At 41.2% G+C, this 57,386-nt stretch carries 58 protein-coding genes (2 of these 58 cut by a window edge); 42 read left to right on the top strand and 16 right to left on the bottom strand.

Annotation, left to right across the window (positions count from 1 at the left end; translation table 11 throughout):
- On the bottom strand, window positions 1-134 hold the 5' portion of the coding sequence (locus tag ACFFGT_RS00750; protein ID WP_377020576.1) for a hypothetical protein. Its footprint begins 88 nt before the window's first position; the window shows 134 of its 222 coding nt (coding positions 1-134); it begins with the start codon at window positions 132-134; its stop codon lies off the left edge, out of view.
- 313 nt (window positions 135-447) lie between these two features.
- On the opposite strand from ACFFGT_RS00750, the gene ACFFGT_RS00745 reads away from it, so the two are divergent.
- The 9 genes from ACFFGT_RS00745 to ACFFGT_RS00705 all read left to right on the top strand — a co-directional run bounded on the left by ACFFGT_RS00745 (window position 448) and on the right by ACFFGT_RS00705 (window position 5,197).
- Window positions 448-1,167 (top strand): hypothetical protein, encoded by a 720-nt coding sequence (locus ACFFGT_RS00745; protein WP_377020575.1) that lies wholly within the window; start codon window positions 448-450, stop codon window positions 1,165-1,167.
- A 92-nt stretch (window positions 1,168-1,259) separates the two neighbouring features.
- Window positions 1,260-1,850, top strand: coding sequence for a TetR/AcrR family transcriptional regulator (locus tag ACFFGT_RS00740; RefSeq protein ID WP_377020574.1), 591 nt, complete (start codon window positions 1,260-1,262; stop codon window positions 1,848-1,850).
- Between the two features lie 5 nt (window positions 1,851-1,855).
- Window positions 1,856-2,239, top strand: a complete 384-nt coding sequence (locus ACFFGT_RS00735; protein ID WP_377020573.1) for a VOC family protein — start codon at window positions 1,856-1,858, stop codon at window positions 2,237-2,239.
- A 42-nt stretch (window positions 2,240-2,281) separates the two neighbouring features.
- Window positions 2,282-2,563, top strand: a complete 282-nt coding sequence (locus ACFFGT_RS00730; RefSeq protein ID WP_377020572.1) for a YciI family protein — start codon at window positions 2,282-2,284, stop codon at window positions 2,561-2,563.
- A gap of 100 nt (window positions 2,564-2,663) precedes the next feature.
- Entirely contained in the window at window positions 2,664-2,885 is a 222-nt protein-coding gene (locus ACFFGT_RS00725; RefSeq protein WP_377020571.1) for a hypothetical protein, read from the top strand.
- A 129-nt stretch (window positions 2,886-3,014) separates the two neighbouring features.
- On the top strand, window positions 3,015-3,230 hold the full coding sequence (locus tag ACFFGT_RS00720) for a hypothetical protein (RefSeq protein ID WP_377020570.1): 216 nt from the start codon (window positions 3,015-3,017) through the stop codon (window positions 3,228-3,230).
- Between the two features lie 238 nt (window positions 3,231-3,468).
- Window positions 3,469-4,164, top strand: coding sequence for an outer membrane beta-barrel protein (locus tag ACFFGT_RS00715; protein ID WP_377020569.1), 696 nt, complete (start codon window positions 3,469-3,471; stop codon window positions 4,162-4,164).
- Window positions 4,165-4,258: 94 nt separating this feature from the next.
- On the top strand, window positions 4,259-4,630 hold the full coding sequence (locus tag ACFFGT_RS00710) for a DMT family protein (protein ID WP_377020568.1): 372 nt from the start codon (window positions 4,259-4,261) through the stop codon (window positions 4,628-4,630).
- Between the two features lie 168 nt (window positions 4,631-4,798).
- On the top strand, window positions 4,799-5,197 hold the full coding sequence (locus tag ACFFGT_RS00705) for a GNAT family N-acetyltransferase (protein WP_377020567.1): 399 nt from the start codon (window positions 4,799-4,801) through the stop codon (window positions 5,195-5,197).
- Between the two features lie 41 nt (window positions 5,198-5,238).
- On the opposite strand, the gene ACFFGT_RS00700 is transcribed toward ACFFGT_RS00705, so the two are convergent.
- Both ACFFGT_RS00700 and ACFFGT_RS00695 read right to left on the bottom strand, forming a co-directional pair.
- Window positions 5,239-5,889 carry an autotransporter outer membrane beta-barrel domain-containing protein gene (locus tag ACFFGT_RS00700; RefSeq protein ID WP_377020566.1) on the bottom strand — a complete coding sequence of 217 codons (651 nt, stop codon included), beginning with the start codon at window positions 5,887-5,889 and terminating at the stop codon, window positions 5,239-5,241.
- Between the two features lie 264 nt (window positions 5,890-6,153).
- On the bottom strand, window positions 6,154-6,972 hold the full coding sequence (locus ACFFGT_RS00695; RefSeq protein ID WP_377020565.1) for an N-acetylmuramoyl-L-alanine amidase family protein: 819 nt from the start codon (window positions 6,970-6,972) through the stop codon (window positions 6,154-6,156).
- 222 nt (window positions 6,973-7,194) lie between these two features.
- On the opposite strand from ACFFGT_RS00695, the gene ACFFGT_RS00690 reads away from it, so the two are divergent.
- From ACFFGT_RS00690 to ACFFGT_RS00680, 3 genes are all read left to right on the top strand, one after another.
- Window positions 7,195-8,016 (top strand): alpha/beta fold hydrolase, encoded by an 822-nt coding sequence (locus ACFFGT_RS00690; protein ID WP_377020564.1) that lies wholly within the window; start codon window positions 7,195-7,197, stop codon window positions 8,014-8,016.
- Between the two features lie 416 nt (window positions 8,017-8,432).
- Entirely contained in the window at window positions 8,433-8,654 is a 222-nt protein-coding gene (locus ACFFGT_RS00685) for a YdeI/OmpD-associated family protein (protein ID WP_377020563.1), read from the top strand.
- A gap of 175 nt (window positions 8,655-8,829) precedes the next feature.
- On the top strand, window positions 8,830-9,405 hold the full coding sequence (locus ACFFGT_RS00680; RefSeq protein WP_377020562.1) for a YceI family protein: 576 nt from the start codon (window positions 8,830-8,832) through the stop codon (window positions 9,403-9,405).
- A 463-nt stretch (window positions 9,406-9,868) separates the two neighbouring features.
- Here ACFFGT_RS00680 and ACFFGT_RS00675 read toward each other — a convergent pair whose 3' ends face one another.
- Entirely contained in the window at window positions 9,869-10,267 is a 399-nt protein-coding gene (locus tag ACFFGT_RS00675; protein ID WP_377020561.1) for a hypothetical protein, read from the bottom strand.
- Window positions 10,268-10,429: 162 nt separating this feature from the next.
- On the opposite strand from ACFFGT_RS00675, the gene ACFFGT_RS00670 reads away from it, so the two are divergent.
- From ACFFGT_RS00670 to ACFFGT_RS00650, 5 genes are all read left to right on the top strand, one after another.
- Complete coding sequence (locus ACFFGT_RS00670) at window positions 10,430-11,680, top strand: DUF2130 domain-containing protein (protein WP_377020560.1); 1,251 nt, start codon at window positions 10,430-10,432, stop codon at window positions 11,678-11,680.
- A 203-nt stretch (window positions 11,681-11,883) separates the two neighbouring features.
- Window positions 11,884-12,819 (top strand): hypothetical protein, encoded by a 936-nt coding sequence (locus ACFFGT_RS00665; protein ID WP_377020559.1) that lies wholly within the window; start codon window positions 11,884-11,886, stop codon window positions 12,817-12,819.
- A gap of 610 nt (window positions 12,820-13,429) precedes the next feature.
- Window positions 13,430-15,181 carry a hypothetical protein gene (locus ACFFGT_RS00660; RefSeq protein ID WP_377020558.1) on the top strand — a complete coding sequence of 584 codons (1,752 nt, stop codon included), beginning with the start codon at window positions 13,430-13,432 and terminating at the stop codon, window positions 15,179-15,181.
- A 93-nt stretch (window positions 15,182-15,274) separates the two neighbouring features.
- Entirely contained in the window at window positions 15,275-15,544 is a 270-nt protein-coding gene (locus tag ACFFGT_RS00655; RefSeq protein ID WP_377020557.1) for a hypothetical protein, read from the top strand.
- Window positions 15,545-15,603: 59 nt separating this feature from the next.
- Window positions 15,604-15,975 carry a hypothetical protein gene (locus ACFFGT_RS00650; RefSeq protein ID WP_377020556.1) on the top strand — a complete coding sequence of 124 codons (372 nt, stop codon included), beginning with the start codon at window positions 15,604-15,606 and terminating at the stop codon, window positions 15,973-15,975.
- A 36-nt stretch (window positions 15,976-16,011) separates the two neighbouring features.
- On the opposite strand, the gene ACFFGT_RS00645 is transcribed toward ACFFGT_RS00650, so the two are convergent.
- On the bottom strand, window positions 16,012-16,287 hold the full coding sequence (locus tag ACFFGT_RS00645) for a hypothetical protein (RefSeq protein WP_377020555.1): 276 nt from the start codon (window positions 16,285-16,287) through the stop codon (window positions 16,012-16,014).
- Between the two features lie 82 nt (window positions 16,288-16,369).
- Window positions 16,370-16,735: a hypothetical protein gene (locus ACFFGT_RS00640; protein WP_377020554.1), complete on the bottom strand. Its 366-nt coding sequence runs from the start codon at window positions 16,733-16,735 to the stop codon at window positions 16,370-16,372.
- A gap of 228 nt (window positions 16,736-16,963) precedes the next feature.
- On the opposite strand from ACFFGT_RS00640, the gene ACFFGT_RS00635 reads away from it, so the two are divergent.
- A complete protein-coding gene (locus ACFFGT_RS00635; protein WP_377020553.1) occupies window positions 16,964-17,428 on the top strand; it encodes a hypothetical protein in 465 nt (154 codons plus the stop codon).
- A 184-nt stretch (window positions 17,429-17,612) separates the two neighbouring features.
- Window positions 17,613-18,506 carry a flavin reductase family protein gene (locus ACFFGT_RS00630; RefSeq protein ID WP_377020552.1) on the top strand — a complete coding sequence of 298 codons (894 nt, stop codon included), beginning with the start codon at window positions 17,613-17,615 and terminating at the stop codon, window positions 18,504-18,506.
- Window positions 18,507-18,717: 211 nt separating this feature from the next.
- Here ACFFGT_RS00630 and ACFFGT_RS00625 read toward each other — a convergent pair whose 3' ends face one another.
- The 7 genes from ACFFGT_RS00625 to ACFFGT_RS00595 form a co-directional block, all read right to left on the bottom strand.
- Window positions 18,718-19,239, bottom strand: a complete 522-nt coding sequence (locus ACFFGT_RS00625; protein ID WP_377020551.1) for a hypothetical protein — start codon at window positions 19,237-19,239, stop codon at window positions 18,718-18,720.
- 269 nt (window positions 19,240-19,508) lie between these two features.
- Window positions 19,509-20,978 carry a metallophosphoesterase gene (locus ACFFGT_RS00620; protein ID WP_377020550.1) on the bottom strand — a complete coding sequence of 490 codons (1,470 nt, stop codon included), beginning with the start codon at window positions 20,976-20,978 and terminating at the stop codon, window positions 19,509-19,511.
- Entirely contained in the window at window positions 20,975-21,289 is a 315-nt protein-coding gene (locus tag ACFFGT_RS00615; protein WP_377020549.1) for a hypothetical protein, read from the bottom strand. The genes ACFFGT_RS00620 and ACFFGT_RS00615 overlap by 4 nt, the downstream gene beginning before the upstream one ends.
- Before the next feature lie 316 nt (window positions 21,290-21,605).
- The gene (locus ACFFGT_RS00610) at window positions 21,606-22,508 is read right to left on the bottom strand and encodes a ribose-phosphate diphosphokinase (RefSeq protein WP_354484149.1); all 903 of its coding nucleotides are present in this window, start codon (window positions 22,506-22,508) and stop codon (window positions 21,606-21,608) included.
- Between the two features lie 50 nt (window positions 22,509-22,558).
- The gene (locus ACFFGT_RS00605; RefSeq protein WP_377020548.1) at window positions 22,559-23,974 is read right to left on the bottom strand and encodes a nicotinate phosphoribosyltransferase; all 1,416 of its coding nucleotides are present in this window, start codon (window positions 23,972-23,974) and stop codon (window positions 22,559-22,561) included.
- Between the two features lie 4 nt (window positions 23,975-23,978).
- On the bottom strand, window positions 23,979-24,875 hold the full coding sequence (locus tag ACFFGT_RS00600) for an NUDIX domain-containing protein (protein WP_377020547.1): 897 nt from the start codon (window positions 24,873-24,875) through the stop codon (window positions 23,979-23,981).
- 280 nt (window positions 24,876-25,155) lie between these two features.
- Window positions 25,156-25,842 carry an NUDIX hydrolase gene (locus tag ACFFGT_RS00595; RefSeq protein ID WP_377020546.1) on the bottom strand — a complete coding sequence of 229 codons (687 nt, stop codon included), beginning with the start codon at window positions 25,840-25,842 and terminating at the stop codon, window positions 25,156-25,158.
- Between the two features lie 123 nt (window positions 25,843-25,965).
- On the opposite strand from ACFFGT_RS00595, the gene ACFFGT_RS00590 reads away from it, so the two are divergent.
- Genes ACFFGT_RS00590 through ACFFGT_RS00580 form a run of 3 tightly spaced genes read left to right on the top strand, consistent with a single transcriptional unit; the run spans window position 25,966 to window position 29,663 of the window.
- On the top strand, window positions 25,966-27,723 hold the full coding sequence (locus ACFFGT_RS00590; protein WP_377020545.1) for an FAD-binding protein: 1,758 nt from the start codon (window positions 25,966-25,968) through the stop codon (window positions 27,721-27,723).
- Window positions 27,716-28,567, top strand: a complete 852-nt coding sequence (locus ACFFGT_RS00585; RefSeq protein ID WP_377020544.1) for a methyltransferase domain-containing protein — start codon at window positions 27,716-27,718, stop codon at window positions 28,565-28,567. The genes ACFFGT_RS00590 and ACFFGT_RS00585 overlap by 8 nt, the downstream gene beginning before the upstream one ends.
- Window positions 28,568-28,574: 7 nt before the next feature.
- Complete coding sequence (locus ACFFGT_RS00580) at window positions 28,575-29,663, top strand: hypothetical protein (protein WP_377020543.1); 1,089 nt, start codon at window positions 28,575-28,577, stop codon at window positions 29,661-29,663.
- 15 nt (window positions 29,664-29,678) lie between these two features.
- Here ACFFGT_RS00580 and ACFFGT_RS00575 read toward each other — a convergent pair whose 3' ends face one another.
- The gene (locus tag ACFFGT_RS00575; protein ID WP_377020542.1) at window positions 29,679-30,077 is read right to left on the bottom strand and encodes a hypothetical protein; all 399 of its coding nucleotides are present in this window, start codon (window positions 30,075-30,077) and stop codon (window positions 29,679-29,681) included.
- Window positions 30,078-30,442: 365 nt separating this feature from the next.
- Here ACFFGT_RS00575 and ACFFGT_RS00570 point away from each other — a divergent pair, with 365 nt between their 5' ends.
- From ACFFGT_RS00570 to ACFFGT_RS00530, 9 genes are read left to right on the top strand one after another with little or no spacing between them, the layout of a single operon-like run.
- Window positions 30,443-32,845, top strand: coding sequence for a GumC family protein (locus ACFFGT_RS00570; protein WP_377020541.1), 2,403 nt, complete (start codon window positions 30,443-30,445; stop codon window positions 32,843-32,845).
- Window positions 32,846-32,891: 46 nt separating this feature from the next.
- On the top strand, window positions 32,892-34,253 hold the full coding sequence (locus ACFFGT_RS00565; RefSeq protein WP_377020540.1) for a lipopolysaccharide biosynthesis protein: 1,362 nt from the start codon (window positions 32,892-32,894) through the stop codon (window positions 34,251-34,253).
- A gap of 17 nt (window positions 34,254-34,270) precedes the next feature.
- A complete protein-coding gene (locus ACFFGT_RS00560; RefSeq protein ID WP_377020539.1) occupies window positions 34,271-34,927 on the top strand; it encodes an acyltransferase in 657 nt (218 codons plus the stop codon).
- A complete protein-coding gene (locus ACFFGT_RS00555) occupies window positions 34,915-36,189 on the top strand; it encodes a hypothetical protein (RefSeq protein ID WP_377020538.1) in 1,275 nt (424 codons plus the stop codon). Before ACFFGT_RS00560 ends, ACFFGT_RS00555 begins: the two co-directional genes overlap by 13 nt.
- A gap of 12 nt (window positions 36,190-36,201) precedes the next feature.
- Entirely contained in the window at window positions 36,202-36,972 is a 771-nt protein-coding gene (locus ACFFGT_RS00550; RefSeq protein ID WP_377020537.1) for a glycosyltransferase family 2 protein, read from the top strand.
- 3 nt (window positions 36,973-36,975) lie between these two features.
- Window positions 36,976-38,274: a glycosyltransferase family 4 protein gene (locus tag ACFFGT_RS00545; protein WP_377020536.1), complete on the top strand. Its 1,299-nt coding sequence runs from the start codon at window positions 36,976-36,978 to the stop codon at window positions 38,272-38,274.
- Between the two features lies 1 nt (window position 38,275).
- Window positions 38,276-39,448 carry a glycosyltransferase family 4 protein gene (locus ACFFGT_RS00540; protein ID WP_377020535.1) on the top strand — a complete coding sequence of 391 codons (1,173 nt, stop codon included), beginning with the start codon at window positions 38,276-38,278 and terminating at the stop codon, window positions 39,446-39,448.
- Complete coding sequence (locus ACFFGT_RS00535) at window positions 39,399-40,115, top strand: acyltransferase (protein ID WP_377020534.1); 717 nt, start codon at window positions 39,399-39,401, stop codon at window positions 40,113-40,115. Before ACFFGT_RS00540 ends, ACFFGT_RS00535 begins: the two co-directional genes overlap by 50 nt.
- 27 nt (window positions 40,116-40,142) lie before the next feature.
- Window positions 40,143-40,748, top strand: a complete 606-nt coding sequence (locus ACFFGT_RS00530; RefSeq protein ID WP_377020533.1) for an acyltransferase — start codon at window positions 40,143-40,145, stop codon at window positions 40,746-40,748.
- Between the two features lie 2 nt (window positions 40,749-40,750).
- Here the strand turns inward: ACFFGT_RS00530 and ACFFGT_RS00525 are convergent, their stop codons facing one another.
- Entirely contained in the window at window positions 40,751-41,416 is a 666-nt protein-coding gene (locus ACFFGT_RS00525; RefSeq protein WP_377020532.1) for an acyltransferase, read from the bottom strand.
- Window positions 41,417-41,795: 379 nt separating this feature from the next.
- On the opposite strand from ACFFGT_RS00525, the gene ACFFGT_RS00520 reads away from it, so the two are divergent.
- The 6 genes from ACFFGT_RS00520 (at window position 41,796) to ACFFGT_RS00495 (ending at window position 48,881) form a co-directional block, all read left to right on the top strand.
- Window positions 41,796-42,956: a DUF1972 domain-containing protein gene (locus ACFFGT_RS00520; protein WP_377020531.1), complete on the top strand. Its 1,161-nt coding sequence runs from the start codon at window positions 41,796-41,798 to the stop codon at window positions 42,954-42,956.
- Window positions 42,957-43,031: 75 nt separating this feature from the next.
- Window positions 43,032-43,787, top strand: a complete 756-nt coding sequence (locus ACFFGT_RS00515) for a polysaccharide biosynthesis/export family protein (protein ID WP_377020530.1) — start codon at window positions 43,032-43,034, stop codon at window positions 43,785-43,787.
- 199 nt (window positions 43,788-43,986) lie between these two features.
- The gene (locus tag ACFFGT_RS00510) at window positions 43,987-44,598 is read left to right on the top strand and encodes a PAS domain-containing protein (RefSeq protein WP_377020529.1); all 612 of its coding nucleotides are present in this window, start codon (window positions 43,987-43,989) and stop codon (window positions 44,596-44,598) included.
- Window positions 44,599-44,768: 170 nt separating this feature from the next.
- Entirely contained in the window at window positions 44,769-45,293 is a 525-nt protein-coding gene (locus ACFFGT_RS00505) for a DUF892 family protein (protein WP_377020528.1), read from the top strand.
- Window positions 45,294-45,636: 343 nt separating this feature from the next.
- Window positions 45,637-48,192 (top strand): hypothetical protein, encoded by a 2,556-nt coding sequence (locus tag ACFFGT_RS00500; protein WP_377020527.1) that lies wholly within the window; start codon window positions 45,637-45,639, stop codon window positions 48,190-48,192.
- Between the two features lie 95 nt (window positions 48,193-48,287).
- Entirely contained in the window at window positions 48,288-48,881 is a 594-nt protein-coding gene (locus tag ACFFGT_RS00495) for an RNA polymerase sigma-70 factor (RefSeq protein WP_377020526.1), read from the top strand.
- Window positions 48,882-48,897: 16 nt separating this feature from the next.
- Here the strand turns inward: ACFFGT_RS00495 and ACFFGT_RS00490 are convergent, their stop codons facing one another.
- A complete protein-coding gene (locus ACFFGT_RS00490) occupies window positions 48,898-49,779 on the bottom strand; it encodes an alpha/beta hydrolase (protein ID WP_377020525.1) in 882 nt (293 codons plus the stop codon).
- 156 nt (window positions 49,780-49,935) lie between these two features.
- Here ACFFGT_RS00490 and ACFFGT_RS00485 point away from each other — a divergent pair, with 156 nt between their 5' ends.
- The 5 genes from ACFFGT_RS00485 to ACFFGT_RS00465 all read left to right on the top strand — a co-directional run.
- Entirely contained in the window at window positions 49,936-50,904 is a 969-nt protein-coding gene (locus tag ACFFGT_RS00485) for a FecR family protein (protein ID WP_377020524.1), read from the top strand.
- A 259-nt stretch (window positions 50,905-51,163) separates the two neighbouring features.
- Window positions 51,164-54,502 carry a TonB-dependent receptor gene (locus tag ACFFGT_RS00480; RefSeq protein ID WP_377020523.1) on the top strand — a complete coding sequence of 1,113 codons (3,339 nt, stop codon included), beginning with the start codon at window positions 51,164-51,166 and terminating at the stop codon, window positions 54,500-54,502.
- An 11-nt stretch (window positions 54,503-54,513) separates the two neighbouring features.
- Window positions 54,514-56,139, top strand: coding sequence for a RagB/SusD family nutrient uptake outer membrane protein (locus ACFFGT_RS00475; protein ID WP_377020522.1), 1,626 nt, complete (start codon window positions 54,514-54,516; stop codon window positions 56,137-56,139).
- 42 nt (window positions 56,140-56,181) lie between these two features.
- Window positions 56,182-57,318 carry a SusE domain-containing protein gene (locus ACFFGT_RS00470; protein ID WP_377020521.1) on the top strand — a complete coding sequence of 379 codons (1,137 nt, stop codon included), beginning with the start codon at window positions 56,182-56,184 and terminating at the stop codon, window positions 57,316-57,318.
- A gap of 66 nt (window positions 57,319-57,384) precedes the next feature.
- Window positions 57,385-57,386 carry a 2-nt sliver of a glycoside hydrolase family 76 protein gene (locus tag ACFFGT_RS00465; protein ID WP_377020520.1) on the top strand. It continues 1,156 nt past the right edge of the window, so a 2-nt sliver of its 1,158-nt coding sequence is all that appears in the window; its start codon straddles the right edge of the window (only 2 of its three bases are visible, at window positions 57,385-57,386); its stop codon lies beyond the right edge, outside the window.

Here is a 57,386-nt window from a genome sequence, read left to right as displayed (position 1 = left end):
AATGCTACCTCTATCACAACATGAATTACAGGAACTTTGCCAGGAAAATTTGATATCAAAATACCAGCATCCGGCAACATTAAACCAACCAGCGGGAAGCAAAAGAACATTCTCAATATTATTAATTTTTCCATAATTATTAACATTTAGTATGACAATACTAAGGTACGGATTATTTCTTTATAATTTAAATAAAATTTGACATTAGTTGATTTAAAATTGAAAAAGATTTATTTGGCCCGGTTTTACAGTTTTTTTGTAAAATGGTATTCATTGTACGATAATTATTAGTTAATAAGATTGGAGAACAGGCCATGTTGATTATTGTTTTGATGATGGGTGAGTTTGACCTGATTTGAAAACCTTGTCGATTCTGCAATAGGATACCTATACTACAAGTAATAAGATTTACTTAATTTAGGCAGATAAAAACCTTATTGCAAATAGATGGAAGCTCAAATATTTAAGATTTCTCAGACCGGATATGCGGAAATAAAGAAACGCACGTTAATTTGGTCGGTAATTATAATAGTTGTCGTCATAATAGCCTTAGGTTATTATACCTATGAGCCCCGTAATGGTGCTGATGCAATGTGGATTAGTTTCCTGGTTTTTTTGATTTTACTTTATGCGTTTATTATTTACAGATCGCTAAAACGACTTAAAGCTGTATATAATAGTTATACCATCACCATCGATGAGTTGATGATCATCCGCGAGCAAAAGAACCTGATCCCCAGATCCATCCAGCTCTCTGACATAACTGCTATTATAAAAAGTACAAATGGCAATTTTACTGTTAAGGGTACAAGCAACGCCCCGGCCGATACAATAATCATATCTAAACTGATAGAAAACCCTGAGCAACTGGAGCCATTATTGGCTGGGATAAAACCAATAACTGTTAATACCCGGCCTACCTTTAAAGAAAGGTATAGCAGTCTGATTTCAATTGCTGTTATTGTGCCTGTTTTAGGGGTATATCTTGTAGATAATAAAATAGTAGTTAGTATTTGTGCTGCTATCTCTGTGGCATTATATGTTGTAGCTTTTTTTGCAGTACTCAAAAACAAAAGCGGGTTTACCAAGCAAAAAAGCCGTTTATGGTATATAGTCTTGTTGCTGTTATTTCTTTTAACTATATCTTATTTTAAGCTTATTGCGTAAATAACTATGCATCTGTACCAACTGTCAAAAAACGATGATTTGTAAGAAATAAATTTTTAAATAAACGAACGCTCACTTATATTTGTCTCGAAATGAGACCCCGCGACGAACATAAGGAACAGCAGATCCGCCAGAAGGCTATAGAATTGATAGTTGCTGAAGGGCTTGACGGCTTCGGAGTTAATAAGCTTGCCCGGGCCGCCGGGGTATCACCGGCAACCATTTATATTTATCATAAAGATAAAGAAGAGCTGATAAACAGCATTTGTGTTGGTGTTGCCGAAAAAATGATGGCTTTTAGTCTTCAGAATTTTTCGCCGGATATGGATTTTGCAGAGGGGTTAAAGGTGCAGTGGCATAACCGGCTGGAGTATTTCATGCAATGCCCGTTGGATATGGAATTTATTGAAATTATGCGTTACACTCATTTTTATGAGAAAGTGACCGCCATGCTTACCGTTAATTTCGGACAGGTTTTGGGGGCATTTATGCGTAACGCCGAAGAAAAGAAACAACTTGTGCCCTTACCTTTTGAGGTTTACTGGGCAGTAGCTTATGCGCCTCTTTATCAGCTTATCAAGTTTCACCACCAGGGCAATAGCTATGTAAACAGCAGTTTTACACTGGATGATAAACTGATGGAGCAAACGCTTGGCCTTGTATTAAAAGCATTAAAACCCTGATAATTATGCCGGTAACCAATATAAAGCTTAATCACGTTAATTTGCCGGTAACCGACGTTACCGCAAGTTCTCATTTTTTTGAGCAATACTTTCACTTTAAATGTACCAGCGTAAAGGGGAATAATATGCTGGCCATAATGGAAGGAGAGGACGGATTTATCCTGGTGCTTATGGCCGATACCTTTAACCGCAATGGCAACAATAATTATCCCGATGCTTTTCACATCGGTTTTTTAGTTGATAGCCAGGATCAGGTGACTGAAGTTTATGATCGTTTGATAGAAGGCGGGATTAATGTAACGCAACCTCCGGGCTCTTTGCGCGGTGGTTACGGGTTTTACTTTAACGCTCCGGGTAATATCCTTACAGAGGTTACCTGTTTAGCTTAATAAATTAAATAATTAGTTATCAAAATTTAAAATAGTCAATTTATGGTACACGCATCTGCCTATAAAGACCCGCATCATGTGATGCTCTTTTTTGAAGAGATTAGCTGCCCTGAAGATAATAAACAATGTTTAACCGATAGGATTGGTTATTATAACGACCTTAAAAATAATGGCAAAGTGGTTATAAGCGGTAATTTCTGGAACCAGGATAAAAACTTTGTAATTGTATCTGTATCAGATGATAATGAACTGGTGCAAATCATTGAAAATGATCCTGCTGTAAAGCAAAAAGTACTTGAATTGGTAAAAGCAATGCCTTTTTAACCCTTTCCTATAGGTATAAATACGTAGTGAGCAATGGGTTAAAATACGGGGTGCATTACGCTTGCACATCTGTATTTTACATAATAGCTTTGTGTAAACGATGCCCATGGAACCTTTTGAACTAAAAGTTAATAAACGAACCTATAAAATTATTCCTTCGGTTGCCAATCAAACTACCTTTAGTGTATTAAATTATTCGGCTTTTTACACCATAACCAGGCTAACAAAAGGTTACTGGGAGATCATTGAACATCGTTTTGGAGATCATTTAATCCCTTTACAGGAAATTGGCCGCTCAATAGAAGAATACTATAAACTCTAAGCTATTCAAGGTCGGTAAGAATGCTTTTTTAATCTTATCGAAAATATTTATTGCTTTTTAGTAAATATTTATTTTTTATTATTCTCAAAAGTTGTAACTTGGACATATTAAACTTATACCTCAACTGTTATGGAAAAATTAGCAATTTTAAGAATGTTTGCAGGCTTTCCATTGTTTGGTTTATTGCTGCCTGATATCGCTACTTTTATTGTTGGCCCTTTTAGTAATATTTCATCCTTTCATATTTATATTGAGTGCTTTTTACTGCTTTTTATAATAGCATGTACATTGGGCATAGCATATTTACGAAAATTTAGAGATACAACTGATTCGCAGTTACAATAGTAATTCAGTGGCTTTGGCTACCCGTAATTTTATAATATTGATCATTATAAACCAATATATAGTTTAGTACCCCTTAATGCCAATTGCCCGGTTTATAAAACCCGGGCTTTTTTTGGGCTTTTGCATTGTTATGAAATTAATTAAGTGTTTCGGTTTACCTAATTTTTTATATTTTTACGGGTAAATGAACCCTAAACACCATTATCTAAAATCTCCCCTCAGGGTGTGCCATCTCCCCATGAAAAAATCAAATGCCTGCTTTAAGCTATTTTTAATAGTTATGCTGTTTTCTTGCTTTAATGTTGCTACGGCACAACGCCGGTCAAACCGGGCTTTAACTTATGGCGGCGGCGGGAGCGGTGCAGTTAATTTTACCGATGGCTGGGGGCTGGCTGTAGGTACAGGTGTTGACATACCACAAGGTAATTTTAATTATACTTTTAAGCCTGCCATTAATTTTAATGCAAGTGTTTACAGGTTTTTAGGCCCGTTTACAGCAAGTTTAAGCGTAGGGTACATGAATTTTAAGCCCGATCAATATTTTATTTCAGAAACAATTGAAGGGAGTGGAACTACTGCAAACACTTATTATGCCGATATGCCTGTAATTGCCGCATACGGGGGCGCTGCTTATAATATTGATATAGCCGATAATTTCAGGGTTTATGGCGGTGTAAATTTAGGGTTGTATTTTACTGATTTTGCAGTGGCTTATGAAATTGATGGTATCGATCCCTTTGTTTATGACAAATGGTCGCAATCGTTATATTATGCTCCTAAAGTAGGGGTAATATTCCCTGTAACCCCTAAACTGGGAATCAGTATCGAATCAAAGTATAATTTCTTTTCCCAAAAACTAACTTTGGGTGATGCCTCCGGTTCAACAAACTGGAACTCCCTGTCACTTGGCGCCGAGCTGGTGTTCAAGTTTTAATGTAATTAGTTTTAAGTGGTACCGTAACAAAGTTATGATTGCTGTGTTATGTATCTCAATTTATTGATATTTACTTAACAACTATTTTGTATTAATGAAAGGCCTGCGTACTGTTACATTCCTGTTTATATCAAACACCTTCATGACATTTGCCTGGTATGGGCACCTTAAGTTTAAGGACTATAGCTGGGGTAAAAACCTGAGTTTAATAGCTATTATACTTATAAGCTGGGGATTGGCATTTTTTGAATACCTGTTCCAGGTACCGGCTAACGAAGGCGGCTTTAAAGAAAACGGCGGCCCCTTTACATTGGTTGAATTGAAAACCATACAGGAGGCAATTACGCTCACTGTATTTATGATATTTACAACCCTGCTTTTCAAAAACGAAAAACTGGGCTGGAACCATTTGGTAGGCTTCGGGCTTATTGTGCTGGCTGTATTTGTTATTTTTAAAAAGTGGTAATTGAAAAACGCTTATCCTAAGCGGGTTGAATTACACTCCGCAAAAACTTACCCGTTTTTCCCGTTTTCATATTTGCTGGACTACCCGCTTTCTTAATCCTGGCTTATTTGCATAGTGCAGATGCTGTTTACATTTGAACATGAGTATGTAAGCAACTTAAACAATAATATGGAAATAACTTATAAAACAGGTACGGTACCAACAGCCCAACAAGTTATAGAGCTCTATGACACAGCAGGCTTGAAACGTCCGACTAATGACGCCGGGCGGATTGCCAGGATGTACCAAAATTCAAACCTGGTGGTAAGCGCCTGGCATGGTGATAAATTGGTAGGTGTATCGCGCGCACTTACTGATTTTTGCTATAGCTGCTATCTTTCGGACCTGGCGGTTACTAAAGATTATCAAAAAGAGGGGATAGGAAAAAAGCTGATCGAACTAACCAAAGAAGCCATTGGCGATGAAACTATGCTTTTGCTGCTTTCGGCTACTACAGCCATGGAATATTATCCTAAAGTGGGCATGGAAACCGTTCATAACGGGTTTATCATTCACCGTATAAAGTGAAAAAGGCAGGATGGTCACTATCCTGCCTTGAAACTTAAGGTTTATTTGCCGCCAAAAGTATAAAATACAGAAATAGCTAAGCCATCATTTACCAAATTGAAAAAGACATTGTCGCTGCTTCCATGAAGGCCAGCATCATCTTTGATCTTGGTATGATTGTATGAAAGATTAGCCAAGGTAGCAGCTACGCCAAGTTTTTTTGCAGGGTAGTAAACCAGCGCCATGTTTGCTCCTACATTATAACTGTCATTTTTAGTTTTGATGAAGCTGCCATTAGCATTTGACCTGAAATCGTAACGTGTGTAACCCAAATATGGGCCGGCACGAAGGCCTAATTTATCACCAAACATGAAGTATTTCCGCAAAAAAAGCGAAGCTCCATATTGATGCGAGCTTTGGTTGGTAGCATAGTTATTATCGTTACTATCTTGCTTGTAGTAACCATAATTAGCGCTGATACCTATATCAAGCTTATCTGCTATAAAATAGCTATAGGTAGGCCCAATACTAAAATTTGTGGCTTTAAAATCATAAGCATATGAATCGAAACCAGGAAGGCTTCGGTCCTGAGATGTTTTCTGATGCGTAAATTGTACATCGATACCCAGTGTTTGCGAACCTTTTTCGGTTTGGGCTTTTGAGATTTGAAACGCCAATAAAAATGCAGGGATTAAGACAAGGATTTTTTTCATTTGTGTTTGTGTTTTGGTTTTGTTGAGCCCTTGAAACGGGGAAACACAAAAGATATTTTGGCAAAAATGGCTTTTAATAATATTTATAAAATAAATTTTTATTTGGATTTAAACCGATAATATAAGCTATAAAAGCCCGTTAAAGCTGATTGTTTTATTGTGATGCTGAAATAAATATTTCAATATCAATAATAAATATCAGAAAAAAACGTAATAGTTAATTAAATTTCGAGATAGAACAAATGCTGATATATCTTGTCACTATCAGTTTCCTTCCAAATTATTTCGGTATTGCTTGAGCGCGGTTAGGATCGATCGTACAATTTCATTTTGCCCGCTCGCCGAGTTCAAGTATTCTTCGTCGGATGGGTTATTAATAAACCCTGTTTCAACCAGTACGGCAGGCATGCCGCTTTGTGCTAATACCAAAACACCCTGTTCTTTTACACCCAAACTGTGCCTGCCATTGGTTTTACGAAACTGGTTGTCGACCAGGTCGCCAAACTGGATGCTTTGCTTGCGGTATTTTTGTTGAAAAGCGTTAAGCACTATGGTATTCACTGCGGCATCATCGCCATAGCCGTTATATTTTTCCTTGTAATCCTTTTCAATAAATATCGATGCGTTTTCACGCAGGGCCTCGCGCTGTTCCTGGCTGCGGTGAAAACCGTATACAAGCAATAATGTGCCCCTTGATGATCCTTTACGCTGCGGAGATGAATTGCAATGGATGGAAATAAATAGGTTGCCGTGATTGTCGTTAGCTATATCAGTACGTTTGTGCAGCTCGATAAAAACGTCGGTACTGCGGGTCATCACTACTTTAATGCCACTCATTTCGTCGTTTATGGCGTCTCTTAGTTTTTTGGCGATACTTAACGAAACGTTTTTTTCCTTTGAATAAGCCCCGTGCGATCCGGGATCTTTACCTCCGTGCCCGGCATCAATAATAACCGTTTTAAATTTGAAATGATTAGCCGAGGTAGCGGCACTTTGCCCAAAACAATTGCTTGTTATAAGCAGGCATGTCAGAAAAAAAAGAGGGGGAGTTATTTTATATTTTTTAGGAAAGGGAGCAGGCATGAACAATGTATGTATACAGGTTTATAAACGTTTCATTCTATAATAGTTACAGGTATGATATTGTTTTAACCGTATGGTTTAAAAAACACTTTAATTAAAGTGCGCAAATATAATACATGTTTGATTTACAGCACTATTTAAAAATTAATTGCAGTACCTCTGCAACGGAAGTTTAAACTGTACATTATCTATGTATATTTAATGAGCTTAAATCGGGCGATCATGATAATAAGAAAACTGTTATTCGTTGTAATGGTATGCCAGGCTTTTATGGCATGCAGCCAGCAAAAAAGTATTGTTTACGGCGATAATGCCGCTGCCGGTAAGTATTATGATGTAAGGGGGATAAAGCTTTATACCGAAGTTTATGGTAAAGGCAAGCCCTTATTAATGATACATGGTAATGGCGGCAGCATTAATGCTTTTGAAAAGAACATTCCTTATTTTGCTAAAAAGTATAAAGTTATAGCTGTTGACAGTCGCGCACACGGTAAATCAATTGATCCGCGCGACTCACTTACCTTTGAAATGATGGCCGATGATTTTGCTGCATTGCTTGATGTGATGCATATTGATTCGGCCTATGTGATAGGTTGGAGCGATGGCGGCATCAATGCCCTGGTACTGGCCATGCGGCACCCCGAGAAAGTGATTAAACTGGCATCCACAGGGGCCAACCTCTGGCCCGATTCTACTGCCCTTATCCCTTCGTTATGGAAGGATATGGAAAAAGAATATGCCGCCAAAAAGGATTATCATTTTATCACCGCTAAAGAAAAGAACGACAGGAAGATCTTTATGCTTGATTATAAAGAGCCCAATATTAAGCTATCGGCACTAAAAGCTATTAAATGCCCATCGCTTATTATTGCCGGCGATCATGACCTCATTGTAACAACGCACACCGTACAAATTGCTGAAAATATTTCAAACGCTTATTTGTGGATTTTACCCGATTCAGGTCATGGTACACTGGTTGAACATACCGATGAGTTTAATAAAAAGGTGGATGATTTTTTTGAGCAGCCATTTCACCGGCGTTAAAACGATGCTTGAACCTGCCGGACTGTTATATCGCCATAAAAAAAGATAACCCGGTTATTAAACCGGGCTATCTCACATAATTACTTTAATTTTAGTAAATCTCAATTACAGTTATAAATAACAACCTTGTTTGGTTTAGGTTTTATAAAATTTGAGTTACATGTATTTTTTGAGTATATATTTTATAATAAACACAGCCCTGCATCGTTTTTACAATATTCAATTATAAGCTAACCTGCGGCTTTTACTGTTTAATTAATAGTAATATGGAATCAAAAAACCAAAGGCTGCTTGTCGATACGCTTTTAGCCATCTCATTTCTTTTAGTGGTATTACTGGCCGTAATTATGGTTTTCCAACCGGGCGGTTATCCCGATTAATATTATCTTAGGCGGAAATAAACCCAGTAAAAGATCATGCTTAAACCAGGCGAACACATTGAAGGTACACCGGCCGAATTACAGGTATTGCTTGACAGCGATACTGAAGCCAATGAATTTTTTGAAAGCCTTGCAAAATCATATAAACAGGGTTATTGCGATTGGGTAGGCTCTGCAAAGCAGGAGGCTACCCGTAAGGTAAGGGCCGATAAGGCAATGGTTATGCTCCGTAATAAACAAAAAACCTTAAAAACTTAAGGCAAAACTCCTCAAAAATAGCTTCCAACCCTTGTATGTTCTACTAAATTAGTAGTATATTGTCATCCGATTTTAATAAAAAGATGTTTAAACATTTATTTTGTTTGAAGTCCCGATCATTTATATACTTTTGAGCCATAATCAAAAACAAAAAAGAAATTTAAAAATTAAAACAATGAAAAAGATTCTTATCCTGTTAGCAGCAGCATTCACGTACACGGCAGCATCAGCACAAACTACATGGACTGTAGACAAAGCTCACTCAAACGTTAAATTTACTGTAACCCACTTGTTAGTATCTGACGTTGACGGTATATTTAAAAGCTATGATGCAAGCATCACCGCTACTAAACCTGACTTTAGCGATGCTAAATTCCAGATCAGCATCCAAACTGCATCAGTAACTACTGATAACGATCAACGCGATAAACACATCTCAAGCCCTGACTTTTTTGATGTTGCGACATACCCGGCCATTACTTTCACCAGTACTGCTATCACCAAAACATCCGACAAGCACTACAAACTTACCGGTAACTTAACTTTACACGGCGTAACCAAACCAGCTTCATTTGATTTATGGTACCGCGGTACTATCCAAAACCCAATGAGCAAAGCTGATGACGCTGGTTTCCAATTAACAGGTACTATCAACCGTTCTGACTTCAACTTCGGTTCAAAATTTCCTAACGCTGTAGTAAGCGACGAAGTAACCATAAAAGCTAACGGCGAGTTTGGCAAAGCCAAATAATTGCGAAAATATATAACAGGAACGGCGCGGATAACCCGCGCCGTTTTTTGTTTTATGACAGGCTGCAGATGACTGATTGTTATGAGCGTTGGTATTGTACTTTTAATTTCTGCTTTTTTTGATAACGCATTATTAATGAACAAATACCGATTATGACAACAAGGGCCGCACTGGTAATGAGATGAAAAAAGGGTAATTTAAAATTCCTGTTAATAAAGGCTTCCGTTATATCCGGAATGATGATAGCGATGAGGGGTAAACAAGAGAATAACCTCAGGAGACCGAGCTTTTTCATAAAGAGTGATAATGGCGTTTGGTGCAATTAATGCAGTCAAATATGCAACCATGTTTGCTTTTATGAAATACCCACTGTGCGGTATATTTACAACCTGTATTGCTAAAGTGTTGATTAGCTGTTGTTTTGGGGAGCTATTGCAAAATAGCAGAGGATAAGAGAATTAACTTAGCCTTTTCGTGACAGCAATTGCTTCAGTGTATTAAACCACAATTGATTTTTAGCGCCAAAAAGGGTATGGTCAACAATAAGATATAATGTTATCAATTCTTCTTTAAGTCTGTATCGTAACCTCAGCGGCTGCCAGAATAAACCATTGTTACGTACCATCGAACGTTTGTAAACCTCATCAAAACCTAAATATAATTGCTCAAGGTTATCAAGCGGAATATGCTCATAGCTGTCGCCGTCAAGTACAATGCTTTTTGGGGTAAGTATAATTTCGCCGTTATAGTGGTGAGGTGGCGGGGTAAATGCAAATAATGCGCCTCCGTCATTTGCCAACCCTAATGTGCCCAGGTCATAATCATGACTCCACATTACCTTTCCTATTCTCAATATCTGCATGTTATAAACTTCGGTATTATAAACGGCATTTGCAATAGATTGTTATCATTGTAGTTTCATTTTGTTACAATAATGTTAATAAAGCCTGCGGAGGTTGTAATCATATGCTAAACAGTAAATCCCTATCTTTGATTTACAGGAAATACTTTCCTTTTAAATAATATGGCTACAGAAGTTAAATGCCCAAGTTGTGGTTTCGGTTTTCCGATAGAAGAGGTAATGGCCGAAGAGTATAAAAAAGAGCTCAGGGTTAAAATGATGGATTATACCCGTCAAAAAGAAGAGGAATACCGCAAAAAGGATGAGGAATTTTTAAGCAAGGAACGCCAACAACAGGCAGCATTTGAACAAAGGCTTAATAACGAAAAAAAACAATTACAGCAAACCCTTGAAAATAACCTGCGCAAAACCATAGGCCAGGATTTTGAGAACCAGTTGGTAATGCTTAAAAACTCTGCTGCCGAAACCGAAGAAAAGCTAAAGCTATCCCGCCAGAAAGAGCTGGAGTTTTTGCAGCGCGAAAAACAATTACAACAGAAAGAAGAGGAGATGGAGCTTGCTGTGCAACGTAAATTACAGGAGCAGCGAAGCGAACTTACCGACCAGATCCGCAAGCAGGAAGCAGAACGTCATAATATAAAAGATACAGAATACCAGTTAAAGGTTAAGGAGCTTGAAAAACAGCTTGACGATCAGAAGAAACTGGCCGATGAAATGAAGCGCAAAGCCGAACAGGGCTCCATGCAACTGCAGGGTGAAGCCCAGGAACTGATACTGGAAGAACTATTACGAAATTATTTTCCGTTTGATATTATAAGCGAGGTAGGGAAGGGCGTACGCGGGGCAGATTGTGTGCAAACCGTACGCAACCAGTTTGGCCAGGAATGCGGGCGCATTATTTATGAAAGCAAGCGCACCAAAGATTTTTCGATGGATTGGATCGAAAAGCTGAAAAAGGATATGCGGAGCATGGGGGTTGACGTAGCCGTAATAGTAACCCAATGTTACCCGAAAGGCATGGATTGCTTTGGCGAACGTGATGGCGTTTGGATTTGTAGTTTTGATGAGGTAAAGGCGGTATCCTACATTTTAAGGGATGGGGTAATGAAATTGTCAAACCTGTCCAAATCGCAGGATAACAAAGGTGATAAAATGCACTTGCTGTATGATTACCTTACCAGCAGTGAGTTTTCGGAGCAATGGAAAGCTATTCGTGAAGGGTATATGAGCATGCGCCAGTCTATTCAGCGCGAACGCGATGCCATGGAAAAACTCTGGAAGGCCCGTGAAAAGCAATTGGATAAAGTACTGTTAAGTGCCGCCCATATTCGTGGTAGCATTGAAGGTATAGCGGGCAATGATACTATCCAGCTTAACCTTACTGATGATGAGGATGCGTTGTTGCTGGAGTAGTATACAGTAGTCATGAAAACAGGCATAGTTAGCCCGTAGACAGAGTCTATGGACAGCAGAATCACAAGGGAGGACGCTTGCGGCAGCAGGTGATATAAATTATGAAAATCAGTAAATAGTACCACGATCGGCCTGAAAAAGACCACGTAGTTCAGGTTGCTGCTGCTATTTTTGCACAAAAAGCAAATAATGAATTCCCTGTTATGAAAATGATATTGCCGTTTAAAAGCATAATGGGGTATGCTTTGATCTTTATTATGATTGGTGCATCCCTTATTGTTAACAATAAGGAAGTTATACTTCCGGAAATGGCTGCGCTTGCCATTGGTTGTTTGATCCAACAATATCCGGCATGGTTAGCTAAACCGTTTCATATCTTTCTTCTGCCTTCTATAACTGCAATCGGCGGTTTCCTGATCAATAAAATGGATCTTGGCCTTGCAGCAAAGCTCATATTAGCGGTAACATTTGTATTGTTAACCCTCCTTTTGTTTAAAAGTTCCCTGGCCCCCGCTATGGCAACTTGCCTGCTGCCGGTTATAACAAATGCTACCTCATTGTATTTTATTTTCTCAATCCTGGCGCTCACGTTTTTGCTATTTGTTAGTCTGTATGTTAAGCGTGAAATGCCACAGACACAGACGCCCTCAAGGCGACAACGCCCCCAGGACAATGTTTTATATATAGTCTTCATATCGGCCTGGATATTGATTTGTTCACAAAACGGATGGATGTATATAGCTGCCATTCCCCCGGTTCTGGTTGTGGGCTATGAATCTGTTCATAAAGAAGCGTACACATTTAAAATGTTTTATAAGCAGGTAATCTGTCTGGCGTTAGCTGCTTTTATCGGCATTCAAAGTCTTTATTTTTTCAACAACCTGCTCCTGGCCGCATTGTTGGATCTTATAGCAGTTTCACTTGTGTTACGTTTACTGGCATTTAAACTGACCCCGGCATATGCCATGTCATTATTACCTATGGTGTTGCATAATGCATCGCCTAAATATTTTTATTGGCAGGTTTTGATTATGGGTAGCATTGTTTTGGGTGCTATTTATTCATATAAAAATTTCAAATTTAAGGAACAGCTTCGTTTGAGATTGGCGCAGGTAAATGACAAAAGGGAAAGAGTTTAATGTGATTTTGCGATTGGGAAAGTGTTGAATCTGATAGTGTGCTGGCATGGTAACATTGTAACAAATGAGGTATCCCAATTTTTTGATTCCCGAAAAAAAATGAAAAAAGTCCGGTACTCCTTTTTTTGAAAAACTGATCTGTTCCATTTTTTAAGAGTAAAATAATGGAATAGGTTGAAAATGTTATTGGTTGATAATCAGTAGTTTGTGTTTTTGTATGAAACATAGTTAAATTTCTGATAATCAGTATTTAAAACTTAATAGCGTGTTTGTTTGGTGTTTCAGGCTTGCCGAAGATAAGGGCTGATTTTTGAGTGTATTTTTATCCTTTTTTTGATGTTTTTTAGATATGGCTGGTTATTTGAATTAATAAGGTGACAAAGTACTGCCACCATTAGTTAAAGCCGGGAAGCTTAGTTTTGTGCTTTTCTCTATATATGACGAAGCGTAGCTTCGTCAGTTCTTAGCCGGCACCAGGATGCAGCGGATTTACCGGCGCAAGAAAGTTAGTGTTGGGAACGCGCGACACGCGCGCATCAGCGTGGGGAAAGAATGAATGGGTAAATAGCGATTGATTTTTATAATAAGCTGGATATAGCTATTTTTAGGCATGAAATTAAACCGCCTTATCATACTGTTTTTAACAGTTTTGCTTTTTCATGGATGTAAAAAAGGAGAAAACGGATTTGTTCCACCTAATGATCCCCAATCTAAAGAAATTGGCCTTTCGGGTACTATTTATGGCCCGGATGGTTATCCAGCCGAAGGAGTGGAGGTTACCGTAGATGGCCATAAATCTGTTACCCCTGCTTCGGGTTTGTTTGAGTATACCGGTACAGTAAGCAACGTTGATAAGGTAAAACTCTCGATATCTAAAAACGGGTATTTTAAATACAGTAAGATATTTACGCTGGAAGAAAATAGTTCGATAGAAAAGCTCGCTTATTATTTAGCCCCTGAAGAAACCGCTGGAAGTTTCGAATCGGCAAGCGGCGGAACTATCGCTACCAGTTATGTTACGCTTGTTTTTCAGCCCAATAGTTTTGTTAAGGAAGACGGAAGCAGTTATAACGGAAAAATTACGGTAAAAATGCCCCTTAATGCTATTACTTATGATTATGAAAATAAATTACCGGGCGATTCAAGGGCCTTAACCGCGGCCAATGAAAAGGTTGTAGTAGAAAGTTGGGGAGGGATAAACGTGCAGGTTTATAACAATGCCGGACAGCCACTAAAATTGGTAAAGCCGGTTAATTATACCTATAAAAGGCAACGGTATGATTACACTACTCCTAATGAAAAGTTTAGGATATGGGCTTACAATGAAATTGAAGATATTTGGAAGGAAGCGGGCTATGCCCAGGCAAACCAACAAGATTATACGGGAAGTACAACAAGTTTATCTTACCTGAGATGGGGAGTAGCCTATCCGCAGGCATTCCTAAGGGCTAATGTAACAGATGGCATGATAACCCCGGCAAGCTTTTTTAGGTTTAACTGTGGCGTAAACGGGGCCTATAGAGGCCTATCATGGGTACGAATTAATTCAAAAGGGCATGCGTTAACGTATGTAGCGGCTAATACCGAATTAGGTGCGTCTGTTTCATCCCCATGTTCTGATTTTTTGAATTCCTTTCCGGTTCCTGCTATCGCGACCGGAACAACATTCGATCAGAACATGGTTGTTAACTTAACGCCGTATCAAACCTATGTTTCGGGTAAAATAGAAGATTGCAGCTTTAATGGCGCAAAGGGCAGGGCAGAGTTTACCTTTGATGGAAAAAAAATGGTGACTAACCTTAATAACGGCTATTTTAGTTTTGCTTTTCTTTATTGCCAGATCAGTTATAGCAGGGGCCAACTGGTTGTTTATGATGAACAAAATAAAGTTATTTACAAGGATGACGATTACTCGGTAACAGCTGGCAGAACCACCAACCACATCGCTTCTGTATGTACCAAACCACAAACAGGCAAGATCACTGTAAACGTTGAGGGGAGAACCTATACATTTCAAACACCTCAGGATAAAGTATCGATGAGCAATACTATCGATCTTTTAACCGGCGGGCCATTAGTTATTGTTTCGGCAGAAAACGCCGCTAAAACACAGAGTTTTACCCTTAGCTATCTCGGTTCGGCCGGTGGCAATGTTACCCTGTATACTTGCGGTTTGTCGATGCCGGGCAGTAAATACCTGATGAGTTGGGGCTTGTACGAGCCTGGTACTGCCCAGATCACGAAGTACAAAACAGATAATACCATGATTGAAGGAACATTTAAAACTAAAGCGAACCTCAATTTTTCCGGATCGGGCGGGACTGAGGTGATGTTAGATGGTAGTTTTAGTGTTTCGAGATAGCGTTGTTTATCGATTATAGTAAGTAAAGGCTACCGCAAACGTTATTGCTTGCAATTGTTTTACAATATCCCTACAAGTTAAGAATGTTAATTTATGAATGTATTTGAAAGCCCGCTTTTTAACTATGCTGTAGGCATTGCAAGCACGCTGGTGCTATTCGGGCAGGGTTTTATTGCAGTATTTTATCCTCAAAGGTTTATTGATCGTGCACTGCGGGCACACGATTACAGCGAGTTTATTAAAAGGCAAGTGCAAAAGAAATGGTATCGTGCCAATCTGAAAATTTGTGGATGTATAGCTATGCTATTTGGAATAGTGTTATTTATATATGTCATAAGCGTGATTATCAAGAAAAATTGGTAATGCTGAAGGCTGGTTGAAGTTTAGCGATGGCTTAACTTCGAAAAATTAACTCAATAAGTATGTTTGAAATAGTTATGTCGGGTATTGTGTCAACAAGCAGTATTCGTCTTCTTGAAAAAGGATTAAAAAGGCATTACGATCGCGCTTTGTCATTAGATTTCTTTTGCCTGTATTCAGAATATGAAATTCCTGTAGGCTCTACTTTTACTATTTTTCGTAATCTTAAAACGGGTTTGTCTGTTAAAATAAATGCCAGATTGGTTGATGTTACACAACAATGGGGAATCCCATTCCCTCTTATTCCAATGGGATCCAGAACACTTGCCAGAATTCAATTCGAGAATCAGGAAAGTGTTGTCGTTATTAAAAAGGAAATGCCAGTAATAAATCGTTGGGAAGATTCAAAATATGAGTTTGTTTTGGTTGAATAGGGTAGGCTGCATAAAAATAAACCACAAGCAAGAATGCTACTGTTCTATAAATAAAATATCCGAGTCGTTTAACGAATTGGCCCCACTAAGATATTCAACTAAATAATCCCTGATCAATAAGTCATCGTTGTGCGGATTTTTAAAATCCGGCTTTTTACCCATTCCTATTCCGGTTATTCTCCATCTTGAATTTGATGAGTTTCTCAATACGGCTCCCTTATCAGGAATCGCATTAATATCAGGTAGTTTTACAACGAGTATAGTGCCGATTGATGTATTATAAAGACCAATTACCCTATAGGAAGATGCCATAATTTAAGCAATTTTTGATTTTATTTTTCGGTTCTGAAATTTTGTTTTAGGTCAGTTTTGACTTGTCAATCCTCGTTAAGGATTATTCTCTCGCTGTTAAATAATCTTTATACTCTTCCTGTATCATCCCCGCCGAAACAAACTTACTTTCTGATGCCTGATAATTGTCTGTCGCAAATGTTAATGCTTCATCGATTGCGCCAAAAGAATTAATAATGAAAGGCTCGTTAGGGTCTAATGGTGCAAATTCATAAATATCAAAAAAGTCCTTACCTCCTTCATCAAAGCACTCAATATAGCTTACACTATATATGGCATCTCTTTCTTTATCAATCCTCAGCCATTTCAAAACCGTATAATCGTCATGTTTTTGGTAGGATAACCATTGTTCAATTGGCTTGCCTAATGATAGACTGGTTTTAAGTTGTTCCGGCAATAGGTATTTCATTTAGATAACTACTTTTGAAACGGAAATTAAGATATTAAACTGACATTACGCTTTTACATAGACTACCGCAAGCGTCCTCGCTTGTGGAAATCATGCTAAGCTCTGCGGAGGGGGGACAAGCGAGGACGCTTGTGGCAGTGAGAAGGAAAAATAGAGGCCGAATTCATATTTATCATGTTGTAAACCCGCCGACAATGCGCTACTTTTATAATCATAAACCAAATCACAATGAAACCTATCCGAAAAACTATTGCCATATCTACAGGCTTATTTTTACTGGCCCTATTTTTTGTTTTGTGTAATTGTAGCAGTATTTATGCAATGAGAAGCCACAAGCTTTCGGCAGATTCAAACCTCAGGGTAGAAAAAGTGCGGGAAGTACTCCTTTCGCAGCAATTATTTGTTGTTAAACTCTCGAAGGTTAAAAGCCCTAAAAAAACAAGCTCTAAAAAGGTTAACGTTAATTTTAAAGCAGAGCTTCGGGATGCTTTTATGATAACGCGTTACGACAACGGAAAATCTAATACAGAACTAAGCTGGACAATGTGCCCGAATGGTGTCTGTCCGGTTCCGGGCACATACAAAATAGGTACGCCTGAATATAAACAGTTGGATCTTGTCATAGCACGTGCAAAACAAGCCAATGCAAAATCTCAAAAAGAATTGAACGCTTTGAGGGCGGGCGAACGGTAAGTAGGTGTATCCGTTGTCAGATTGCTAAGTTATAAATACGTTGCCGCAAGAGTCCTGGCTTGTGGAAATCATACTAAGATATGCAAGCGGCTCGCCATGTTGAAGACCTGAACGCGGGCCACAAGCGAGGACGCTTGCGGCGGCGAGGGCTGGCAGGCTGATTAAGCTTTAAACAAAAATTTGAATGAAGTTAAGAACTATTGATGCATCATCGTTAACACCGGCCGAAATGCAGGTTTATTTGCACTATGCCATTGCGCCCCGGCCGATATGCTTTGTATCTACTATTGACAAAAACGGCGGGGTTAATTTAAGTCCGTTTAGTTTTTTTAATGTTTTTAGTATCAATCCACCAATATGTGTTTTTTCGCCTACAAGCAGGGCGCGGGATAATACCACTAAACACACGCTTGAAAACGTTTTGGAAGTGCCTGAATGTGTGATCAATATTGTGAACTACGATATGGTGCAGCAGACCTATTTAACCAGTATGGATTACAAAAAAGGAGTAAATGAATTTTCGAAAGCGGGGTTTACTGAATTGGCTTCGGAGACGGTAAAGCCACCGAGGGTAGCGGAATCGACCGTTCAATTGGAATGTGTGGTGAATGATGTGATATCGTTAGGAAAAAACGGGGGCGCGGGTAATTTGGTTGTTGCCGAGGTAAAACGGATTCATATCAGTGAAGCTATTTTGGATGCTAATGATAAAATAGACCCGCATAAAATAGATCTGGTGGCTCGTTTAGGCGGCGATTGGTATTGTAGGGTAACCGGCGATAATTTATTTAAAATTTCCAAACCAACAGGCAGTGCCGGAATAGGTATCGGCGTAGATGCTTTTCCAAAAGAGGTTAAATACTCCGAAGTATTAACCGGGAATAACCTGGGGGTATTGGGGCTTGTTGAAACGCTACCATCCGATGAGGAGGTAAGAGCTTTTGCTCGAACCGACGAAATGAAAGAACTGGTTGATGCTACCATCAGTGACAGCCGCACCCTGCACCTGCATATAAAAGCCAGGCAATTGTTAGATAACGGCCGGGTAATGGATGCCTGGAAAGTGTTGTTGATGTAGTTTATTTAAGCCTTGCAATGTTGCGGTAGCCTTTATCAAAGCTACATATGCTACCGCAAGCGTCCTTGCTTGTGGGCATCATGCCAAGTTATGCAAGCGGGCTCGTCATGTTGTATACCTAAACGTGGGCCACAAGCGAGGACGCTTGCGGCAGCGAGGGGCGTTGGGCTGTAGGACCGAGTACTCGTGATCTCATCTGCACTTGAATTATTTACCTCGTAGGAGGGAATTTCAATGGATATTGATAAGTAGTTTCAAACCTTATAGAGTCATTACTTTTTGTTAGACTGGCTTGATCGTAATTTTTTAATATCCATTCCAAGATGTTCAGCAAAGGAGTTTTTTTACCACAAGTACATCTAACTATTCGCTTTTTATAACTGCCTGTAGATATACTTACTTCAAGATATGGGACATCAGCCGTGCTTATATTATCTGTAGAAGCGGCATCTTTAAAATCTGTATTTGCCAGCTTCTTGTTTACGTTTTCCCAAAACTCAGATGTGATCCTACCCCTGAAGAACCCTCTTTTTTTAAAGTATTTTCCCCCGTAAAAGCTGCAATTTAGCGTGCTGTCAAAGGCAAATACCCGGCCGTTGAATGGTAGCTCACCGCCATCACTTGCTATTTCAATTCTTGAGATAACATTTTTAGGTCGTTTGTTTGCGCAAGCATACAACAAAAACAATCCAATAATGCTTATAGCTAATTTTGCCTTGGGGTTAATGATCATTTAAAATGATTGCCTTATTTAAGTAAATTCAATTATTTTAGCTTCTCCAGCGAAAAACGGGCCTTCATGTATCCACCATTTTCGGCCAATGTTTAGGTCGCGCTCTATTTTTAAACTTGACAAGAATCTCACAGTTACCACTTTTTCTTGGCCGGGCTCAATTGCAAGCCCGCCATTCCACCTGAACACGGTCCACAAGCGAGGACGCTTGCGGCAGCGGGGGGCACAAGCAAGGACGTTGCAGTAGCGGGTAGTAGTCTTGTTATTATTTATCTGCTCTCATCTTTGGGAAGTCGCGCGTAAATAAATGTGTTGGTGGTATAACCATCTTTGAAGTTCAATTTTGCTTGAATCAACATTGGTCCCCAGTAATGGTATGAGATACTGAATTTGGGATTGTCATCGTCATTGCAAACTATTTTTGCGAACATCTTACCTGCTGACCATTCGACACTGGCTAATTCTTGTTCTTTGTTAAGAACCATATTGTCATGTGAAACGATCCAAGCTCGTACTTCATAAGCTTGACCTGGTACTAATGAAGGCATTACTTCTACCACAGGCATCTTTCCTCGTTGTTCTGCGTAACGTTCTTTGCGCTCAATATCTTCCGCATCAGATAATTTTTCTATAGAAAGATTACCAACTTCAGGAATTGTATGGTACGGTCTAAGAATTTTATCGCTAACATTAAGTGTCTTCCAATACCACTGATCCGGTGCTAACAGCCCGTACCCTATACGTATGAGCCCACGAGTTATAACCCGAACTCTGGCTTGTTTCGCTGCGGGATGCCATTTAATAGTTATTAGTCCATAAGTATTACAAGCTGTATTGACCCAATTTGGTAATTCATTACTACCACAACTCCCCCCTGAAATAACTAATTGCGGAATATTTGTGCTATTAGCGGACCATAGCGGCAACGGCTCATAATTAAAAATTTGTGGATAATGTTTGTGTCCGTGCAATATTAAATGAAAATTATTTGAACTTAATAATTCCAATAAATAACCGGCATTTAAAATAGAATCAACACCGCGACCGGCTTCTATAAAAGAAGGCAGTAACACTACATGATGATGCATCATGGCGATTTTGATATAGTCGTTATAATCTGGCTTTTGGGCTAATTCTGTAAGTTCCAAACGTAGCCGTCGAATCGATTCCATATCAATCTGACCGCGGCTTGAATCAACCGTGCCTTGTTGAACATACATACTACAATTGATTTCTACAATGAATATTTTATTACCATTTAAGTTATCAATATGAATTTGGGTAAGCTTTTCGGCATGATGAGACGCAGCTGTCGGACGAATATTTTCATAGAACTTGTTGTAAAAGTTAATATAAGGTTGAAATCGTTCTTCGTGGCTTGACGCAGCAAAAGTTACATCGTGGTTCCCGGGTATAGTATAAATGTTTTTGCGCGCTACTTTTTTTCCAAGCAACGGTTGGTCGGTTAATTTGACTAAGAAATTACCTGCTTCGACAAACTCATTATGTTCAGCACGCTGAGTAAAATCTCCAGATGCAGCTATAATTAAAGGAGAATCCGTGTTTTCTTTCGGAGAGATTAGCCCGTCAAAATCTGATTGAAGGTCTTCTGAAATTAGGTCAGCTAATTTGGGGAAACCTGCACTTGCGCCATCGTGAGGCGGATTGCATATATGATGTGCACCAAAATGGATATCTGAAAGGTGCAATATCTGAATTTGATTGGTATAGGTTATCATTTTGATTGAAAATAAGGAAGGATTCTTGTGCCAATGGCGGCAAATTGTTGATTATTCACACTCTCTAATAATTTTACCCTTACAAAAGCTCCCGAAATTACTTTTTCGTTTCCTGCACGCAGTTCTAAATTATAGTTTGCTTCGTAGGCGTTGTCGGGATATTTTCCGTTTATTTTACCCGGCCATTGTGTCCAAATTTCTGCTTTAATTGTAGCGGGACCGGCATTGAATAAAATCATTTGTGCGGAAGATTCTTGTTCGATAATAATCGGTTCGTGACCACTGGTCACAGGAGTAATTGTGTGATACATAATTTTAGGTTTTTTTGCTAATTTAAAAAACAGGCATTAATAAACCTAACAATCAGTACGTTATTTAAATATTGTTAGGCTATGGATATTCGATGTAGATTCGATTTTGAAGATTAGTTTGTTAGAGTATATATGATCAATTAAATGTAAAATCTGAATTTCCCCGCCACCGCAAGCAAATCTGCCACTTAGTAAATTTACCACAACGCACAGTATGCGGTAACGAAAAGATCTAAAATGCTGCCGTAAGGTGTGGCCCACATGAAAGGTATAAACTATGCACTCAACTGAGGTAAGGGTCATCACATTTTAAAAACTACCCACAAATCAACCCCGCCACAGTCCTCACCTCCACAAAATCATCCCCTTCCAAATCCTTACAATTTACATGCGTATCGGTACAGATCAGCTTTTTAATAGCTCCACAGGCTTTTAACTTTCCAATGCCATCGTTCACAAACAAGCCGTGCGTGGTGATCACATAAATATCCCCGGCACCGGCGTTTTTATAAGTCAGCGCGGCGTTTACGATGCTGCCTCCCGAGCGGATCATATCGTCATAAATAATAACCGTTTTACCGGCTACATCAGCGTTGATGGCGCTTACTTCGGTATGGTCGCCTTTGAGGCGGCGTTTGAGGATGAAGGCAGCATTTACACCCATGTCGTTAGCTAATGATTCCACCCATTTTGCCCTGCCGGCATCGGTACTGGCCATTACAAAATTGTCGCCGCCATAGCGGGTGGCTGCTTCTATTACAATGTCCTTGCAGTATACGTGTACAGGGTACAGGTCCTGCTCAAAATAGTACTGGATGCCTTCGCTATGCAGGTCGAACAGCATGACCTTATTGCCACGGTTTGATTTTGGGATGGCCGAGAGCAGGCGGGCGCGGGTTTTGGCGGTCACAATTTCGCCGGGTTTAACGGCGCGCTCCATGGTGCTGTAACCAAAGTAGGGGATCACCAGCGTAAGCGAATCGGCCCCGTAACTCACCAGTGATGAAGCAAGGTCATAAAGTTCAAGCGTGGCGCTGTCGTTCACGGTTCCACCGATCAGCAATACCTCCCTGCCTTCCACGTTGGAGAGGATGCGCTGGTAGCGTTCGCCATCGGTAAAGTGGCTTACCTCAATCTCACCGCGTTCGCAATGGCCAAGGGCAAGCACTTTTTCGGCGAGGTATTCATAACCGGTTATGGCAAAGAGTAATTTCTTCATTTTTTATAAGCATAAAGCTGAAAGCACAAGGCTAAAAGCTGATGAATTGGTTAGTTGTTCAAAGTATTGATCACCTGTTCAAAAGTAAATTCTTTAACGATATGGCCGTTTTCAAAAACGGTTTGGAGCTGGTCGGCCAGTTCGGGTTGTTCGTCCTGGTGAACGGTTTTATATCCTTCGGCAGTTTTTACCAGTTTTAACCTTCCGCCTTTGCTCTTTTTAAAACTGGTGGTAATGTTGCCATTGGCATCCATTTCGGTAGGACTTTTCTCTACAGCTACTTCTTTGCCATCAATCACCGCGCTGCTGCATTTCAGGGCAAATTTCTGGGTATCACGGTCGACCTTTTGGAGTAACGCGCCGCCCATGCCCAGCACCAGGTTTTCGGCGCTGATACCGTTTGCTTTAAGGGCTTTGTAAATCACACCGATCTCAGTATAATTAACACCATCGCCCTGGATCACCCTAACCTGCGGAGGCAGTACTTTATAACCTTTGGCATTGGTAGTAAAACCGAATTTATCAAACAGGATTTTAAAAATTTCTAAAAGGGTCATTACCGGGTCGCCACTGTCCGGGCGGATCACCAGTGTGCCATCACGTTTCAGGACCTCCTGTTTCAAATCTTCACCCCAATACTCGCTGCAGGCGCGGAAAATGTTGAAACTATCGCTCACGCAGGCAATAACGCCGGTAGGGAAGCTGCGCAGCACGTGTTTAAATATTTCCAGTTCGCCTTCCTCCCCAAGCAGGGTGCAAATGCTGTGTTCGGTAGCCGGAATGCTCAGTCCGTGTACTTTTTGCGCATGATAGTATTTAATAGCCATGCCAGAACCTGCCAGGTTATCGCTTCCTGCAAAACTAAGCAGGTGGGCTGCGCCGCCAATTTTGGCACTCTCGACACTGCTCACTCCCCTGAAGCCAAAATCATTCAGCACAAAACTAATCCCGCCGAAAGCTTCGGGTATGGCGGTTTCTTCGTAGTACTGGGTAACCACTTTTTTAACCTCATGGCTCAGCGTGGCCACAGTGCATGGGTACCAAATCTGCATGAGCAGGGTTTCGAGGAAGTTGGTGAGCCAATAGCATTCAGGATCGGTGTTTTCGATGGTCATGAGCACGTTGCCGGTGGGTACGCTTGTGCCTTCGGCCACGGCCTTGATGCGTACCGGCAGGTGACCGTTGTATTTATCCAATATGTATTGAAATTTACTGCAATCAAAAACATCGTTACGGCCAAATACCTGTTTCAGAAATTCATCGGCCTCATCTAAATCAACCTGGTTAAAGGCCGGGCCCTGTAGGTATTCCTTCAAAATATATTGCAGACCAAAAAAAACGGTTTCGCTGAACATGCCACCGCGGCTTTCCAGATAACTGTAGATATTGGTTGTGCCTGGGTAATAAAATTTATGATGGGCGTATTTATATGCGTCGGCTAAAAGAATCAAATTTTCCTTTTTCATGGCTTTAGTTTTTAAGGTATTTGCCGGTGATGAAATTAAACAATTCAATGTGTTCTTCGCTAACGGAACCGTCTTTTATCATTAAAGGCAGGTCGGTTAACTTAAACCAGGCCAGGTCGGCAATGTCATCCTGTGCCTTAGGCTCACCATCAATAAAATCGCAGCTAAATAGCAGGGTAATGATCTTATCTGCCTCGCTGCGGTAGCGCCAGTCGTTTATTTTGGCCGATGTTTCGTATTGCATGGTGGTGGTTTCCATTTCGCCGCATTCTTCGGTAAGCTCGCGTTTGGCGGCATCTTCATAACAGGCATCTTCCGGATCGGAGAAGCCACCTACAAAACGCCATTTATTGTTGATGGCTTTTTTGCCCAACAAGATCTCGCTGTGGTTATTCCTGAACAGCGCAACATCCACTGTAGGGTATACCTTGGGGTATTGGTTATAGTAAGCGTACAGGATGCCCGCACGGAAATCATTGGAGTCGAAAACTTTATCGGCATATTGTTTACGCAGTTCAGTAGCGTTATAGTCGCCATGTTCGGGCAGCTCAATGGTTTCAAACTTCCCGCTGTAGTAGGGGATAAAGCTGTCGCGGCTGCCATACAAACAAAACTGCTCGGCATTGAAAACGCTTTTCAGGAGGTTGTCCAGATTATCCGACCAGATTTTATCGCTCGGATTATCACTGATGGGCAGCACCACAATTTCAGGATAATCTTTTTTAATCATTTTTTCACGCGTGTAATAGTCGTAAGGGCTTTTGCGGCTGCCTTTTATGGGGCTAACGCCCAGCAGTATGATCAGTTTGGCATGATTTTGCTTAACCTGTGCTATCAGTTGCCTGTGACCCTCATGCAGGTACGGCGTTTGAAAGCGTGCTATAATTACTCCTGTTTTCATTTCTATTTTGCGTTAATTGTACACAAATATAAATATGTGTTTTTAATACGCAAATTATTTTTTGATTTTTTTGAAAGAAAATAAAAAATGGGGCAGACGGAGCATGTCGAAGCATGGTGGGTAGGTTTCTGCACCGCCAAATAAAACTATGTCATTGCGAGGAGCGAAATGGAAATGAGCATAGGCGCGACGTGGCAATCGCATGCTCTACAGGGCGATTATGCTTCCGTGCGATTGCTTCGTGCCTCGCAATGACATGTAGGGTATGTCGGCGAATTAATTATATCTCAAAACTAATTCCCTCTTTTTGCAGCTGATAATACTTTTCCTCGTTAAAACGGAAAAGGTTACCCGGGCGTCCGGCGCCTTCAAGGGCTTGTTTTTCGGTGGTTTCTTCCAGGAAACCGTATTTGGTGATCTTCTTTTTAAAATTACGACGGTCGATAGGGCGGTCGAGCACGGCGAGGTAGAGCTTTTCAAGCTCGGAGAAGGGGAATTTTTCTTCAAGCAATTCGAAGCCCACGGGTTGATAAAGCATTTTGCTTTTAAGGCGTTCGCGTGCTACGCTGATGATGGTAGTATGATCAAACGCCAGTGCGGGGAGTTTTTTGATATTGAACCAGGCTACATCGCTGGCATCGGTAGCGGCCTCAACTACAAAGGCATCGGGTTTTACCAGGCCGTAGTAAGTTATAGAGATCACCCTGTTCCGCGGATCGCGCCCGGGCTGGCCGAAGCTGTATAATTGCTCCAGGTAAGTGATGTTGACACCGGTTTCCTCTCTCAGCTCACGCTGAATAGCTTCCTCTAACGATTCATGATCGGCCACCAAACCGCCCGGTAATGCCCAGCTGTTTTTAAAAGGTTCGATATTGCGTTTGATGAGCAGCACAGATAAGCCCTCTTTTGAGGTATATCCGAAAACTACGGCATCAACGGCAACCTTTATGTTTTGGGCAACTGGCATAACACAAAGGTAGGGATTAACATTCCCCAGCCCAAATACTTGTTTTTAAAACTAACATGTTATATTAGCTTACTGGTAGGGCAAAATACTGGTCCGCTGATACCTTATACCTTAAACAGATCAATGCGTTTAAAACAAAAGTTACCCGTTAGCTACCTGCTTTTTACTTTTAACGGAAGGATATCACGCGGTGTGTATTGGACTGCCGCTATATTTTACTGGTGTACGTTTTATATATTGTATAATGCATTGTTGTTTGGCATAGGGCCGGGTGCAACTTTTGTGCTTTATCCACTGTTGTTTTGGATAATTATGGCAACCTCAACCAAACGCCTTCATGACCATGGGCGTTCAGGATATTGGCTGCTGGCGCTGCTTGTACCGGTTTTTGGCCCGCTTTGGCTCTTTTACCTGCTCGGCCTCAGGAAAGGGAGTTATGCAAACAATTTTTATGGTTCGGTACCGGGTGTAGCGGCAGATTATTTTAAGAATGATAATGGCCGGGAAATTCCGCATTTAAAAACTGATGAACGTATTATCGACGATGTTACCCACCTTAACCCGGTAGTGGTTTCAAAGGTATTACGACCTAAATCTGTTGACGAGCTATGCCAGATGGTGAAGGATACCAACGGCCAGATCTCAACAGGCGGAGGGCGGTTTAGTATGGGCGGGCAAACCGCGAGTACGCAAAGTGTACATATTGACATGCGGGGCATGAACCAGGTGCTTGAATATTCAACGGAGCAGAAGCTTATAAAGGTTGAGGCTGGTATCCGCTGGTGCGATATTCAGCAGCATATTGATGCCGACGATCTGAGTGTTAAGATCATGCAAACTTATGCCAATTTTACTGTGGGTGGTGCGTTAAGTGTAAATGCCCATGGCCGCTATATGGGCATGGGGCCGGTTGTGCTTTCGGTACGCTCAATTGATGTTGTTTTGGCCGATGGCTCACTGGTGCATGCCTCTGTTACTGAAAATAAAGAAGTGTTTTTTGGCGCGATAGGAGGGTACAACGCTATAGGAATTATAGCACAGGCCCAGCTTGAACTGGCCGACAACCTTGCCATTAAGCGGATTGATAAAAAAATGCGGGTTGAGGATTATAAAGCCTACTTTTTTGAAAATATCAGGGAAAATAGCGGGGCCGTATTTCATAACGGCGATATTTATCCACCAAAATACAAAAGGCTGCGGGCGGTTACCTGGCAGGAAACGGATGAAAAGCCCACAGTTAAAACAAGGCTGATGCCGCTTAAGGAATCATACCCGCTTGAGCGCTATTTTTTATGGTCGTTTACGGAAACACCTTTGGGCAAATGGCGAAGGGAGTTCATTATTGACCCTTTGCTGTTCCGCGGTAAAAGGATCCACTGGCGTAATTATGAGGCCGGCTATGATGTGGCCGAGCTGGAGCCCCGGTCGCGTACCGATAGCACTTACGTATTACTGGAGTATTTTGTGCCTGTACAGCGTTTTGAAGAATTTGAAGCAGCAATGGCTGAGGTCTTTATCCGTTTTAATGTGAATGTACTTAACGTTTCCATCAGGCATGCCATGGCCGATCCGGGTACTTATATGGCCTGGGCACGCGAAGAGGTTTTTGCCTTTGTGGTATACTATAAACAGCGTACCGACGAAGCTTCAAAACAGGCTGTTGCCGTATGGACCCGTGAACTGGCCGATGCCGTAATAGCCGTTAAGGGGGCTTATTACCTGCCTTACCAGGTGCACCCAACCGCCGATCAATTTCATAAAGCATATCCCAATGCTCAAAAGCTATTTGACCTGAAGGCACAGCTCGATCCGCAAAACAGATTCAGGAATACTTTGTGGGACACTTATTATAAACCTTTAAACATGCAAAACAATGGCTAATACTGCATCGGCATTTAAAGCCGTATTTAACGATACCAAATGGAGCGATGATTTTTACCGCTTTTTACAAGTGATATTTCATTTATATCCCGAGGATAAATTTCATCAGCTCATTAAACAGGAAACAGCTGCCAATAGTACCGATGAACAGATCTATAAGGCTGTACAGGGCAAGCTTTCGGGTATCAAGCCCTTCCTTTCGGAGCTTACTTATGCTTTGCCAGCCCTCAAAAAGCAAAAAAAGGAAATAGCCCGGCAAACCCTCGGCCTGCTCGGCGACAGAAAACAGATTGATGGCTATGTTGAGATTGGTTCAACGGGAAGATATATCAGCCAGTTACGGAAAGAGATAAAAGTTACCGGCCCTGTTTACCTGATCAATGATATAGCGCCAACTAATTCGCCGGGAGATATTATGGAACGCGGGCAACTGGGCAAGCTGGGCTCTTTTATTGATGTTAACGGTTATGAACCTATAAATACAATTGCCGATAACAGTGTGGATGTTGTAACCTGTTACATAGGTTTACACCATTGCCCGGTAGCCAGGCTTGACGGCTTTGTTGCGTCGATATACCGTATTTTGAGGCCGGGAGGCTCATTTATTATCAGGGACCATGATGTTAAATCGGCCGGGATGGCAACTTTTGTTTCGCTGGTGCATACAGTTTTTAACGTGGGGCTTAACGAATCCTGGGATTTTGAGCAAAAAGATTTCAAAAATTTCAAACCTGCCGATGAGTGGGCCGCCCTTATATCAAAAGCCGGATTTAAGGATGCCGGTAAAAGGATCCTTCAGGATAAAGACCCTTCAGATAATACTTTAATGTTGTTTACCAAATAATACCCGTATGCGCAGGCTCAGGATCTTAACCCTTATTTCGGTAGTACTTGCTGTTATTGTTTTCAATATCAAAAACAGGAAGCCTTCAACCATTGCTGCCGGGAAGGGGCTGGTAGTAGATAAGGCATGGCTTGCTGAAACCGTTCATCCGCTTATACCGCAAAAAGATGTGCGCCCGCCCGATCAAACTTTTCTTACATTCCCCGAGTGGTTCCTGGTTTTTAGTCCGGCAGAACAGGCGGCTTATTTTAAAACGCATACGTCTACCACTTTTCCGTACATGAAACATGTTGACCAGATGTGGGGGAGCTATGGTATAGTTTATGATCAGATTAAAGGTAACTACCCCTTCAATACCGGTTATCATGTAATGATCATGGTTATTGCAGGCAGTACCACGGTTGAGTATAGTATCAAATCGTTTTATGAAACTATTGTAGGGCGGGTAACCGATACTTCGCCCGGAACTGATATCACCGGTGAGGATAAATTTAACGCTGCTTATGAACAAAGCTATGTTAAGTTTATTGAAGACCTGCCCTGGTATCAATATGATTTTAATCATCAGCTTAAAGCATTGTGGACAGGTATACCGCTTGCGGGACCGCATTTGCTTCGTAAGCTTGAGCGCCGGTATTACCTCACTACCGAACTTATGATCAAAAGCGGTTATGGCTGGCTTATTGGTTTGGGTACGCAATCGGCCTATGGTACAGCTTTATTGAACACCAAAGTTGTTTTCAATAAAACACCGGAGGGGATAACTGATTTTCCGGGGGCGGTAAAACTGCCAAATGGCATGCTCATGGCCGATTTGCCCCGTTATGCACGGTTCAATACAGAGGCTTCAAGGCTGGCATCATCGGGTTTTAACTTTGAAGAGATAGCGGGTAATAAAGGCGCTATTATGCTTACCGTACTTACGGGTAAAGCGCTAAATAGCAGCGATGATTTTAAGCCGATATTTACCCAGCCCATCATCACTCAACCGGGCATCAGCAGGATGGCACTGGTAACCACAGTGGGCAATTTGAGTGCTTTGTTGAGACAGCTGCAGGCTCAGCATATCCCCGTTGAACATATATACGATTATTGAGATAACAGCAATAATTCAATCATACAAAGCCAGCGTATCAAATACTGATTTTTGGTATTTAATTATCGAATCGAGCTTGCTGTAATTTTTAATATGTGCAGTATTGAATAAAATATGCTGCCCCTGGCTGTTATATATTTCCATTATTTTCCGGGCTATAGCAGTGTCTGGTTTTTGCGAATACGATTTGCATAGGCAACTGGCTAATCGCCCTGTGGCTGCACGGTATTCTTCTCCATCCATATCAGGCGAATCCATTCTGTATTGATATTTTATAGTGCAGTTTTTGAACGATACCGCACGTTCAGATCGCCTGTTGATATAATTATACAGGTTGTAAATGCCTATGCATGATAATAACAATAGTATTACAGCTAAAGTCCATTTCCTTTCATCCATTATTATTTTAGGCATAGCGTTTTGGTTTATAATTAATACCATAGCAACGCAAAAGTAACCCTTCATATAATCAGGGGTTATTAACTTATACGATAATCGTGCCGTGCCGACCATGCTGCAGCAGGTTGATGTTGCGGGCCTTCTACTCCGGTCAAAATACCTTTATATATAAGCTATATCATTCATTCCGTTCATTATGTAATAACCGTTCACTTTGTTCATAACATTCATTGATAAGGTAAAACGGCTTTTCTGCCTTAACTTTCGGGTAAATAATAGCGTAGTAAAATTGTTGCCCTGATCATTATAGCTGCTTATTATTTCTACTTATGGAAAGATAGCTTTATCATGATTATTGGCATTTTAATAAAAATGTTGATATGGATAAATTGGACCTTTTAGCTGACAAGCTCGATTTCGTGTACAAAAAGGAGGAAGCCCCCGGCGATGTCCGAAGCCTTGTTGCCGTCTGCCTTAATTACTGGTACCTTTTCTGCATTGGTATTGTGGTATGTATTGTCGCCACTTTTGTATACATTCAGTACGAACCAAGTAAATGGAACATCTCCAGCAAAATTATTGTTGAGGATGAAAAAAATTCTCCTGCCAAAGCCCTTACCAATGGTGTAAATTCTGATCTGGCTTCCTTGTTTGATATCAAGAGCAATGCCGATAATGAGGTTAAGGTGCTTAAATCGCGCAGCCTCCTCAAAAGGGTGGTTTACCTGCTTGATCTTAATATCCATGTTTATGATAACAATGGTTTCCGCAAAACCGAAGTGTTTGACGAAACTCCTTTTAAAGTTAATATAGGTTACAAAACCGATAAGCTAATGCCGGCTGATTATACTTTAGAGGTGCTGAACAGCAATACGTTCAGGCTGGTAAATGATAAAGGTGTTGAAAATATCACAGGCACTTTTGATAAGCCTGTGAGTTTACGCCAGTATAGCCTTACCTTTCACAAGACGGAATACTTTAAACCCGAAGGCGAATATAAGATCAGGGTTCAAACGCCCAAACAGATTGAAAAAGAATTGGATGAAAACCTTGGGGTTGGTTTGGATGATAAGCAGGCTACAGTTATTGACCTTAACCTAAGCTACAATAATCCGGAACGCGGGCGGGTAATACTCCAAAAGCTGATGGATGTATATCTGCAAAATAACCTGGCCAACAAAATCCGCATTGCCGATAGTACCATGAAGTTTATTGATAAACGCCTGGTAGTTGTTGGCGCCGAACTGGGTAAGGTTGAAAAAAACCTGGAACAATATAAAGTTCAAAACAAGATTTCGGATATCAATGCGCAATCAAAAGCACTGATTGAGGGTGCTAACTCATATCAAAGTAAACTGAATGATAACGAGGTACAGCTTGCCATAGCTAATGATCTTTATAAATATGTAAATGATGCTGCCAACCCTCAGGTAGTGCCAAGTTCTTTAATTACCAAGGATATGGCCTTTGGTACCGCCATAAACGGTTATAATGAAATGCTGCTGCGTAAGGAGCAATTGAGGCTGACCCTTACCGATAACAGCGTGGTGATCAAAAACCTTGATCAGCAGATTGAAATGGCCCGCCAGGCATTGGTAACCAGCCTGAGCAATTATCGCAATAGCCTTCAGGTATCACAATCGGCATTTAAAAAACAAAATGCCACTATTGAAGATAAAATTTCAAATGCGCCGGTAAAAGAACGTATTTACCTGGATTACGCACGTGAGCAAAGTCTTAAACAGGACCTGTACCTGTTCCTGCTGCAAAAACGCGAGGAAACGGCTATATCGCAAACCGCCACACTTTCAAGCTGCCGTATTTTAGATGATGCCGATGCCGATGAAAAGCCCTTTGCACCTAAAAAATCACTGCTTTACCTTATTGGTGCAATTGCCGGGATCTGTATCCCTGCAGCCGGACTTAGTGTTAAAGAATTGCTGAACACACGCATCAACACCAAGGCCGATATCGATAAACATACCAGCGTGCCTTTGTTTGGCGAGATAAGCCGCGGCGATAAGCGTTCAAAATCGTTGGTTTATAATGATACCCGCTCAACAGTGGCCGAAGAGATCAGGGCCCTGCGTACCAGTTTAAAGTATGTTACTGATAATAAAAAAGGCTCGAACGTAATCATGTTTACTTCAAGTATGAGCGGCGAGGGTAAATCATTCATCTCGCTTAACCTGGGCAATTCCATAGCGCTTACAGGTAAAAAAGTTGTGCTGCTCGAGCTTGATTTGCGCAAGCCCAAATTGCTCAAAAACATAGGCGGCATGAAAGATGAATATGGCTTTACCAATTATGTGATCTCGCCCGAAGGCTGTGTTGATTGCCTCATTAAGCCGTTTGAAAGTAACCCTAATTTCTTCTACATATCATCGGGCCCGGTACCACCTAACCCGGCCGAGCTGCTGATGGACGACAGGCTGAAAACACTTATTGAAGATCTCAGGAAAAAATTTGATTACGTGATCATCGATACCGCCCCGGTAGGCCTGGTATCCGACGCGCTGATTATCGAAGAGTTTGTTGATGTTACCTTTTACGTGGTACGGCAAAACTACACACTCAAAACACAACTGGGTATTGTAAACGATTTGCACCGTACCAAAAAAGCCAAACACATGTACCTGATTGTAAATGATATTGAAATGCGTACCAATACCATTACAGGTTACGGGCACGGATATGGCAGTTACGGTTACGGAGCGGGCTATGAAGATAGCAGCAGCAAGGTGGCAGACTGGCTCAGGAAAATAAAAATGAACGTTTGGTAACATAAAATTATTCTTAATCTATTTTAAATCCCCCTAAACCCATTTTATGTTGCAGGTATTAACAGTTGGCATTAACCGGTTTTTTAACAAAGGCCACGAACGCTCGGTAAGGGCGCGAAAAAATATTTTTCGCTCCATAGTGCTAAAGGGTGGCAGTGTGGTTATTACGCTGGTCATGATCCCGCTTACCATCAGGTACGTAAACCCTACTCAATACGGTATCTGGCTTACATTAAGCTCGCTGATAACCTGGGCCGCTTTGTTTGATATGGGTTTGGGTAATGGGCTTAAAAATAAACTGGCCCAGGCTATAGCGCTTAATGAGCCCGAAAAGGGCCGCGTTTACATCAGTTCTACTTACGCCATTATGTGTGTTATAGGCATACTCATGTTTGCGGTTTTCTACTTTGTTAATCCATATATAAAATGGACAGGCATTTTAAATGTACCTGACAATGGCAGCGGCTATCTGAACAAAATTGTACTGATCATCTTCGGCTTTTTTTGCTTTCAGTTTGTGGTTCAGCTTATTAATACGGTGCTGGCTGCCAACCAGGCGCCTGCAAAAACAGCACAGCTAAATTTTGTTGGGCAGATACTTTCGTTGCTGGCCATATTAATACTCATGAAATTTGTGCCGGGTTCATTAACCTGGTTGGTGATGGTGATGGCGGGTGTGCCTTTGTTGGTATTGCTTGGGGGAAGCGTACTAATGTTTAAAGGCGATTACAGGTCACTGGCACCCGCCATCAGCGTGGTAAACTTTAAAAGCGCCAGGCAAATGCTTGGCGTTGGCAGTACGTTTTTTATAATCCAGATCTGCGCGCTGGTAATGTATGAGTCTGATAATATTGTTATTACCCAGTTGTTTGGCCCTAAGGAGGTTACTACATTCAATATCGCCTATAAATTATTTTCAATAGTGCTGATGTTTTTTGTGGTGGTGATAACGCCTTTCTGGAGCGCGTTTACAGAAGCTTATACAAAAAATGAGTACGAGTGGATCAAAGGCACCCTTGCTAAAATAAACAAGCTTTGGCTTGGGCTCAGTTTATGCACTATAGCGCTTACAGTGCTGTCGCCATGGCTGTATGATGTTTGGGTAGGCAAAAGCATTTCGGTACCTCTGAGCCTTTCAATAGCCATGTGCATTTACATCATAACGCTTATATGGCAGGCTATCCATGTGCAGTTTTTGAACGGGATAGGGAAAATCAAGCTGCAGCTGTATCTGGGAATAGGTACGTCGGTAATTAATATCCCGCTATCTGTTTTATTGGGCAGGCTAATAGGTGTGGCCGGCATCCCGCTTGCAAATGCTATCATTTTTGTAGTGATGGGGATCGTTTTCTCCACCCAGACCAACAAGATTATAAACCGCACGGCAACCGGCATTTTTAACAGGTAAAGGAGAGAATTAACAACATGACAATAGCATACATCATCAGGAAATTTTACCGGGCCTTGAGGGTTATCTATTTCGGATCGGCCCGTACCTACTCGCACATGGTTACCACTTTTAAATTTCGCCTTAATGGGGTGCAGTTTAATAGTGATTTTACCGGTTATGGTATCCCCATCCTGGATGTTAACATGAACGGAAAGTTCAGCATAGGTAAAAAATTCTGGTTTAACAGTGGTAAATACCATGCCATGGGCGGGCGGCAGCAGCAATGCTATTTTGTAGTTGCAGCCGGCGGCGAGTTAACTATTGGCGATTATGTAGGCTGTACTTCGGTAGCCTTCATTTGCCACGATAAAATTAAGATAGGCAACCATGTGAAGATAGGGATCAATACCGTAATCTATGATACCGATTTCCACTCGCTGTATGCCGAAGCGCGCAATGATATCCCCGAACGGTTGGATGGCTTACGTACCAAACCTGTCATCATTAAAGACGGGGCCTTTATAGGGGGGCATACCACCATACTGAAAGGGGTAACCATTGGCAAAAATTCGATAGTAGGAGCCGGGTCGGTAGTTTTTCAGAGCATTCCTGATGAGCAGATCTGGGCCGGGAACCCCGCGGTTTATATACGTGATACTTATAAAATGGAATTGGAAACATGCAGCAGATAAATCAAACCGTTTATGCCCTTTTGTTTTTGGTGATGGTGCTGGCATCATTTTTTCACATGCAGGCGCCTGTGCTTGGGTTGGCTGTGCTGATCATTTTGCCGCCTGTAAAACACCAGTTTGCAGCAATCAAAATGGCAGGGGTTTTTGCTGTTTTATTTATCCCGGCTATGCTGGGTTTAATAGCCGGTTATCAAAACAGTACTTACTTGATTTTTAAGGATTTTTATTATTTCTCAATACCGATATTATTCACGCTTGCAGGTATTATGCTGGCAAGGCGTATTGAGGTTGAGCTATTTCTGAAAACGGTTGTTATAGCCGGTATGCTGGTTTCTATCCTTGTTACAGGTATTTCGATATCATACATGGGGGTAGGGGCTTTAACCGATCCCTATTCGGCCCATTACGCTATCGGTATTGTAGGCACGCCTGCACCACCGATAGCATTTGCCTGTTTATTGTTCACCTGGAAATTTGATATCCGACTGTTTCATCGCAATTTGTTCAGGATTTTCTTAGGCATTAATGCCTTTGGCATCTACATGTTTGCTTCGCGTACCTATCTCATTATTACCCTATGCTTTATGCTGCTGATTATTGCCGACAGGATAAAGCGGGTATGGATCTTCCCGGTTATATTTTTAATAGGATTGTTTGTTATTGTTGTGCCCTTTATTACCGTAAGTGTAAGTTCGGATAGTACATTCCTTAACAAGATCATGGGCTCGTTCAACGAGGTGAGCGTGGGTAATTTCAATACCGAACAGGATATCAACCTGCGTTATCGCGGCTATGAATCATTCATGGCCTTTAAAGGCTACCTGGATGGCGGCCTGCGCGACTGGATATTTGGCGGCCTTGGCAAGCTTATCGATCTGAAAACATTTGTACACCTGGGCGAGGATGCTGATTTTCAATATATCCCGGTTTTACATAACGGCTGGCTTTATATCCTGGTAAAAACCGGCGCGGTAGGTGTATTGGTTTATATGAGCATTTTTTTTAGTCTCATTGTAACCAAATGGCGTTCCTATGCCGATGTGAAGGGGAAGCCGGTAATCCGCATTTTTTCGGCTTTAATAATTGGTTGTGTATTGAGTTTGCTGCTCACCAATTATATCGTAACTGCCTTTTTTAACATGGAAATGAGCATAGTTATGGTGCTGCTTGGTTACAGCTACCTGAACGTACATGTGTTAATGCATAAATTGAAAATCAGGCAGCAGTTTACAGAATTTCAATTGGCAGGTTTAAATATTTAATGAGGATAGGATATGGAACAAATTTACAAACCGCAAAAAGTAACCATTATCACGGTTGTTTATAACGCCGTAAATACCATTGAGGGTACTATACAAAGCGTGATTAATCAAACCTATAAAAATTTAGAGTATATCATTGTTGATGGCGGCTCGACCGATGGCACACTGCAGGTCATCGAAAAATACCGCAGCCGGATTGATCGCTGTATAAGTGAGCCTGATAAGGGTATTGGCGATGGATTTAACAAAGGGATCTCAATGGCGGGTGGCGAGTGGATAGGCATGATCAATGCCGACGACTGGTACGCTGAGGATGCCGTAGAGAACATGATGCACAAGATATCAAAGGATGATTATGTATGCTGCGGTAATATCAGGCTGATAGGCGGCAACGGCACCGAGCGTGATAAAAAAAGTAAAGTAGGCTGGCTTAATTTCGGTATGTATGTTATGCACCCCAGTTGTTTCGTGCGCAGGAGTGTGTACCGTCATGTGGGCAACTATGATATCGGGTTGCGGATAGCTATGGATTTTGATATGTTTTTACGGATCAAAAGGTTTGGTTACAGTATAAAATATATTGACAAGGTGATAGCTTATATGCGTACCGATGGTGTAAGTAATGACACCGTTAAAATGCACCGCGAAGAGTTGAAGGTAATGCGAAGGCATCTTAACGGTTTTAATTACATGTTATCATACCTGTTTAATTACCTGAACAGGCTGCGCTGGCGGTTTTTTTATAAAGATCCGTTCAGGAAACCAATGACTTTACAAGCATAATGTATGAATAAAAATATACTTATATCGGCTTATGCAATATCGCCCAGTAAAGGTTCAGAATATGGCGCCGCCTGGAATACGGTCATAAACCTCTCTACCCGGCACAAATTGTGGGTGCTCTACGGTATGTCTGACGATCATATGGGTGATACGCAAACTATGCGTCAATTTCTGTCGGAAAATAAGATCGATAATGTAAGTTTTATTGAAGTACGGCCTGGTTTTTTTGCCAAAACCATTAACCTGCTCAACAAGGCAGGCTTGGGCTGGTTCTTTTACTTCGCTTATTATTTATGGCAGAAAGAGGCATATAAAGCAGCTCAGAAACTATTGGAAACAGTTGATATAGATGTTGTACATCAGCTTGGGCCAATCGGCTACCGTGAACCTGGTTTTTTATATAAGCTGGGTAAACCAACGGTATGGGGGCCAATAGGCGGGATGATGGTTATCGATGAACGTTTAATGCGGAATAAACCATTGACCACCCGGGTTAAATTCACACTTAAAAATATCATTAACAGGGTACAGCTTGGCTATTCAGCACGCATAAAGAAGGCGTTTGAACAAGCCGATGTACTGATCTCGGCAACTAAAACCGGGCAGCAAACCATCATGAACAGGTTTGGCCGCGAAAGCTATTACCTGTCTGAACAAGGCATTATTGGTGAAATATTACTCAATGAAACAAAGTTTGATAGCGATATAATACAATTAGTATGGTGCGGTACGCATATTGAGCGCAAAAACCTGCAGATGTGCCTTGATGCGCTCGCTCTTGTTGAAAATGATAACTGGCAGCTTAATGTGCTGGGCACCGGCCCGCTTACCGGTAAACTAAAGCAGTATGCAACCAAACTGGGCTTACAGGATAAAATTATATGGCAGGGACATTTAAGCCGTAACGAAGCCATGAGTATGATGGCAGCATCTCACCTGCACATCATTACCAGCATAGCGGAGGATAATCCGGCCGTGGTTTTTGAAGCCATGAGCTGTGGTGTTCCTTCGCTTACTATTGATCATCATGGCATGGGCGATGTAATATGCAGTAAATGCGGCATTAAAATACCGGTTGATGAATACCCGGAAATGGTGAAAAGCATAGCAGCGGGCCTTGACGAAGTGTTCGTGAAGCCTCAGTTGTTAAGAGTGCTGGCCCAAACTACAATTGCTTATGCGGCTGCTTTTAAGTGGGATAAAAGACTGGATACCCTGGATGATATTTACGCAAAAGCTATCAGGTTGCATGAGCAAAGTGCGGCCTGCCTGATTGCAAACGAAAACTTAATTGCTTTGTGATATGAGTAACGGTGGCTTGAAAATACGGGTTGGAATAGATGCAAAATGGTATTTTGATGGTCCGCCGAGTGGCCACATGGTGGTTAAAAACCTGGTAGATGAAATTATTCGTGCCGGTGACGATCGTTTTGAATTATGTCTTTTCCTGGTGAGTAAAAATAAGATCAGGGCCAAAGCGCATTTTCCGGCACATGTAAAACTCATCTTTTTGCCGGGGATCCCTAACTTGTTATCAAACCTGTTCCTGGTACCGCTCATGACTTTATTGTATGATATCGATACAGTGTTGTTTCAAAATTTTGGCAGTGCCTGGCCGGCAAGGGCTTTAAAAATAGCCTACATCCATGACGTGCTGTTTCTTGATTATCCACAATACTATACTAAAACGGAGGTGTCATACTTTAAACAGATGATCCGCTTTGCGGCAAAGGCCGATCAGATCATCACCATATCCAATTGTGAAAAACAGCGCATGCAAAAGCATGGTGTAACTGCACCGCTGGGGATCAGCGTGGTTTATCACGGTATTAACGGAGCTTTTAAGCCCCTTCACACTTATAGCGAAAATGATATTATAGCCCTTGAAGAAAAATACAATTTGCCACGGGCTTACCTGCTTTATGTTGGCAGGGTAAACATCCGCAAAAATCTTATCAGCCTGGTTAGGGCCTTAAGTTTGTTGCAAGATTTTGATCTTAAGCTGGTTATAGCCGGAGAGCCTGGCAGGTACCCTGAGCTTGACGAGTACATAACATCAAAACAGCTTTGGGGACGTATAATTTTTACCAGCCATGTACCCGAAGCGGATCTGCATTTGCTTTACGCGCGCGCAAAGGTGTTTTGTTTTCCGTCATACGCTGAAGGTTTTGGATTGCCGCCGCTTGAAGCTATGCAATGCGGCGTTCCGGTTGTGGTTTCGGACAGCACGGCCATGCCCGAGGTTTGCGGAACTGCAGCGCTTTATGCCAATCCTAACGATGAAAATGAGATTGCCCTTGAAATAGAATTGCTTTTAAATGACCAGGCTCTGTATAATGAAAAAGTGAAGCAGGGCTTTGCCCAGGCGCGTAAATTTTCATGGACAAAAGCTGCAAATGAAATATTGACCTTAATTACTGAAGCTTATGCTGGTAGAGAAAATTATTCGGAAGCTCAAACGCAACCCCGATTATAAATGGGAAAGCAAGTATACCTTCAGGGATATGGGGGTAATACTATCGGGCCGGTGTGGGCAAATACTGCGGGGCGGGTGGAAACGTATGTTTTTGAAACATGTTGAAGGCCTGCTTTTTATAGGTCGTAATGTAAAAATCAAGCATGCCTATCTTTTTTCGGCGGGTAAAAATTTGATCATCGAGGATAATGTGTTTATCAACGCGCTTTCGTATGATGGCATAATGGTAAAAGATAATGTATCCATTGCCCGTAATTGCACATTGGTTGGTACAGGGATTATTTCACAAAAGGGCAAGGGGATAAGTATAGGAAATAATACGGGTATAAATGCCGGTGCTTACCTTGGCGGGCAAGGCGGTATTGAAATAGGGGATAATGTGATTATTGGCCCCGGCGTACAGGTGTTTTCCGAAAACCATAATTTTTCGGATATCAATGTGAATATTAAAGATCAGGGAGTATCGCGTAATGGTGTAGTTATCAAAAACGACTGCTGGATAGGGGCGGGGGCAATCATTTTAGCCGGGGTAACTATAGGCAATGGTTGTGTAATAGCTGCCGGGAGCGTGGTGACCCGCTCTATAGATAATGATTCGGTAGTGGCTGGTGTGCCAGGTAAGGTTTTGAAAAACCGTAAGGTAATTACTGTAGGGAAAGTGGCTTAGGTTTGCAAGTATTTGAATGTCAATATAATGATGAATTTAGCTGAACAAAATATAGTGAATGTAACACAGGAAGAAACTCCCGCTGCCGTTGTGGTAACGCCATTTGATAAATTAAAGGGTTCATTCATTTATATGATCTGTGGTGCTGTCGGTTATCTGCCTTTTCATACACTACGGATATTTTGCCTGCGTATCCTGGGAGCGAAAGTGGGTAAGAATACCGGTATTTATCGTAGGTTTGAGGTAAGGAGGCCGCGGCTTTTAACAATAGGGAATAGTTCGGTTATTGGTCATGGTGCATTGCTTGATGCACGTTGCGGATTGACTATTGGTGATAATGTTAACCTGAGTAATGAGGTGATGATCTGGACTTTACATCATGATTACAACGATAGCGGTTTTGCGCAAACCGGTGCGCCGGTTACTATTGGTAATTATGCCTGGATCTGTTCACGGGCAATAATTTTACCCGGTGTTACCATTGGCGAAGGTGCCGTAGTTGCTGCAGGTGCTGTTGTTACCCGTGATGTTGCATCATATACCGTAGTTGGCGGGGTACCAGCCAAACCTATAGCAAAACGAAACGAAAATCTTAATTATGATTTGGGCAATGCCATCCTGCCAATCATCTGATTTTAATATTTCCAGGTAATATTTTCTTTTAGCACCCGCATCGGGTTGCCGCCAAAAATGCTTTTCTCGCCAACCAGTTTTTTAGTCACTAATGATCCTGCCGCAATAATACTTCCATTTGGTAGGTTGGCTCCTTTCAAAATAGTGCAGCGGCAACCCACCCAAACATTATCGCCAATAATAACTTCTTTGGGATGATTAAAAACCTGGCCGTTTTCATCGAAAATATGATGGAAATCGGTATCCATAACTAAGCTTTCCCAACTGATGCCGCTATTGTTGCCAATGGTTATTTTCTTTTCGGCCACTAAAGCACACTCGGTGCTCATGTTAAAGTTTTCGCCAAAAATGAGCTGCCCGTTTTCGCCAACGTTTATTTTGCAGCCGTGCATAATAAAGGCGCGGCCATTAAAAACCACTTCACCAAACACCTGCCAAACACCCCGGGCCCTTTTAAAATCGGAGATCCCTACTTTACCATAACCAATTTGTATCAGCGCAGTTTTGATGGGGCCGTTTATGGTAATCTTTCCTTTGGTTTCGTGAAGATAAATATTGTTTGAAATTAAAACCGGCAGTTTTATGGCTGTTTTAAACGGGAAGTATTTGAAATTAAAAATGATGGTTTTCAGGTTGATACGCGAAAGCAGTTTTAGTGTTTTGCTCATTTATTGATATGGTTTAAATGGCCATGAACATATTTAAATATACATAAATTTCTTTTAATCCCCATTTAGCTGTAATGCCCCTTTCCTTTCAAAAAGCAGCTCCCTGACTCCGGTTTGGAGAGGGTTAAAGATACATAGAATACCTGTTAAATAATAATTGATATAATAGTATTATTTAGGAATTATTATTTAACTCCCGTTTGTTTTGTTCATGTATGTTCATCCCGTTCATTCCGTTCATGTACCTTTAAAAAGTATCTAAATTGCGTATTTGTGCGTAATATTAGTCATTCATTAGTTATTAAGCCGGATTTTGAAATGGGTATTAAAGCTAATGTATTTTTTAATTAATATTAATATAATATCAAAATTTTGGCTTATGCGTATTGCTATCATCGGAACCAGAGGTATCCCAAATCACTATGGTGGTTTTGAACAATGTGCCGAATATTTATCGGCTGGTTTAGTAAAAAAGGGTTATGAAGTTGTGGTTTACAACTCGCATAACCATCCATACCAGCAAAAAGAATGGAATGGTGTTGAAATACGGCATTGTTATGACCCCGAGTGTAAATTGGGTACAGTAGGCCAGTTTTTTTATGATCTTAACTGTATCAGGGATTTGCGTCAGGGAAATTTTGATATTATCCTGCAGCTGGGTTATACAAGCAGTTCGGTTTGGTCATGGCTTTTTCCGCGTAATTCGGTAGTTACCACTAATATGGATGGCCTTGAATGGAAACGGGCTAAATACTCGAAGCCGGTACAGCGTTTTTTGCAGTTTGCCGAAAAGCTGGCAGTGAAATACAGCGATCACCTGATAGCCGATTCGCCCGAGATACAGCGTTATTTAGGAAATAAATATAAAAAGGAAGCAACTTTTATACCCTATGGTGCCGAACTGTTCGAAAATCCTGATCCGGCAATCCTGGATGAATACGGCATTAAGGCTCATGGTTATGATATGCTGATTGCAAGAATGGAGCCCGAAAATAGTGTGGAAACTATACTTGACGGTGTTGTAAGGGCCGACAGTGACAGACCTTTCCTGGTAGTTGGTAATACAGCCAATGATTTTGGCGAATATTTGAAATTGAAATTTGCGCCATTCAATAAAATAAAGTTTGTGGGAGGGGTTTATGACATGGGGAAACTGAACAACCTGCGCTACCATTCTAACCTGTATTTCCACGGGCATACGGTTGGCGGTACAAACCCTTCTTTACTTGAAGCAATGGCTTCAAACAGTCTTGTTTGTTCGCATGATAATAAATTTAACCGTGCGGTATTGGGCAATGATGCTTTTTATTTTAATACAGCAATGGATGTAGCCGAACATTTGCGTGCGGTAAGCAAAAGCGATAATGCATATGAGCACTTTTTGGCCAGTAATACAGATAAGATCAAAACGGTTTATACCTGCGAAAATATTGTGAACTCGTACGCCAGTCATTTCGAAAGCATAAAACTGAGCACAGTGAAAACTCAGCCTGCGCTACCAGGAAATGTAGAAGTTGCACTATATCTGGAAAACGCTTAAATAATAACCCAATTTTATTCCCCCAATAAAAAAATGATCAAATGTAATTTCCCCACGCCATTAAAATTGATTTTAATGGCGTTTTTGCTGCTGAATTTTTGCGGCGCATGCTCTTATAAACAGAATCAGGCTTTCCTTGAAAAAAAAGATGCAAGCTCGCCGATAGCGGGGTTCACAGGGAATGCACAAATCTATAAAATAAAGCCGCAGGATATTTTACAGGTGCGAAACCTGCAGAATATCAAATACATAGTTGATGATGTTTCAACCGGTACAGGAGCAGGCGCTTCATCGCCAGGAGGTGCAGCTGCTTTCGGGCAAAGTTATGAAGTGGCCGAGGACGGTACCGTTGCCTTGCCTGTAATTGGGCGGGTACAGGTTGATGGTTTATCAAGACTGGAAGCTGCCAATAAAATCCAGGACCTGTATGGAAAAAACCTCATCAAAAACCCCATTATTGATGTAAAGATCATTAACCTTAAAGTTACGGTACTTGGTGAAGTTAGGCGCCCCGGTAATTACCAGTTAATAAAGGATAATGCCAGCTTAATTGATATGCTTGGCGAAGCCGGTGGCATTACCGATAAAGGGAATGAGAAACGTGTTAAAATTGTGCGCGGCGGAATTGTTAACCCGCAGATCATGGAGCTTGACCTGAGTGATGTAGCTTCATTATCCAGCCCGGCCATGATGATGCAAAACAATGATGTTGTATATATTGAACAAAATAGAAAGTCGTTACGGAATGAAAAATTACAGAATTTTTCAACTTTAATACAACCTATACTGCTGCTGCTTAACTCGGCGCTTATCATAACAACAATAAAGTAAAACTTTTTCTTCTTCTTAAAACCGTTGAATGCCCTGGTATAAATGCCGGGGCGTTTTTGGTTTATATCAATTGAATAAAATGAACCGGCAAAAAATACCTAAATGTGTTTTGTTATTGCATATATTACAATGTTGAAACCTAAATATTGAATTTTTGTAAAAAAATGCGAACCTTTTAGCGGCTCATTACCAAATAAGTATGGAAACTTCTGTTACCATAAATGAAAAAGATAGTACATTTAATGTATTGTTTCATCAAAATCCGCTGCCAGCCTGGATAGTTGAAATTACTACATTAAAGTTTATTGCCGTAAATGACGCGGCAATAAAGCAGTATGGTTATGAGCGCGAAGAGTTTTTAAGAAGCACTATCTCTCTGGTTAGCCCGCCCGAAGAGAAGGAAAGTTTTAAGGTACCTTTAAAAAAGTTAGAGTATAATCAAACAATAAAAAAGGAACTGATCCATCTTAAAAGAGATGGTACGCCGGTGTATGTTAGTATAACCTCATTCAATGTAAAGTTTTGTAATTGCTGTTGTAGCATGATCATTGTAAATGATATTACTGAAAAGCACTCAGGTGCTGAGGCCTTCAACGAACATATCAATGGAATTGAAAATCTGGCTTTTATCAATTCGCACCTGATCAGGAAGCCGCTGGCGAATATACTGGGGATAATTTATGCGCTTGACACCTGTAAGCAGGATAAATGTGAGCTTGAAGAGTCGATAAATATGTTGAAATTAAGTGCCGATGAACTTGATACGGTAATCAGGAAGATTAACTTACAGTTAGAACATCGGTTTTTTTGAATGTGAATTAATGAAAATTTGAAGTACTTTTAAATGTACGATTGACCTTAAGGACCGGCTGTATAATAGGTTTATGAAAAATGAACAAAACCTGTTAGGTATACAATACGTAGCTTCCTTAATAATGGATTGTAGTAATGCTATATGTTAGTTAACCAATATCCCTTTTAATGGAAAACGAATCAGGTAAAGTATTTGCCCCTTTAAGCCCCGGCGCCGAGAAATTGCAATCCTTTTTTATGGAACATCTTAACCGGCTTTATTGCGCAAAAGCACATATTGTTGAACGCTTGCCTGATATAGCAGATGCAGGCTGCTTTAAGAGTATAAAAAACGCTGTCAATGAAGCTATAGAACGGGCCGAAGTGCAGGTGCATAAGATGGATCAGATCTATAGCTTATTTAACACCAAATATTCATTTGATAATGTCAGCAACCTTGTTGGTTTTTTAGAAAAATCATTTACCAGTTTTCAATGGAATATGACCGATCCTGATCTTGGACTTATCATGATCATCTCATACCTGAGTTTTATTGAATGCCTTGAAGCCTCCTCTGTGCATATACTTAAAATGCTTGCTATTAAACTGCAAAACGAAAAGCTTTCGTTTTTATTAAGGGATAACTTTGTTAAAGTTGATCGTACGCTTGCCTCTCAGCTAACCAACATGTATACCGAATCTGCCCACTATTAAATCTACTCCCTGGCTTAGGGTAAGGTACGGAATGTTTATTTAACCAATAGTTATATCTTTTGGTCACAATGTTCATTTTATGCAATATTGTTCATTTCCGTTCATTTTTTTGTTTTAAAACTAACAGGAATATTATCAATTGTTTCAAGCAAACTTAATAATGTCATTTACGTAATATTGTATGAAATCTCGCCGGTATTATTATTACTGGTGCAGGATTTTTAATTGATTTTCTAAATTATTAGTTAATAGCGGACTTGTATTTTTAAGTATTTTTTAATTATTCGTATTCCGGTACTAAGCTAATAACACAATATGGTTTGTTTATAAAAGTAAAGTGTATATGACAGTTATTTCCCACGCTCATTATGATTTGTTAAAAAGGGAGATACTTACCGCCGCCGGCTTTAAAAGCATCAGCCCGGCTGATTGCCGTGTAATATCAGCGTTGGTTACAAGTAAAACTAAACATTGCATAAGTGAAACCACGCTTAAACGGATTTATGGTTTTGCCTTAAGCAGGTTCAATCCCTCGTCGTTTACACTTGATGTACTTTCCAAATATTGTAACTACAATAGCTGGAAAGAGTTTTGTGAAATACAGATTCAAAATGGACATGAACTGGTAAATAACGATTTTGACTGGAACCTGATCCGGAAAAAAGCTGCAGGCATAAGTAACTTAACTCTGCAGGCTGCCAGGAACCGGGCAGGGATCCCTTATCATTATGTTATTAAAAGAGAACTGGTTAACGCGCATCTGAGTGAATTTATCCATTCAGCTTTTACAACAGGTATATTATGTGCGCCTGCGGGCTATGGCAAAACAATGGCACTATGCCAATGGGTTGAAGAACGGCTGGAATTGAACGCGTCTGGCTTGCGTAATGACGTCATTTTGTTTATCAACAGTAACGCTCTTATAAACGCGTTGCAAAGCGGGCGTAATTTGTTTGAATGGGTTTTAGCTCTTTTGGGCTGCAGTACTAATCAGCAATTGATTGAGCTGGTTAATAAAAGGCAAAGTAAGGGAGGTAAATTTTATCTCGTAATTGATAGTTTTGATGAGCATGTACCCGGCACCGATCAGTTTCAGGCTATCTTAAATTACCTTTTGAAGGGGCTTGCTATATGTCAAAATTATGAGTGGTTAAAACTTGTGCTGGCCCTGCGTTCATCAACCTGGATAAATTACAGGCACGAATTGCAGGCAGGCAGCAACACATGGTTTACCGGTTTTCATCCCGATAGCAGCAAACATAATAACGTACCGTTACTTAGCCATAAGGAGGTAAATGAGCTTTGCCTTAAAATTAATCCATTGCTGCAAAATAACATCAGTTTTGAGGCTGCTGAAACGCTGGGCCATCCCTTGTTTTTTCAATATTATTTTAAACATCACCGGGGCAATTTTTCTTTAAGCAGCCTTAATAATGTTTGCCTTTATGGATTATCGGCCTCGTTTATACTTAATAACGTTTACCTGGGTAAAAACGCGTCTGAAAAGGTATTTGTTATAAAAAGCCTGGTTGAAAATATGGATATAAAAGGCGGGCATTTTGATATTGAAAAAATCAATGTACTGAACCTGCTTAAGCAATATAACCCGGCTTACCAGGAATTATTAGGAATTGGTTTTTTAAAGGAACTTAGCCATAATACTGGCCACAGTATACATACCTGTATAACATTTAATAACAATTTTTTAGAGCACAGCATTGCAAAAACATTGTTGTCATATGCTGATAATAAGTTTGACAACAGGTTTGCAGACCGTTTTAATGACACATTTATCCAAACCGAAAAGAAACTGACGGTATTGAAATGGTGTTTAATGATTGCCATTAAAACCGGTCAGCAAAACAGCCTTGAACACCTTACCGGCATAAATCTTGATTCTGCCGAAAAAGCCGAGTTAATGATGTTTATTGGCGATTTGATGGAAAAGGAATGCTCGTCAATGAAAGAGAACGAACTTTTGCTTCAATATTTTAAGCAAGTGTTTAGCGAAAAAATGTTTGAATACTTTTTTAGTCTCGATCTGATCAGCCCTGCGTATAAAAAAACGCTTTTAACGATGCTTAGATTTGAACTTTCTACAAGCCAAAAAATACTTATTCAAACGGCATTAGGTATAATTGCAGTAATACAACTGAACCTAAAAGAAATTAAAGTCAGAATTGAACAGCTAAAAAAGTTTAATCAGGCAGATATCGGAGCATTTGCTATTGATCCATTAAACTGTTTAACTGCCTTTTATGCATTTTTACATGATGGTACAATGCCACATGGGGCTTTTAATAAACTTGACCAGCTGTCGTTTTTGCCTGTTTTATGGACAGATCAGTTAAAACCATGTGCAGCAAATGACATGCTATTTATCCAGGGAGCTTATACTATGCTCATCTGCAGGGATTTATATAAAGTGGTAAGATATGTAAATACCGTAAAAAATATTTACAAAACCGATGAGATAGAGGAAGCTAAAACCCCTTTTGCCTTTTTTCTAAATCTGTTATCCGGCGAAGCCTGGTATGGGCTTGGTGAAACGGATAAAGCGCTTGATATATATAATTCAATAACAAATACCTTCGGCAGTGATGGCGGGCACCTGAGCCCTATTATTAAGGCACGTTTTTATAGCCTGAAAATAAAACTGCTCATGAATACCTCACGCGAATACCTGATAGTTGATGAACTGAGGTGTGTTAACGCTATTGCCGAAGACTCGGGAAACAAGATCCTGAAAATGGATGTGCTGATGATGCTGTTAAAACACAATGGAGTGCTTGACAGGTATCCTTTTTTCAAACGCCAAGCGGTTCATGATCTTACCATGATCATAAACAGGTGCGGCCTTAACCGCGACCGCTTTATTGTACCGGATATGGTGGGTTAGCCATGTTAACCGGGAGTTATATTAAAAGTTTTTTTATTTAAAAATTTTCTTGTAAATATGCCTCACCAATCAGTAAACCGATTTACCGCCCACGTATGCTCCACGATAAGGAATATCAAATGTGGCCTGATGCCCGGTTATTGGAGCAGTTAAGGCTTGATGACCGTAAGGCGTTTGAAATTCTGTACCATAAATACTCGTCGAAGTTGTTTTACGCAGCCTATAACCTTTTCAGGGATAAGGATGTTTGTGAAGACCTGGTGCAGGAGTTATTTATCGACCTGTGGACAAAGCGCAGCCAGTTAAACATCACCTCGCTCGAAGCATACCTCAAAGTAGCCATCAGGAACCGTGTGTTATTTTATCTGCGTACTAAAAAGGCATCTGTAGACCTCACTGTGATTGAAACACTGGTTGAAAAATATTCTGCCGACAGCAAACTGTTCCAGGATGATATTGCTCATTTACTTGAAGATGGTGTAGCTCAATTACCCGAAAAATGCCGTCAGATCTTTACCCTGAGCCGTAAGGAATATCTCAGCAATAAAGAAATAGCTGCCAGGCTAAACATCTCCATTAAAACCGTCGAAAATCAAATCACCATCGCTTTAAGGTACCTGCGTACCGGTTTAACTGATTATCTGCCATCGGTAATAGCCATCTTGTTGCTGCATATTTTGGGCAAATGATCACCCTGCCATATTTTTATTTTTTCATATAACCAAGTGCAGTTAAAAAGTCATCCTCCCGTTGATGCGCATCAGCCGCATATGCCGGATCAGAATCAAAATCTTTATATTGAATTTTTAAGTTTCGGGTTAATAAATGCCCAACCCCGGGATAAACATAAAGTGTGCATTTCGCCCCGGCTTTAACAGCTTCATCCCGGAATGCTATAGCGTCTTTTGTGTAAACAATACTGTCTCTCTCGCCTTGAATGATCAGAGTTGGCGGCAATTTCCTTGTGATATATGCTGAAGGAGAATAAGCAGCCGGGTCCCCTTTTCCTTTCATTAGGCCGTTAAAATAAGGGTCGGGAGCCATATTCAGTGCGGGAGAATAAAGTAAAAGTGCATTTGGGCGTTCGGCATCGCTTATTTTTTTACCGTTAACAGCCGGAATCAATGCGGTAGCTGCAACCAAATGCCCACCGGCCGAAACGCCATAACCGGCTACACGCTTCGTGTCTATGCCCAATGTTTTAGCCTGGGCTCTCACCCATGCAAAAGCTGCACATGCATCTTCCACACCGTCAATAGGGGATAAGCCGTTATTGGCTAACCGATAATCGATAGCGATGGCGACAATGCCTTTATCTGCAAATTCTTTAGCCCTGCCAAATGTCCAGGCTGCCTCACCCAGTCTCCAGGCGCCGCCGTGGAACAATAAAATTGCCGGATGTTTTCCGCCTGTTGCCGGTCTGAAAACATAGGCTTTTAATGAAACTTTACCTGCCCGGCGATAAATAAAGGAATCAGGGTTTGCGGCATCAATGCGTGTCAATGAATATAACTTGGTTGCTTTGTCCTTTGGGCGAGCACAAATGGCGATACAAGCGAGCAAAAGAAATAATATATAACGTTTCATAACTATGGCTTTGGTTTTATAAAAGATTTAAATTAAATCAAAATGTTGCATGTGATTGAAAATCAATCATCCCCAAAAAGAATTTAATCCCCTTTAAAAATATTTTCAATTGCTTTGGGGGGTACCCCGGTTTATTGCATCCTGCAATTATAAACCATGGCAAAGTTCCCTTTCAGAAAAAAACAATCCGGTGCAAGTGACAGGCATTTGCAGGAAGAGCTTGTAAATAAGTATTTCGATGAGCTTGATCTCGGCAACGTACAAAACGAAGCCGGAGATGAAGTGGAATTTAATGCCGATAGTGTATACAACCGGATCAATGCCGCTTTAGATCATGCAGAAAAGAAAAATCCGGGCAAATCGAAAAAATGGATGGTTGCCGCTTCGCTTATTGTGGGTTTGTGTATTTCGGTAACGGCAGCTTATTATTACCGCTATGCCCTGCTTGATCGTTTAGATCCCATCGCCAGCAAGCAATTGGTAGCAGCCAACGGGCAAACTGTAAACTTCACCCTTGCCGATGGTACCAAAATTTGGTTAAATGCTGGTAGTAAGCTTACTTATCCTGAAACTTTCCGGGGCGAAAAACGCGAAATTAAGCTTGAAGGCGAGGCTTTTCTTGACGTTGCACATGACCCAACCAAGGCCTTCATTGTACACACCGGGCAGGTGAGCACCCAGGTATTGGGTACCAGTTTTAATATCAAAGCCTACGCTAACGAACGCTTTATTAAGGTTGATGTTTTGAGCGGCAAAGTAGGGGTGGTTACACCCGCTGACAGGGCAAAAAGTACAACTACATTTTTAACTCCTGCCGAAGAGGTAGTATTTAATAAAGACGGTTTATCGGTTACCAAAAACAAACAGGTTGACGTGAACGCATTAAGCAGCTGGAAAGATGGAGAGCTGGTATTTAAAAATATGGCACTGACCGAGGTGCTCAACACCATTAACCGCCATTTCAATGTAACCGTAAAGGCCGATGTTAACCTGGTACGATGCTCCATTACGGCCAATTTTACCAATGTTTCGCTGGAGAATATCATGAAGATAGTGTCAAAACTGGTAAAGGGAAAAGCTGTGCAAAAAGGTACGGTTTATCAGCTAAAAGGCCGGGGTTGCTAACATAAAAACCAATTAATAAAAGAGATATACCAATTATTAGTTAACCTAAATAACAAGCTATGATGACATAAATACATTAAAAAACCCTGCTCAAAAGGGATTTTGACAGGGTTAAACTAAAATGCCGGGTTATTAATAAGTGCAGCGTTTAGAGGTCCAATTCAGAACGAAACACTTGAATTTCAAACACTTTAATTTTCTCAAATCTATGAATATATCTCTATTTTCAAATGGAGTAATTCGTCATGTATTAATATTAATGAAAATTACCTCGCTCGCCTGCTTTGTGGTTTGCCTGATGTGCTTTACGGCCGTGGCAAATAACTCGTTCGGTCAGAAATTCCTGGAGGTATCGGTTACGCTCAAATTAAAAAATGCCAAATTAACCGACGCGCTGGAGAAGATATCGAATGAAAAGCACATCAAATTTGCCTATGCCGATAATGTACTTAAACCAACTTATGTTGTAAGCCTAAAGGTTAAAGACAAAAGTATAAAGGAAGTACTTGACCAGGTTTTAACGCCCTTTAATCTCAGCTACAAAATTATTGATGATGTTATCGTTATTGATGAAAAGCCGGAAATTGAAAGCAATACAGGAGGGATTGAACATGGTCCCAGGCAACCCATCAAGATCAAAGGTAAAGTTACCGACGAAAACAACTTAGTTATACCCGGCGCAAGCGTGCGGGTTAAAGGCACCACTATTGGTACAGTAACCGATATTAATGGTAATTATACTATTGATGTGCCGGATGCCAATGGCACACTTGTATTTAACTTTATAGGCTATGCAGCTAAAGAACAGCCTATTGGCAATGAGGCTACTATAAATGTGCAGCTGGTTCCCGAACGTACTTCGCTTAACGAGGTAGTTGTGGTAGGTTACGGTACCCAGCGGCGTTCAAACCTTATTGGCGCGGTAGATCAGATCAGTGCAAAAGCCATCGAATCAAAACCATCAATTAACCTTACGCAGGCTTTGCAAGGCACATCGCCCAACCTTATTATACAACAAACAAGCTCCGAGCCAGGGGCTTATGCCAATGTGAACATTCGCGGCGTGAGTACACTTAATGATAACACCCCGCTGGTGGTTATTGATGGTATTACGGGCGGTGATATCAACCTGCTTAACCCCTTGGATATCGAGAGTGTTTCGGTATTGAAGGATGCCGGTTCGGCTGCCATTTATGGTTCACGCTCCGCAAATGGGGTTATTTTGGTTACCACTAAAAAGGGGAAGAATAACTCGCGCACTACGGTTAATTATAACGGGCAGGCCGGTATCCAGTCGCCGCATGTGGGTTACAAGCCGGTTCATAGCTATGAAAATGCAATTTTACGTAACGAGGCAGTAGTTAATGCGGGTTTGCAACCCATTTATAGCCCGCAGGATATTCGTAATTTTCAGCAGCAGGGCGATCAGCAATGGTTTTTGGATGCTATTTTAAAAGATTCATGGCAGCAAAGCCATAACCTGAGCTTAACAGGCGGTAATGCTACTACATCTTTCCTGGTATCTGCCGGTGTTACCGATCAGCGCAGCAATTTGGTAGGGCCCGATTATGGGTTAAGGCGTTATAACTATCGCATGAACCTTACCAGCAATTATGGTAAACTAAAGCTAACCAGTATCCTTGCCTATTCCCGCTCCGAGATCAGGGAACACTCCTACAACACCGGAACTTTGATTGTTGATGCAGGCCGTACGCCAACTTATTATAAAATTAAAGACGATCAGGGCCGTTACCTCACCAACGATGTATTGACAGAGTTTAACCCGCTCGGGATATTGGAACAGGGTGGTTACCGTACCCATGATGATGACAACTTGTTGGGTAATTTAAATGCCGAACTATCAGTTACTAAAGATTTTAAGGTGAAAGCCGTTTTTGGCGGCCGCTTGCTTTCAAATCACCAGTTTACAAGGGTTAAGCAGGTTAATTTCTATCCTTCAGGTACTTATGGCGCCGACAGGAACACAAACGACGATAATAACAAGGACCTGTTTACCAATACGCAATTACTGGCCGAGTATGCTAAAACCTTCAGTAAGGTACATAACGTTGATATACTTGTAGGTGTAGCCAACGAATCTACAACCAGTAAAGCAAACAGCATCCACCTAAAATATACCGACCCTGAACTGGGCACGCCTACTACAGGTACTATTATTGATCCCAGTTCCACCGCTTCAAATAACGCTACTACCGAAACCAGCCTCAACTCACTATTCGGCCGGGCAAGTTACTCGTACATGAACAAGTATTACGGCGAGTTTGACTTTCGGGTAGATGCTTCATCAAAATTTGCTCCGCAAAACCGTGGTGCTTTCTTCCCGTCGATATCAGGTGGTTACAGGCTTACCGAGGAAAGCTTTATGCAAAACTATCGCAATAACATTGGTGATTTAAAAGTGCGGGCATCATATGGTATTTTGGGAAATCAAAGTGTGAGCGATTATCAATACTTACGTACTTATGGCCCATTCCAAAATGCCTATGGCTTTAACAATTCGGGAGTAGGCGGTACAGCTATATCATTTGCCAACCCCGATTTGCGCTGGGAACGCGCCGCAACCCTTAACATAGGCGTTGATGCAGGCTTCCTGAAAAATAGCCTTACTGTTGCTATTGATTACTTTAATAAAACTACCCGCGATATCCTTTTGCCACCTATTGTTCCGGGAACGTTTGGGGCCGGTTTGCCGAGCTATAATGCGGGTAAAGTACAAAATCATGGATGGGAGTTAACGGTTAATTACTATTTAACCACACAAAATTTTAAGCACTCCTTTAGCTTCAATGTTGCCGATAGCAAAAACAAGGTACTTTATCTTGAAGGCGGGGATCAATTGCGAAGCTATGATGAAATGCAGGTGATCAACCGCGTTGGTTTGCCGATAGGTTCATACGTAGCTTTAAAGCGCGATGGTTATTTTCAAAACCTTGATGACATCAAAAACGGGCCTAAACCAACTGGCTTAACCGTATCTCCGGGCGATAACCGCTATGTGGATGTGAATAAAGACGGTGTTATTGACGATAACGATAAGTTTGTGTTTGGCAACCCATTTCCCCGTTTAACTTTCGGCTTTACCTATAACGTAAGTTATAAAGGCTTTGATTTTAACCTGTTTTTACAGGGTGTAGGTAAACGAAGCATGTTTATAAGGGGGGAACAGGTTGAACCTTTCCACGTAAACTACTCACAGGTTATTTACCAGCACGAGCTTGATTTCTGGACACCTCAAAATCCCGATGCACGTTTCCCGAGGCTCGCAGCCAGCGGCAGCCAGTCGAACGAAAACAATTTCAGGCGTGGGTCGGATATGTATTTGTTTGATGGTAAGTACCTGCGCGTAAAAAATGTGCAGGTGGGCTATACCCTTCCAAATACCTGGGCTAAGTTATTGGGCTTACAAAAGCTGCGGGCTTATGTATCCGGTCAAAACCTGCTTACGTTTTCGGGTGTGAAGTTCATCGACCCTGAATCAACTGAATTTAACAGTAACCTTAATGCCGGTGGGGCAAATAGCGCACGCTCTTACCCAACGCCAATTTATTACGGTTTTGGTTTAGATGTAACCTTATAATACTATCCATCATGAAAAAATATTCAACATATAAAACCGCCTTTTTAGTATTGCTGGCCAGTTTATCGGCCTGTAAAAAACTTGACCTGGCGCCTACTAATAAGTTTACCGATAGTAATTTCTGGACAACTACCGAAAAAGCAAATGCAGTGCTCAACACGGCTTATTCGCAAATGTTCAGCAATGATTATTTCTTTTATAACGAAGGGGCTTCAGACAATGCTTATAACGGCCGTGGCGACAACCAGGGAGCAGCTTCACTTGCGGCCGGCACTTATGACCCTTCGCTTGGCCGTATCAAGCAGGAGTGGGGCTACCACTACAGTGGCATTAAAACCTGTAATATATTTTTAGAAAATGTTGACAGGGTAACCGTAATGGATGCTGCGTTGAAAGCCCGCATGAAAGCCGAAGCGAGGTTTATCCGTGCTTTCCACTATTTTATGCTTGAAACCTGGTGGGGCGATGTGCCTTTGTTTGATAAAGACATCAGTATTGATGAATCAAAAAACGTGGCCCGCACGCCAAAAGCTCAGGTAGTTGATTTTGTGCTGAAAGAACTTGATGCAGCAGCAACAGATCTGCCGGTTAATACCGCATATAAAGATGCCGACAGGGGCCGTATTACCAAAGGTGCTGCTATTGCTCTTAAAGCAAGGGTGCTGCTGTATGAAAGCCGCTGGCAGGAGGTTGCCATCACCTGCGAAAAGCTGATGAACGATAACAGCAACGGCACTTACAGCCTTTTTCCATCATACGAAGGTTTGTTTTTACCGCAAAATGAGTACAACAGCGAGGTGATCCTCGACCTGGAGTTTGTACCGGATGTACGTACCTACAGTAACTTTTTTGACATGGCACCGCTTGCCGTTGGCGCCCGCTTAAATGCCCTTGCCCCAACACAGGAACTTGTTGACAGCTACCTGATGGATAACGGTAAAAAGATCACTGATTCGGGTTCGGGTTATGACGAAAATAATCCATACGTAAACCGCGATCCAAGGCTTACCAATACCGTGGTATATAACCTTTACAAATGGAAAAAGCCTGATAACTCTATCCAGGTAATTTACACCAAACCTGGTTCTGATCCGGGTGATACTAAACCCGACGAGTATGCTCCGGGCAAAGTAAGTTCGCCTACAGGATATTACACCCGTAAATATTATGATCCTGCATCTGCCGTGAATTTTCAATCGGCTTTAAACCTGATCCTGATCCGTTATGCCGATGTGCTGCTAATGTACGCCGAAGCCAAAAATGAGCTTAACCAGCTTGATGCAGGGGTATGGGATAAAACAGTTAAAGCGCTGCGCACCCGTGCCGGTTTTACCGATGCACCCGCGCTTAACTTCAGCGCTGCCAGCCAAACCGATTTAAGGAACATTGTGCGTAACGAACGCCGTGTAGAGCTTGCTATGGAAGGCCTGAGGGTTTTTGATATCCGTCGCTGGCGCACTGCCGAAACCGTATTGAATGGTTGGGCCCACGGAGCCAAATTTGGTCCGGCATCGGTTGATAACGGTTACATAAGGGCTAACCTGCGCACTTTTGACAAGGGTAAAAACTACCTGTGGCCAATTCCGCGCGATGAACGTGCCGTTGATCCCAACTTAACTCAAAACCCGGGCTGGTAAATCATTAATTATTTATAAAAGATATTATAATCAATTACGATCATGAAAAATATTACTTACTGCCTCATGGCAGGCATCATATCCATTTTAATAATAACAGGCTGTAAAAAAGATAAAACCCTTGAACACACTAAGGTATCGGCAGTAACCGATTTGTTTGCACCTGCAAATAACAAATTTATTCAGCTGGAGCCTGTAACAGGTTCTGCCACCTTTGAATGGGGCGAAGCCCACGCCGAGGACAACGGCCTTGTACTGTATGAGGTTGCTTTTGATAAAGAGGGGGGCGATTTTTCAAAACCGCTTTACACCATTCCTTCTGATGCTAATGGTTTGTACAACAAGTTAACCTTATCATACAAAGACCTGAACAAAATTGCCGATATGGCTGGTATTCAGCCACAGGCATCGGGTAAGTTGAAATGGACAGTAATGTCGTCAAAAGGGATCAATGTAGTTAAATCAACGGCATCAAGTATTGTTGAAGTATTACGCCCTGCCGGTTTCAGCGAAATTCCTGCCGATCTGTTCCTGACCGGCTCAGCTACCGAAGGTGGCGAAGACCTTAGCAAAGCTGTTCACTTTAAACAAACATCAAGCGGTGTTTTTGAAGCCTGGACATCGTTAAAAGCCGGCACTTACCATTTGGCCGAACGCAATACCGGTACACCTGCTACTTACTCCATTGATGGCACCAAGCTGCTTAAGGATGGTAATACCACGGTAACCGGCAGCACAAAGGTTGAGCGTATTGTAGTTGACTTTACCTCTGCATCGGCCGCGTTAACTGAGGTTACCGAGGTTGGTTTATGGTTTGCTGCTGATAACAAGGTTTGGTTCCCGCTGCCTTACAAAGCAGGGGGTAAATGGGAAATTGATAATGCTTCTATCGTTTTCCACCAGGAGTCATGGGGTAGGGATGAGCGTTATAAATTCCGCTTTACCTTTAAAGATGCGGCGGGCAATAGCTCAACCCAGTTTTATGGGAGCAGCAATTCAGATAACAGTCGCCCGGATGCCAATACGGCCAAATCATTCTGGTATATGGTGCCGGTTAACAACTCGCAGTACGACTTCTGCTTTAAGTTTACCGGAGCAGCCGATAATCACAACGCGGATATTGTAGTTGATTTTAGCGCCGATGCTGCCGCCTACACCCACATTGTTACTGTTAAATAATACTGACCGGCTACTTTTCTTCATGCCGCTAAGGCATGGAGAAAAGTTTACGATAAAATATATTTTAT

Source organism: Mucilaginibacter angelicae, from assembly GCF_042434235.1.
GTDB lineage: Bacteria > Bacteroidota > Bacteroidia > Sphingobacteriales > Sphingobacteriaceae > Mucilaginibacter > Mucilaginibacter angelicae.
The sequence above is the reverse complement of the archived record's forward strand: the minus strand, read 5'-3'. Positions and strand labels throughout refer to the sequence as shown.

Excerpts from the sequence above, each read along its gene's own strand:
- ACFFGT_RS00485 (WP_377020524.1), top strand. The coding sequence starts at position 49,936 with ATGGCAAAGTTCCCTTTCAGAAAAAAACAATCCGGTGCAAGTGACAGG.
- ACFFGT_RS00665 (WP_377020559.1), top strand. The coding sequence starts at position 11,884 with ATGAAAATGATATTGCCGTTTAAAAGCATAATGGGGTATGCTTTGATC.
- ACFFGT_RS00705 (WP_377020567.1), top strand. The coding sequence starts at position 4,799 with ATGGAAATAACTTATAAAACAGGTACGGTACCAACAGCCCAACAAGTT.
- ACFFGT_RS00745 (WP_377020575.1), top strand. The coding sequence starts at position 448 with ATGGAAGCTCAAATATTTAAGATTTCTCAGACCGGATATGCGGAAATA.
- ACFFGT_RS00710 (WP_377020568.1), top strand. The coding sequence starts at position 4,259 with ATGAAAGGCCTGCGTACTGTTACATTCCTGTTTATATCAAACACCTTC.
- ACFFGT_RS00560 (WP_377020539.1), top strand. The coding sequence starts at position 34,271 with ATGACAATAGCATACATCATCAGGAAATTTTACCGGGCCTTGAGGGTT.
- ACFFGT_RS00645 (WP_377020555.1), bottom strand. The coding sequence starts at position 16,287 with ATGGCATCTTCCTATAGGGTAATTGGTCTTTATAATACATCAATCGGC.
- ACFFGT_RS00505 (WP_377020528.1), top strand. The coding sequence starts at position 44,769 with ATGGAAAACGAATCAGGTAAAGTATTTGCCCCTTTAAGCCCCGGCGCC.
- ACFFGT_RS00735 (WP_377020573.1), top strand. The coding sequence starts at position 1,856 with ATGCCGGTAACCAATATAAAGCTTAATCACGTTAATTTGCCGGTAACC.
- ACFFGT_RS00685 (WP_377020563.1), top strand. The coding sequence starts at position 8,433 with ATGCTTAAACCAGGCGAACACATTGAAGGTACACCGGCCGAATTACAG.
- ACFFGT_RS00515 (WP_377020530.1), top strand. The coding sequence starts at position 43,032 with ATGGCGTTTTTGCTGCTGAATTTTTGCGGCGCATGCTCTTATAAACAG.
- ACFFGT_RS00540 (WP_377020535.1), top strand. The coding sequence starts at position 38,276 with ATGAGTAACGGTGGCTTGAAAATACGGGTTGGAATAGATGCAAAATGG.
- ACFFGT_RS00715 (WP_377020569.1), top strand. The coding sequence starts at position 3,469 with ATGAAAAAATCAAATGCCTGCTTTAAGCTATTTTTAATAGTTATGCTG.
- ACFFGT_RS00470 (WP_377020521.1), top strand. The coding sequence starts at position 56,182 with ATGAAAAATATTACTTACTGCCTCATGGCAGGCATCATATCCATTTTA.
- ACFFGT_RS00675 (WP_377020561.1), bottom strand. The coding sequence starts at position 10,267 with ATGCAGATATTGAGAATAGGAAAGGTAATGTGGAGTCATGATTATGAC.
- ACFFGT_RS00545 (WP_377020536.1), top strand. The coding sequence starts at position 36,976 with ATGAATAAAAATATACTTATATCGGCTTATGCAATATCGCCCAGTAAA.
- ACFFGT_RS00730 (WP_377020572.1), top strand. The coding sequence starts at position 2,282 with ATGGTACACGCATCTGCCTATAAAGACCCGCATCATGTGATGCTCTTT.
- ACFFGT_RS00530 (WP_377020533.1), top strand. The coding sequence starts at position 40,143 with ATGATGAATTTAGCTGAACAAAATATAGTGAATGTAACACAGGAAGAA.
- ACFFGT_RS00575 (WP_377020542.1), bottom strand. The coding sequence starts at position 30,077 with ATGCCTAAAATAATAATGGATGAAAGGAAATGGACTTTAGCTGTAATA.
- ACFFGT_RS00585 (WP_377020544.1), top strand. The coding sequence starts at position 27,716 with ATGGCTAATACTGCATCGGCATTTAAAGCCGTATTTAACGATACCAAA.
- ACFFGT_RS00655 (WP_377020557.1), top strand. The coding sequence starts at position 15,275 with ATGAATGTATTTGAAAGCCCGCTTTTTAACTATGCTGTAGGCATTGCA.
- ACFFGT_RS00500 (WP_377020527.1), top strand. The coding sequence starts at position 45,637 with ATGACAGTTATTTCCCACGCTCATTATGATTTGTTAAAAAGGGAGATA.
- ACFFGT_RS00640 (WP_377020554.1), bottom strand. The coding sequence starts at position 16,735 with ATGAAATACCTATTGCCGGAACAACTTAAAACCAGTCTATCATTAGGC.
- ACFFGT_RS00625 (WP_377020551.1), bottom strand. The coding sequence starts at position 19,239 with ATGATCATTAACCCCAAGGCAAAATTAGCTATAAGCATTATTGGATTG.
- ACFFGT_RS00565 (WP_377020540.1), top strand. The coding sequence starts at position 32,892 with ATGTTGCAGGTATTAACAGTTGGCATTAACCGGTTTTTTAACAAAGGC.
- ACFFGT_RS00740 (WP_377020574.1), top strand. The coding sequence starts at position 1,260 with ATGAGACCCCGCGACGAACATAAGGAACAGCAGATCCGCCAGAAGGCT.
- ACFFGT_RS00535 (WP_377020534.1), top strand. The coding sequence starts at position 39,399 with ATGCTGGTAGAGAAAATTATTCGGAAGCTCAAACGCAACCCCGATTAT.
- ACFFGT_RS00600 (WP_377020547.1), bottom strand. The coding sequence starts at position 24,875 with ATGAAAACAGGAGTAATTATAGCACGCTTTCAAACGCCGTACCTGCAT.
- ACFFGT_RS00555 (WP_377020538.1), top strand. The coding sequence starts at position 34,915 with ATGCAGCAGATAAATCAAACCGTTTATGCCCTTTTGTTTTTGGTGATG.
- ACFFGT_RS00610 (WP_354484149.1), bottom strand. The coding sequence starts at position 22,508 with ATGAAGAAATTACTCTTTGCCATAACCGGTTATGAATACCTCGCCGAA.
- ACFFGT_RS00690 (WP_377020564.1), top strand. The coding sequence starts at position 7,195 with ATGATAATAAGAAAACTGTTATTCGTTGTAATGGTATGCCAGGCTTTT.
- ACFFGT_RS00510 (WP_377020529.1), top strand. The coding sequence starts at position 43,987 with ATGGAAACTTCTGTTACCATAAATGAAAAAGATAGTACATTTAATGTA.
- ACFFGT_RS00630 (WP_377020552.1), top strand. The coding sequence starts at position 17,613 with ATGAAGTTAAGAACTATTGATGCATCATCGTTAACACCGGCCGAAATG.
- ACFFGT_RS00615 (WP_377020549.1), bottom strand. The coding sequence starts at position 21,289 with ATGTATCACACAATTACTCCTGTGACCAGTGGTCACGAACCGATTATT.
- ACFFGT_RS00605 (WP_377020548.1), bottom strand. The coding sequence starts at position 23,974 with ATGAAAAAGGAAAATTTGATTCTTTTAGCCGACGCATATAAATACGCC.
- ACFFGT_RS00635 (WP_377020553.1), top strand. The coding sequence starts at position 16,964 with ATGAAACCTATCCGAAAAACTATTGCCATATCTACAGGCTTATTTTTA.
- ACFFGT_RS00550 (WP_377020537.1), top strand. The coding sequence starts at position 36,202 with ATGGAACAAATTTACAAACCGCAAAAAGTAACCATTATCACGGTTGTT.
- ACFFGT_RS00580 (WP_377020543.1), top strand. The coding sequence starts at position 28,575 with ATGCGCAGGCTCAGGATCTTAACCCTTATTTCGGTAGTACTTGCTGTT.
- ACFFGT_RS00525 (WP_377020532.1), bottom strand. The coding sequence starts at position 41,416 with ATGAGCAAAACACTAAAACTGCTTTCGCGTATCAACCTGAAAACCATC.
- ACFFGT_RS00650 (WP_377020556.1), top strand. The coding sequence starts at position 15,604 with ATGTTTGAAATAGTTATGTCGGGTATTGTGTCAACAAGCAGTATTCGT.
- ACFFGT_RS00695 (WP_377020565.1), bottom strand. The coding sequence starts at position 6,972 with ATGCCTGCTCCCTTTCCTAAAAAATATAAAATAACTCCCCCTCTTTTT.
- ACFFGT_RS00670 (WP_377020560.1), top strand. The coding sequence starts at position 10,430 with ATGGCTACAGAAGTTAAATGCCCAAGTTGTGGTTTCGGTTTTCCGATA.
- ACFFGT_RS00725 (WP_377020571.1), top strand. The coding sequence starts at position 2,664 with ATGCCCATGGAACCTTTTGAACTAAAAGTTAATAAACGAACCTATAAA.
- ACFFGT_RS00490 (WP_377020525.1), bottom strand. The coding sequence starts at position 49,779 with ATGAAACGTTATATATTATTTCTTTTGCTCGCTTGTATCGCCATTTGT.
- ACFFGT_RS00595 (WP_377020546.1), bottom strand. The coding sequence starts at position 25,842 with ATGCCAGTTGCCCAAAACATAAAGGTTGCCGTTGATGCCGTAGTTTTC.
- ACFFGT_RS00570 (WP_377020541.1), top strand. The coding sequence starts at position 30,443 with ATGGATAAATTGGACCTTTTAGCTGACAAGCTCGATTTCGTGTACAAA.
- ACFFGT_RS00475 (WP_377020522.1), top strand. The coding sequence starts at position 54,514 with ATGAAAAAATATTCAACATATAAAACCGCCTTTTTAGTATTGCTGGCC.
- ACFFGT_RS00590 (WP_377020545.1), top strand. The coding sequence starts at position 25,966 with ATGCGTTTAAAACAAAAGTTACCCGTTAGCTACCTGCTTTTTACTTTT.
- ACFFGT_RS00480 (WP_377020523.1), top strand. The coding sequence starts at position 51,164 with ATGAAAATTACCTCGCTCGCCTGCTTTGTGGTTTGCCTGATGTGCTTT.
- ACFFGT_RS00680 (WP_377020562.1), top strand. The coding sequence starts at position 8,830 with ATGAAAAAGATTCTTATCCTGTTAGCAGCAGCATTCACGTACACGGCA.
- ACFFGT_RS00495 (WP_377020526.1), top strand. The coding sequence starts at position 48,288 with ATGCTCCACGATAAGGAATATCAAATGTGGCCTGATGCCCGGTTATTG.
- ACFFGT_RS00720 (WP_377020570.1), top strand. The coding sequence starts at position 3,015 with ATGGAAAAATTAGCAATTTTAAGAATGTTTGCAGGCTTTCCATTGTTT.
- ACFFGT_RS00700 (WP_377020566.1), bottom strand. The coding sequence starts at position 5,889 with ATGAAAAAAATCCTTGTCTTAATCCCTGCATTTTTATTGGCGTTTCAA.
- ACFFGT_RS00520 (WP_377020531.1), top strand. The coding sequence starts at position 41,796 with ATGCGTATTGCTATCATCGGAACCAGAGGTATCCCAAATCACTATGGT.
- ACFFGT_RS00660 (WP_377020558.1), top strand. The coding sequence starts at position 13,430 with ATGAAATTAAACCGCCTTATCATACTGTTTTTAACAGTTTTGCTTTTT.
- ACFFGT_RS00620 (WP_377020550.1), bottom strand. The coding sequence starts at position 20,978 with ATGATAACCTATACCAATCAAATTCAGATATTGCACCTTTCAGATATC.